General features: G+C 71.7%; 50 protein-coding genes and 1 tRNA gene (2 of these 51 cut by a window edge). 34 read left to right on the forward strand and 17 right to left on the reverse strand.

Annotated features, from left to right (window positions below; genetic code table 11):
• From Sri02f_RS06115 to pgi, 8 genes are all read left to right on the forward strand, one after another.
• Positions 1-1,774 carry the 3' portion of a M14 family metallopeptidase gene (locus Sri02f_RS06115; RefSeq protein WP_109000030.1) on the forward strand. Its footprint begins 1,181 nt before the window's first position, so the window shows 1,774 of its 2,955 coding nt (coding positions 1,182-2,955); the start codon falls outside the window, past its left edge; its stop codon occupies positions 1,772-1,774.
• Positions 1,775-2,005: 231 nt separating this feature from the next.
• The gene (gene gap, locus Sri02f_RS06120) at positions 2,006-3,016 is read left to right on the forward strand and encodes a type I glyceraldehyde-3-phosphate dehydrogenase (RefSeq protein WP_109000031.1); all 1,011 of its coding nucleotides are present in this window, start codon (positions 2,006-2,008) and stop codon (positions 3,014-3,016) included.
• Between the two features lie 163 nt (positions 3,017-3,179).
• Entirely contained in the window at positions 3,180-4,391 is a 1,212-nt protein-coding gene (locus Sri02f_RS06125) for a phosphoglycerate kinase (RefSeq protein ID WP_109000032.1), read from the forward strand.
• Between the two features lie 6 nt (positions 4,392-4,397).
• Positions 4,398-5,174, forward strand: a complete 777-nt coding sequence (tpiA, locus tag Sri02f_RS06130; RefSeq protein WP_109000033.1) for a triose-phosphate isomerase — start codon at positions 4,398-4,400, stop codon at positions 5,172-5,174.
• 177 nt (positions 5,175-5,351) lie between these two features.
• Positions 5,352-5,588: a preprotein translocase subunit SecG gene (gene secG / locus Sri02f_RS06135; protein ID WP_174855593.1), complete on the forward strand. Its 237-nt coding sequence runs from the start codon at positions 5,352-5,354 to the stop codon at positions 5,586-5,588.
• Between the two features lie 211 nt (positions 5,589-5,799).
• A complete protein-coding gene (locus Sri02f_RS06140; protein WP_010352468.1) occupies positions 5,800-6,135 on the forward strand; it encodes an RNA polymerase-binding protein RbpA in 336 nt (111 codons plus the stop codon).
• A 155-nt stretch (positions 6,136-6,290) separates the two neighbouring features.
• A complete protein-coding gene (locus Sri02f_RS06145; RefSeq protein WP_174855594.1) occupies positions 6,291-7,559 on the forward strand; it encodes an MFS transporter in 1,269 nt (422 codons plus the stop codon).
• Positions 7,560-7,632: 73 nt separating this feature from the next.
• Positions 7,633-9,282: a glucose-6-phosphate isomerase gene (pgi, locus tag Sri02f_RS06150; RefSeq protein ID WP_109000036.1), complete on the forward strand. Its 1,650-nt coding sequence runs from the start codon at positions 7,633-7,635 to the stop codon at positions 9,280-9,282.
• A gap of 194 nt (positions 9,283-9,476) precedes the next feature.
• Here the strand turns inward: pgi and Sri02f_RS06155 are convergent, their stop codons facing one another.
• The 3 genes from Sri02f_RS06155 to Sri02f_RS06165 are packed head-to-tail and all read right to left on the reverse strand — an operon-like array spanning position 9,477 to position 13,074.
• On the reverse strand, positions 9,477-11,759 hold the full coding sequence (locus Sri02f_RS06155; protein ID WP_109000037.1) for an FtsX-like permease family protein: 2,283 nt from the start codon (positions 11,757-11,759) through the stop codon (positions 9,477-9,479).
• A gap of 53 nt (positions 11,760-11,812) precedes the next feature.
• Complete coding sequence (locus Sri02f_RS06160; protein WP_109000038.1) at positions 11,813-12,562, reverse strand: ABC transporter ATP-binding protein; 750 nt, start codon at positions 12,560-12,562, stop codon at positions 11,813-11,815.
• Entirely contained in the window at positions 12,559-13,074 is a 516-nt protein-coding gene (locus tag Sri02f_RS06165) for a PadR family transcriptional regulator (RefSeq protein ID WP_109000039.1), read from the reverse strand. Before Sri02f_RS06165 ends, Sri02f_RS06160 begins: the two co-directional genes overlap by 4 nt.
• 120 nt (positions 13,075-13,194) lie before the next feature.
• Between Sri02f_RS06165 and Sri02f_RS06170 the strand changes: the two genes are divergently transcribed.
• From Sri02f_RS06170 to Sri02f_RS06190, 5 genes are all read left to right on the forward strand, one after another.
• A complete protein-coding gene (locus Sri02f_RS06170) occupies positions 13,195-14,466 on the forward strand; it encodes an ABC transporter substrate-binding protein (protein WP_109000040.1) in 1,272 nt (423 codons plus the stop codon).
• Between the two features lie 223 nt (positions 14,467-14,689).
• A complete protein-coding gene (locus tag Sri02f_RS06175; protein ID WP_109000041.1) occupies positions 14,690-16,312 on the forward strand; it encodes a glycoside hydrolase family 13 protein in 1,623 nt (540 codons plus the stop codon).
• A gap of 132 nt (positions 16,313-16,444) precedes the next feature.
• A complete protein-coding gene (locus Sri02f_RS06180) occupies positions 16,445-17,773 on the forward strand; it encodes an ABC transporter substrate-binding protein (protein WP_109000042.1) in 1,329 nt (442 codons plus the stop codon).
• Between the two features lie 5 nt (positions 17,774-17,778).
• Positions 17,779-19,137: an ABC transporter permease subunit gene (locus Sri02f_RS06185; protein WP_109000043.1), complete on the forward strand. Its 1,359-nt coding sequence runs from the start codon at positions 17,779-17,781 to the stop codon at positions 19,135-19,137.
• Entirely contained in the window at positions 19,134-19,973 is an 840-nt protein-coding gene (locus tag Sri02f_RS06190) for a carbohydrate ABC transporter permease (protein ID WP_109000044.1), read from the forward strand. The genes Sri02f_RS06185 and Sri02f_RS06190 overlap by 4 nt, the downstream gene beginning before the upstream one ends.
• Positions 19,974-20,054: 81 nt before the next feature.
• Here Sri02f_RS06190 and pgl read toward each other — a convergent pair whose 3' ends face one another.
• From pgl to tkt, 5 genes are read right to left on the reverse strand one after another with little or no spacing between them, the layout of a single operon-like run.
• On the reverse strand, positions 20,055-20,837 hold the full coding sequence (gene pgl / locus Sri02f_RS06195; RefSeq protein WP_109000045.1) for a 6-phosphogluconolactonase: 783 nt from the start codon (positions 20,835-20,837) through the stop codon (positions 20,055-20,057).
• A complete protein-coding gene (gene opcA / locus Sri02f_RS06200) occupies positions 20,834-21,964 on the reverse strand; it encodes a glucose-6-phosphate dehydrogenase assembly protein OpcA (protein ID WP_109000046.1) in 1,131 nt (376 codons plus the stop codon). Before opcA ends, pgl begins: the two co-directional genes overlap by 4 nt.
• On the reverse strand, positions 21,961-23,508 hold the full coding sequence (gene zwf / locus Sri02f_RS06205; RefSeq protein WP_109000047.1) for a glucose-6-phosphate dehydrogenase: 1,548 nt from the start codon (positions 23,506-23,508) through the stop codon (positions 21,961-21,963). Before zwf ends, opcA begins: the two co-directional genes overlap by 4 nt.
• Positions 23,509-23,512: 4 nt before the next feature.
• Positions 23,513-24,631, reverse strand: a complete 1,119-nt coding sequence (gene tal, locus Sri02f_RS06210) for a transaldolase (protein ID WP_109000048.1) — start codon at positions 24,629-24,631, stop codon at positions 23,513-23,515.
• Between the two features lie 32 nt (positions 24,632-24,663).
• On the reverse strand, positions 24,664-26,751 hold the full coding sequence (gene tkt, locus Sri02f_RS06215) for a transketolase (RefSeq protein ID WP_109000049.1): 2,088 nt from the start codon (positions 26,749-26,751) through the stop codon (positions 24,664-24,666).
• Between the two features lie 355 nt (positions 26,752-27,106).
• On the opposite strand from tkt, the gene Sri02f_RS06225 reads away from it, so the two are divergent.
• The 3 genes from Sri02f_RS06225 to Sri02f_RS06235 all read left to right on the forward strand — a co-directional run bounded on the left by Sri02f_RS06225 (position 27,107) and on the right by Sri02f_RS06235 (position 29,700).
• On the forward strand, positions 27,107-28,060 hold the full coding sequence (locus Sri02f_RS06225) for a heme o synthase (RefSeq protein ID WP_167467497.1): 954 nt from the start codon (positions 27,107-27,109) through the stop codon (positions 28,058-28,060).
• A 93-nt stretch (positions 28,061-28,153) separates the two neighbouring features.
• Entirely contained in the window at positions 28,154-28,510 is a 357-nt protein-coding gene (locus Sri02f_RS06230; protein WP_109000051.1) for a hypothetical protein, read from the forward strand.
• 83 nt (positions 28,511-28,593) lie between these two features.
• Positions 28,594-29,700 (forward strand): amidohydrolase family protein, encoded by a 1,107-nt coding sequence (locus tag Sri02f_RS06235; protein ID WP_109000052.1) that lies wholly within the window; start codon positions 28,594-28,596, stop codon positions 29,698-29,700.
• Positions 29,701-29,853: 153 nt separating this feature from the next.
• Here the strand turns inward: Sri02f_RS06235 and Sri02f_RS06240 are convergent, their stop codons facing one another.
• The 4 genes from Sri02f_RS06240 to Sri02f_RS06255 all read right to left on the reverse strand — a co-directional run bounded on the left by Sri02f_RS06240 (position 29,854) and on the right by Sri02f_RS06255 (position 33,496).
• Positions 29,854-30,864: a COX15/CtaA family protein gene (locus Sri02f_RS06240; RefSeq protein WP_109000053.1), complete on the reverse strand. Its 1,011-nt coding sequence runs from the start codon at positions 30,862-30,864 to the stop codon at positions 29,854-29,856.
• Positions 30,865-30,919: 55 nt separating this feature from the next.
• Complete coding sequence (locus Sri02f_RS06245) at positions 30,920-31,636, reverse strand: ABC transporter permease (protein WP_245970482.1); 717 nt, start codon at positions 31,634-31,636, stop codon at positions 30,920-30,922.
• A gap of 50 nt (positions 31,637-31,686) precedes the next feature.
• A complete protein-coding gene (locus Sri02f_RS06250; RefSeq protein ID WP_109000055.1) occupies positions 31,687-32,610 on the reverse strand; it encodes an ABC transporter ATP-binding protein in 924 nt (307 codons plus the stop codon).
• An 88-nt stretch (positions 32,611-32,698) separates the two neighbouring features.
• Entirely contained in the window at positions 32,699-33,496 is a 798-nt protein-coding gene (locus tag Sri02f_RS06255) for an AAC(3) family N-acetyltransferase (RefSeq protein ID WP_109000056.1), read from the reverse strand.
• Positions 33,497-33,679: 183 nt separating this feature from the next.
• Between Sri02f_RS06255 and Sri02f_RS06260 the strand changes: the two genes are divergently transcribed.
• The 8 genes from Sri02f_RS06260 to Sri02f_RS06295 are packed head-to-tail and all read left to right on the forward strand — an operon-like array spanning position 33,680 to position 40,277.
• The gene (locus tag Sri02f_RS06260) at positions 33,680-34,423 is read left to right on the forward strand and encodes a helix-turn-helix transcriptional regulator (RefSeq protein WP_109000057.1); all 744 of its coding nucleotides are present in this window, start codon (positions 33,680-33,682) and stop codon (positions 34,421-34,423) included.
• A complete protein-coding gene (sufB, locus tag Sri02f_RS06265) occupies positions 34,420-35,841 on the forward strand; it encodes a Fe-S cluster assembly protein SufB (RefSeq protein ID WP_109000058.1) in 1,422 nt (473 codons plus the stop codon). The genes Sri02f_RS06260 and sufB overlap by 4 nt, the downstream gene beginning before the upstream one ends.
• A 60-nt stretch (positions 35,842-35,901) precedes the next feature.
• Positions 35,902-37,083: a Fe-S cluster assembly protein SufD gene (sufD, locus tag Sri02f_RS06270; protein WP_109000059.1), complete on the forward strand. Its 1,182-nt coding sequence runs from the start codon at positions 35,902-35,904 to the stop codon at positions 37,081-37,083.
• Complete coding sequence (locus Sri02f_RS06275) at positions 37,083-37,415, forward strand: non-heme iron oxygenase ferredoxin subunit (protein ID WP_109000060.1); 333 nt, start codon at positions 37,083-37,085, stop codon at positions 37,413-37,415. The genes sufD and Sri02f_RS06275 overlap by 1 nt, the downstream gene beginning before the upstream one ends.
• 7 nt (positions 37,416-37,422) lie before the next feature.
• Positions 37,423-38,208 carry a Fe-S cluster assembly ATPase SufC gene (sufC, locus tag Sri02f_RS06280; RefSeq protein WP_109000061.1) on the forward strand — a complete coding sequence of 262 codons (786 nt, stop codon included), beginning with the start codon at positions 37,423-37,425 and terminating at the stop codon, positions 38,206-38,208.
• Positions 38,205-39,461 carry a cysteine desulfurase gene (locus Sri02f_RS06285; protein WP_109000062.1) on the forward strand — a complete coding sequence of 419 codons (1,257 nt, stop codon included), beginning with the start codon at positions 38,205-38,207 and terminating at the stop codon, positions 39,459-39,461. Before sufC ends, Sri02f_RS06285 begins: the two co-directional genes overlap by 4 nt.
• Before the next feature lie 19 nt (positions 39,462-39,480).
• Positions 39,481-39,948 (forward strand): Fe-S cluster assembly sulfur transfer protein SufU, encoded by a 468-nt coding sequence (gene sufU / locus Sri02f_RS06290; protein WP_109000063.1) that lies wholly within the window; start codon positions 39,481-39,483, stop codon positions 39,946-39,948.
• Positions 39,945-40,277 (forward strand): metal-sulfur cluster assembly factor, encoded by a 333-nt coding sequence (locus Sri02f_RS06295; protein WP_020130530.1) that lies wholly within the window; start codon positions 39,945-39,947, stop codon positions 40,275-40,277. Before sufU ends, Sri02f_RS06295 begins: the two co-directional genes overlap by 4 nt.
• Before the next feature lie 81 nt (positions 40,278-40,358).
• On the opposite strand, the gene Sri02f_RS06300 is transcribed toward Sri02f_RS06295, so the two are convergent.
• On the reverse strand, positions 40,359-41,210 hold the full coding sequence (locus Sri02f_RS06300; protein ID WP_109000064.1) for an AbfB domain-containing protein: 852 nt from the start codon (positions 41,208-41,210) through the stop codon (positions 40,359-40,361).
• Between the two features lie 183 nt (positions 41,211-41,393).
• Between Sri02f_RS06300 and Sri02f_RS06305 the strand changes: the two genes are divergently transcribed.
• The 3 genes from Sri02f_RS06305 (at position 41,394) to dapD (ending at position 43,531) form a co-directional block, all read left to right on the forward strand.
• A complete protein-coding gene (locus tag Sri02f_RS06305) occupies positions 41,394-41,714 on the forward strand; it encodes a DMT family transporter (RefSeq protein ID WP_109000065.1) in 321 nt (106 codons plus the stop codon).
• Positions 41,714-42,313 (forward strand): TetR/AcrR family transcriptional regulator, encoded by a 600-nt coding sequence (locus Sri02f_RS06310; protein WP_109000066.1) that lies wholly within the window; start codon positions 41,714-41,716, stop codon positions 42,311-42,313. The genes Sri02f_RS06305 and Sri02f_RS06310 overlap by 1 nt, the downstream gene beginning before the upstream one ends.
• Before the next feature lie 228 nt (positions 42,314-42,541).
• Entirely contained in the window at positions 42,542-43,531 is a 990-nt protein-coding gene (gene dapD / locus Sri02f_RS06315) for a 2,3,4,5-tetrahydropyridine-2,6-dicarboxylate N-succinyltransferase (protein WP_109000067.1), read from the forward strand.
• A 21-nt stretch (positions 43,532-43,552) separates the two neighbouring features.
• Here dapD and helR read toward each other — a convergent pair whose 3' ends face one another.
• Positions 43,553-45,718, reverse strand: coding sequence for an RNA polymerase recycling motor ATPase HelR (helR, locus tag Sri02f_RS06320; RefSeq protein WP_109000068.1), 2,166 nt, complete (start codon positions 45,716-45,718; stop codon positions 43,553-43,555).
• Between the two features lie 284 nt (positions 45,719-46,002).
• On the reverse strand, positions 46,003-46,935 hold the full coding sequence (gene dapA / locus Sri02f_RS06325) for a 4-hydroxy-tetrahydrodipicolinate synthase (protein WP_109000069.1): 933 nt from the start codon (positions 46,933-46,935) through the stop codon (positions 46,003-46,005).
• 240 nt (positions 46,936-47,175) lie between these two features.
• Here dapA and Sri02f_RS06330 point away from each other — a divergent pair, with 240 nt between their 5' ends.
• Positions 47,176-47,595, forward strand: a complete 420-nt coding sequence (locus tag Sri02f_RS06330) for a phage holin family protein (RefSeq protein WP_167467498.1) — start codon at positions 47,176-47,178, stop codon at positions 47,593-47,595.
• Complete coding sequence (locus Sri02f_RS06335) at positions 47,592-48,101, forward strand: DUF3618 domain-containing protein (RefSeq protein ID WP_109000071.1); 510 nt, start codon at positions 47,592-47,594, stop codon at positions 48,099-48,101. Before Sri02f_RS06330 ends, Sri02f_RS06335 begins: the two co-directional genes overlap by 4 nt.
• 209 nt (positions 48,102-48,310) lie before the next feature.
• On the opposite strand, the gene Sri02f_RS06340 is transcribed toward Sri02f_RS06335, so the two are convergent.
• Positions 48,311-50,137, reverse strand: a complete 1,827-nt coding sequence (locus Sri02f_RS06340; protein ID WP_109000072.1) for a DUF8508 domain-containing protein — start codon at positions 50,135-50,137, stop codon at positions 48,311-48,313.
• Between the two features lie 291 nt (positions 50,138-50,428).
• Between Sri02f_RS06340 and Sri02f_RS06345 the strand changes: the two genes are divergently transcribed.
• From Sri02f_RS06345 to Sri02f_RS06360, 5 genes are all read left to right on the forward strand, one after another.
• The gene (locus Sri02f_RS06345) at positions 50,429-51,856 is read left to right on the forward strand and encodes a hypothetical protein (protein ID WP_109000073.1); all 1,428 of its coding nucleotides are present in this window, start codon (positions 50,429-50,431) and stop codon (positions 51,854-51,856) included.
• Positions 51,857-52,017: 161 nt separating this feature from the next.
• Entirely contained in the window at positions 52,018-53,475 is a 1,458-nt protein-coding gene (locus Sri02f_RS06350; RefSeq protein ID WP_109000074.1) for an alkaline phosphatase PhoX, read from the forward strand.
• Positions 53,476-53,531: 56 nt separating this feature from the next.
• Positions 53,532-53,607, forward strand: a tRNA-Ile gene (locus Sri02f_RS41090).
• Positions 53,608-53,992: 385 nt separating this feature from the next.
• Positions 53,993-55,576, forward strand: coding sequence for a TROVE domain-containing protein (locus Sri02f_RS06355; protein ID WP_109000075.1), 1,584 nt, complete (start codon positions 53,993-53,995; stop codon positions 55,574-55,576).
• 410 nt (positions 55,577-55,986) lie between these two features.
• Complete coding sequence (locus Sri02f_RS06360; protein ID WP_109000076.1) at positions 55,987-56,559, forward strand: TetR/AcrR family transcriptional regulator; 573 nt, start codon at positions 55,987-55,989, stop codon at positions 56,557-56,559.
• A 95-nt stretch (positions 56,560-56,654) separates the two neighbouring features.
• Here Sri02f_RS06360 and Sri02f_RS06365 read toward each other — a convergent pair whose 3' ends face one another.
• A protein-coding gene (locus tag Sri02f_RS06365) for a TerD family protein (protein WP_174855599.1) crosses the window boundary here: on the reverse strand, positions 56,655-57,321 show its 3' portion. Its footprint extends 569 nt past the window's final position; 667 of the gene's 1,236 nt are visible here — the last part of the coding sequence; the start codon falls outside the window, past its right edge; the stop codon is at positions 56,655-56,657.

Consider the following 57,321-nt stretch of genomic DNA (forward strand, 5'->3'; position numbering starts at 1 on the left):
GAACCTCGACCCGAACGACCGGTGGAACGCGGCCGACTGCCAGTCGGTCTTCAACTTCCCGGACGACGAGAAGCTGATCCAGGGCGAGTTCGCCAAGAACGTCCCCTTCGCGCTCTCCGTCGCCGAGTCCGTCGCCCACCCCGACCAGCCGAAGTCCTCGGTCGGCCTGTCCGCCGCCGACTTCACCCCGGCGCCGTTCACCACCTCGTACGCGCGCGGCGCCGCCCAGGAGGTCTCCGTCGTCGTACGGAAGGCGATCCGCGACAAGGAGCTCAAGTACCGCGTCAACGGCGGCCGCACGCGGGACCGGGCGCTCAGGGCCTGGAAGGGCGGCGAGACCTACGGCGGGCACGACAACCTCTACTACGACGAGTACCGGGCCGCCGTGCGGGACGGCAAGCCGGGCGACAAGGTCGAGGTGTGGTTCACCGGCGAGACCAAGGCCGGCAAGAAGGTCTCCAGCTCGCACTTCACCTACACGGTCGCCCAGCGGCCCCGGGCCGACACGCTCGTCGTGGCCGAGGAGGGCGCGGCCGCCACGCAGGCGAAGACCTACGTGGACGCGCTGAAGGCCAACGGCCGCAGGGCCGTCGTCTGGGACGTCGCCACCCAGGGCGCGCCCGACGCGCTCGGCGTGCTGAGCCACTTCGGCACGGTCGTCCACTACACGGGCGCGAGCGCCCCGGGCAACCCGACCCAGCTCGAACTGCGGGCCTTCCTCAACGAGGGCGGCAAGCTGATCGAGGCGGGCGAGCTGGCCGGCGGCAACGTCTCCCTCGCCGACGGCACCCCGTCGAACGACTTCAGCCAGTACTACCTGGGCGCCTACTCCCGTACGTCCACCCCCGGCGCCACCGGCTTCACCGGTTCGGGTGAGCTGGGCGGCTTCACCGGGGCGCTCGGGGCCGCCGCCGGCAACCCGCTGGACAAGGCCGGCACCTACGGGGTCACCTCCGAGGAGCTGCCGGCCGCCGCGTTCCCGCAGTTCGCCAGCTCCGGCGCGGGCCAGTTCGCCGGGACGGTCAACCCCTACGGGCCGTACGCCGGCTCCTACATGGCCGCGGCCGTGCACACCGACGACGCCTATAAGCGCCTCACCCGCACCATCGACCTCAGCGGTGTCGGAGCGGCGAGCAAGCCCGCGCTGCGCACCCGGCTGCTGTGGGACACCGAGCCCGGCTACGACAACGCCATCGTCGAGATCCACACGGTCGGCGGCGACGACTGGACCACGCTCCCCGAGGCCGGCGGCGCCACCGGCACCGCCGTGCCCGCGGAGTGCGGGGGCGGCTTCTACGTCGGCGAGCACCCCTGGCTGCGGCACTACCTCACCCTCGCGTCCGGCGGCTGCACGGCGACCGGCTCCACCGGATCATGGAACGCGCTCACCGGGGCGTCCAGCGGCTGGCAGCAGGTGAACTTCGACCTCAGCGCGTACGCGGGCAAGAAGGTCGAGGTCTCGATCGCCTATGTCACCGACCCCGGCACCGGGGGCCACGGCGTCCTCGCGGACGACGCCTCGCTCGTCGTCGGCGGCGGCGCCACCGAGACCGAGGGCTTCGAGACGTCGCTGGGCGCGTGGCGGGCGAGCGGTCCGCCGGCGGGCAGCCCGGCCGTGCTGAAGGACTGGACGCGCACCGGCGTGCTCTTCCGGACCTACGGCGCGGTCACCACCGACGACACGGTGCTGCTGGGCTTCGGCCTGGAGCATCTCGCCTCGGCGGCCGAGCGCAAGGCGCTCATCGGCAAGGCGCTCGACTCACTTGAGGGCTGACACGCCGAAGTCAACTCGGCGTGAAGGTTCGTGACCGAATCGAGTGATCGGGCCCGTCCGGCCCGGGCGGTCCGTACCCCTACTGGCGGGTACGGACCGCCGTGCCGTGTATGGGCGAACTCGATGTCACTCCGGCGGCCTCGGAGAGGTAGGGTCGGTGGTGGTCGGGGACATCCCAAATACAGCTCGCCGGCACTGCATGGGCCGGCGTACCAACGAGGAGATCGGTTCGTGACGATCCGCGTAGGCATCAACGGCTTTGGCCGCATCGGTCGTAACTACTTCCGCGCGCTGCTGGAGCAGGGTGCTGACATCGAGATCGTGGCTGTCAACGACCTTGGTGACACCGCGACCACCGCCCACCTGCTGAAGTACGACACCATCCTCGGCCGTCTCAAGGCCGAGGTGTCGCACACGGCGGACACGATCACCGTGGACGGCCGCACCATCAAGGTGCTGTCCGAGCGCAACCCCGCCGACATCCCGTGGGGCGACCTCGGCGTCGACATCGTCATCGAGTCGACCGGCATCTTCACCAAGAAGGCCGACGCCGAGAAGCACATCGCGGGCGGCGCCAAGAAGGTCCTGATCTCGGCTCCGGCCAAGGACGAGGACATCACCATCGTGATGGGCGTCAACCAGGACAAGTACGACCCGGCGAACCACCACGTCATCTCCAACGCCTCCTGCACCACCAACTGTGTGGCGCCGATGGCCAAGGTCCTCGACGAGAACTTCGGCATCGTCAAGGGTCTGATGACGACGGTCCACGCGTACACCAACGACCAGCGCATCCTGGACTTCCCGCACTCGGACCTGCGCCGCGCCCGCGCCGCCGCCGAGAACATCATCCCGACCACCACGGGCGCCGCGAAGGCCACCGCGCTGGTCCTGCCGCAGCTCAAGGGCAAGCTCGACGGCATCGCGATGCGCGTCCCGGTTCCCACCGGCTCGGCCACCGACCTGGTCGTGACGCTCCAGCGCGAGGTCACCAAGGACGAGGTCAACGCCGCGTTCAAGAAGGCCTCCGAGGACGGCGACCTCAAGGGCTACCTGGCCTACACCGAGGACCCGATCGTCTCCTCGGACATCGTGGGCGACCCGGCCTCCTGCACCTTCGACTCCTCCCTGACCATGGTCCAGGAGGGCAACTCGGTGAAGATCCTCGGCTGGTACGACAACGAGTGGGGCTACTCCAACCGCCTCGTGGACCTGACGGTCTTCGTCGGCGGCCGGCTCTGATCCACGGATCAGGCACCTCGATGTGAGCGCAGGGCTCGGGCGGCGCAGGGACGCGCCGCCCGAGCCCTGCGTCACGTACCGATCAGCCCTCTCACGATCACGAGCGATCACGAGCGATCACGAGCACCACGAGCACCACGAGCCCTCCTCAGGAGTCCCCGTAATGAAGACGATCGACGAACTTCTCGCCGAAGGCGTCGCAGGCAAGCGGGTCTTCGTCCGCGCCGACCTCAACGTGCCGCTCGACGGCGGCGCCATCACCGACGACGGCCGGATCCGCGCCGTCCTGCCCACCGTCAGGGCCCTCGTCGACGCGGGCGCCAAGGTGGTCGTCGCCTCGCACCTGGGCCGCCCCAAGGGCGCCCCGGACCCGGCGTTCTCCCTCGCCCCCGCCGCTTCCCGGCTGGGCGAGCTGCTCGCCGCCCCCGTGGCCTTCGCGACCGACACGGTCGGCGAGTCCGCGCGGTCGACGGTCGCGTCCCTGGCCGACGGCGAGGTCGCCGTCATCGAGAACCTGCGCTTCAACGCGGGGGAGACCAGCAAGGACGACGCCGAGCGCGGCGAATTCGCCGACCGGCTCGCCGAGCTCGCGGACGTCTACGTCGGCGACGGCTTCGGCGCGGTGCACCGCAAGCACGCGTCGGTCTACGACCTCCCGTCCCGGCTGCCGCACGCGGCCGGCTTCCTGATCGCCACCGAGGTCGGCGTCCTGAAGAAGCTCACCGAGGACGTCGAGCGGCCCTACGTCGTCGCCCTCGGCGGGTCCAAGGTCTCCGACAAGCTCGCCGTCATCGACCAGCTGCTCGGCAAGGCGGACCGCCTCCTCATCGGCGGCGGCATGCTCTTCACCTTCCTGAAGGCCAAGGGATACGAGGTGGGCGCCTCGCTCCTGCAGGAGGACCAGCTCCCGGTCGTCCAGGAGTACATCGAGCGCGCCGAGAAGACCGGCGTCGAGCTGGTGCTCCCGGTCGACGTGCTGACGTCCACCGAGTTCCCGGACCTGAAGACCAAGGCGCCGGCGCACCCGAACACCGTCGCCGCGGACGCCATCCCCGGCGACCAGCTGGGCCTGGACATCGGTCCCGAGACCCGCAAGCTGTACGCCTCGAAGCTCGCCGACGCCGCCACCGTCTTCTGGAACGGTCCCATGGGCGTCTTCGAGCACCCCGACTACGCCGAGGGCACCAAGGCGGTCGCCCAGGCACTCCTCGACTCCCCGGCCTTCACGGTCGTCGGCGGCGGCGACTCCGCCGCGGCCGTCCGCCTCCTGGGCTTCGACGAGAACGCATTCGGCCACATCTCGACCGGCGGCGGCGCCTCCCTCGAATACCTCGAGGGCAAGACGCTCCCCGGCCTCGCCGCACTGGAGGACTGACCCCGCATGACCACTCGTACGCCGCTGATGGCGGGCAACTGGAAGATGAACCTCAACCACCTCGAGGCCATCGCCCACGTCCAGAAGCTCGCCTTCGCCCTGGCCGACAAGGACTACGAGGCCGTCGAGGTCGCCGTCCTTCCGCCGTTCACCGACCTGCGCTCCGTGCAGACCCTGGTCGACGGCGACAAGCTCAAGATCAAGTACGGCGCCCAGGACATCTCGGCGCATGACTCCGGCGCCTACACCGGCGAGATCTCGGGCGCCATGCTCGCCAAGCTGAAGTGCACGTTCGTGGCGATCGGCCACTCCGAGCGCCGCCAGTACCACAACGAGACCGACGAGCTGGTGAACGCCAAGGTCAAGGCCGCCTACAAGCACGGTCTGACCCCGATCCTGTGCGTGGGCGAGGAGCTGGACGTCCGCGAGGCGGGCAACCACGTCTCCCACACCCTCGCCCAGGTCGAGGGCGGTCTGAAGGACCTGCCGGCCGAGCAGGCCGAGACGGTCGTGATCGCCTACGAGCCCGTCTGGGCCATCGGCACCGGCAAGGTCTGCGGCGCCGAGGACGCGCAGGAGGTCTGCGCCGCCGTCCGCGCCAAGATCGCCGAGCTGTACACCCAGGAGCTGGCCGACAAGGTCCGCATCCAGTACGGCGGCTCCGTGAAGTCCGGCAACGTCGCCGAGATCATGGCGCAGGCCGACATCGACGGCGCGCTGGTCGGCGGCGCCTCGCTGGACGCCGACGAGTTCGTCAAGATCGTGCGTTTCCGCGATCAGTGATCCGGCGGTGAACCTCCGGTGATCCGAGCTGTGAGTATGCGGTAGCGGCGATCCGTCGTACCCTTGCGGGGGCACAGCGCCACGCGGCGGAGCCGCACCTGGACAACGACGCTGTGCCCCCGTTGTCCGCACCGTTCGTCCCAGTCGTCATCCGAATCCGAGGAAGTTGGTCCAGCCGTGGTTTTGGGGTTCTCGATCGCCCTGATCGTCTTCAGCCTGCTGCTGATGCTGCTGGTGCTGATGCACAAGGGGAAGGGCGGCGGTCTCTCCGACATGTTCGGCGGCGGCATGCAGTCCTCCGTCGGCGGCTCCTCGGTCGCCGAGCGCAACCTCGACCGCATCACCGTCGTCATCGGTCTGCTGTGGTTCACCTGCATCATCGTCCTCTGCATCGTGATGAAGACGAACAACTGATCAGCTTCTCACAGGCACGCACATTCCGGTACGTAAGGCCCCATGTTCGGTACGCGCAGCTGAGCGCGGCCTATCATGGGGCTTGCGTCCAGGTGTGGAAGCTGTAACTCCAATCACTGGACGCGCGTTGGGCCTTACGTAGACTGAGGCGCTCGCAGCGGAGCGAAACGCCGACTCGCTTCGCGGCACCATCACGCAGGGAGTTACGACCGTGGCAAGTGGCAACGCGATCCGAGGAAGCCGGGTCGGGGCGGGGCCGATGGGCGAGGCCGAGCGGGGCGAGTCCGCGCCCCGCCTGCGCATCTCCTTCTGGTGCTCCAACGGACACGAGACGCAGCCCAGCTTCGCCAGCGACGCGCAGGTCCCCGACACCTGGGACTGCCCCCGCTGCGGGTTCCCGGCCGGACAGGACCGGGACAACCCCCCGGCCCCGCCCCGCACCGAGCCCTACAAGACGCACCTCGCCTATGTGCGGGAGCGGCGCAGCGACGCGGACGGCGAGGCGATCCTCGCCGAGGCGCTCGCCAAACTGCGGGGCGAGATCTAGAAGTCGGGACCGGCCGGGCGCCTCAGGGAGCCTGGCCGCACTCGTTCGGGGCCCGGACGGCCGCTCGTCCGCGGGCCGATTGTCAGTGGCGCCCTCTACGGTTTTCCCAGCGGTTCCCGTGTCTGCGGTGAACCGGTCAGCCGTGAGGGGGAGTTGTGGCGACGGTGGGTACCACAGGAGTGCGCGCGCCCGTGTGGCGCGGGGGGTTCGGGCGGCTGTGGAGCGCCGCGGTGATCTCGCGCTTCGGGGACGCGCTGCGCACCACCGCGCTGCCCCTGCTCGCCGTGCGGCTCACGGACGACCCTGTGGTCATCGCCTCTGTCACCGCCTGCTCCTACCTTCCCTGGCTGCTGTTCGGGCTGCTCGGCGGAGCCCTCGCCGACCGGGTCGACCAGCGGCGCGCGATGTGGGCCGTGGACACCGCGCGCGCTCTGCTCGTCGCCGTCTTCGCGCTCGCCGTGGGCCTGGGCCACGCCTCCGTCCCGCTCCTGCTGGCCCTGGCCTTCCTGCTGACCGCGCTGCAGACCCTCTTCGACAACGCGTCCACGGCTCTGCTGCCCTCCCTGGTGGACGCGGAGGCCCTCGGCGGGGCCAACGCCCGTCTGATGACCGGCCAGCAGCTCGCGGGCGGACTGCTGGCCGGCCCCGTGGTGCCGCTGCTGCTCGGCATCGGGGCGGCCGTGCCGTTCGCGGCCGACGCGGTCACCTATCTGCTGGCCGCGGCGCTGGTGGCGTCCCTGCGGGTGCGGCCGCCCGAACGGGAGCCGCGCCCGGCGGGCAGCACGCTGCGCGCCGAGATCGGCGACGGTCTGCGTCATCTGTGGCGCGACCGCGTCCTGCGACCGGTCTGCCTGGCCACCCTGCTGTGCAACATCGGCATGGGCGCCCTGATCGCCACCCTGGTGCTGCACGTGACGCGCTGGCTGCACGCGGGCGACGCCGGCTTCGCCGCCGCGATGACGGTGTACGCGCTCGGCAGCCTCGCCGGAGGCCTCCTCGCCCAGCGGGTCGCACACCGCGTCGGCCGGGCCCGGTCCCTGCTGCTCGCCGGGACGGTCCAGACGGCGTCGCTGCTGCTCATGGGCGCCGTCCAGCACCTGGCCGCCCTGTTCGCGGGCATGCTGCTGCTCGGCTCCATGGGCATGGTGTGGAACGTCAACCAGACCACGCTGATGCAGCAGCGCAGTCCGGCGGTCATGGTGGGCCGCATCTCCTCCGCGTTCCGGACGGCCTCCACCTCCGGCGCCCCGACGGGAGCACTCCTCGGCGGAGCGGCGGCCCAGGCCTTCGGCCTGAACGCGCCCGCGCTGCTCGCGGCCCTGCTCTTCGCGTTCGCCGTCGTCGCGTTGATACCCGCGGGCCGGGCGGACGTACCTGTCGGTGTGCCGCGGGACGGCGCCGCGACAGCTCGCGTCGCCCCCTGATCAACTAGGTTGGGACCGGCGGGGCAAGCCGTGCGAGGCAGCACGGACAGGTGAGGAAGGGCTGAAGTCCGAGATGAACGCAGACGGCCGTACGAGGCTCGACCAGACGCCCGAGTGGACCGCGCTGGCCGAACACCGCGCGAAGCTCCAAGAGGTGCGGCTGCGCGAGCTGTTCGACGCCGACCCCGGGCGCGCCGCCGAATACACACTGCAGGTCGGCGACCTGCACATCGACTACTCCAAGCATCTCGTCACCGGCGAGACGCTGCGGCTCTTGCGGGAGCTGGCCGCCGCCGCGGACGTCTTCGGCCTCAGGGACGCCATGTTCCGCGGCGAGAAGATCAACGTCACCGAGGACCGGGCCGTGCTGCACACCGCCCTGCGCGCCCCGCGCGACGCGGTGATCGAGGTCGACGGGGAGAACGTCGTCCCGGCGGTGCACGCCGTGCTGGACAAGATGGCCGACTTCGCCGGGCGCGTCCGCTCCGGCGCCTGGACCGGCCACACCGGGCGGCGCATCCGCAACGTCGTCAACATCGGCATCGGCGGCTCCGACCTGGGCCCGGCCATGGCCTACGAGGCGCTGCGCGGCTACACCGACCGCGACCTCACGGTCCGCTTCGTGTCCAACGTGGACGGCGCCGACCTGCACGAGGCCACCCGCGACCTGGACCCGGCCGAGACGCTGTTCATCATCGCCTCCAAGACGTTCACCACCATCGAGACGATCACCAACGCCACCTCGGCCCGCACCTGGCTGCTGGACGCGCTGGGCGAGGAGGCGGCCGTCGCCCGGCACTTCGTCGCCCTGTCGACCAATGCCGGGAAGGTCGCCGAATTCGGCATCGACACCGCCAACATGTTCGAGTTCTGGGACTGGGTCGGCGGCCGCTACTCCTTCGACTCGGCCATCGGCCTCTCCCTGATGATCGCCGTCGGGCCGGACCGCTTCCGCGAGATGCTCGACGGCTTCCACCTGGTCGACGAGCACTTCCGGACCGCGCCCCCCGAGTCCAACGTCCCCCTGCTGCTGGGTCTGCTCGGCATCTGGTACGGCAACTTCCATGACGCCCAGTCGCATGCCGTGCTGCCCTACAGCCACTACCTGTCCAAGTTCACCGCCTACCTCCAGCAGCTGGACATGGAGTCCAACGGCAAGTCCGTCGGCCGCGACGGCAAGCCGGTGGAGTGGCAGACCGGCCCCGTCGTCTGGGGCACGCCGGGCACCAACGGGCAGCACGCCTACTACCAGTTGATCCACCAGGGCACGAAGCTCATCCCGGCCGACTTCATCGGCTTCGCCGAGCCGCTCGCCGGGCTCGGCGGCGAACTCCGCGCGCAGCACGACCTGCTGATGGCCAACTTCTTCGCCCAGACGCAGGCGCTGGCCTTCGGCAAGACACCGCAGGAGGTGCGCGCGGAGGGCGTGCCGGAGGAGCTGGTGGCCCACAGGACGTTCAAGGGCGACCGCCCCACGACCACGATCCTCGCCCGTGAGCTGACGCCCTCGGTCCTCGGTCAGCTCGTCGCGCTCTACGAGCACAAGGTGTTCGTGCAGGGCGCGGTGTGGAACATCGACTCCTTCGACCAGTGGGGCGTGGAGCTCGGCAAGGTCCTCGCCAAGCGCGTCGAACCCGCGCTCACCGAGGGGGTGCAGGTGCCCGGACTGGACGCCTCCACCCGGGCCCTGGTCGCCAAGTACCGGGAACTGCGCGGCCGGTAGCGGGACCGGGCGGAGGAAGCCGGCTCAAGGGAGGGCGGGCGCAGTGCGGATCCGCCGGCTCGGGCGGCGCGGTGCCACAGCATCCGCCTGGCGGCCCGTCCGGAGGGCCTGCCCGTCCGGAGCGCATGCCCTGCCGGGGCGGCCGCCCGCACGGCGGCCGACCGGGCGGCGGCTGACCGGGCGGGCCCGCGAGGTCAGGCCACCGCGCTCAGGGTGTCCGCGAGCCTGCGCCGGGCCGCGCGGGACGCCGGCAGGGTTGCGAGGGCGCAGCCGCCCAGCACCGCCGCGGCGGCGAACAGCGCCAGCAGGGCCGAGGACGGTCCCCGGGCGATCCCGGCGCCGATGCCGCTCGACCTGCCCTGGGCGTCGATCAGCCACTGTGCGAAAGGCGGGCCCACGGCGGTGGCGGCCAGGACCGCGGCCAGCACGGTGCAGCCGGTGGCCGTGACGGTGACCGCGGTGATCTGCCGGGGGGACAGGCCGATGGCCTTGAGGGCGAGCAGGTCCCGCTCGCCCTCGCGCACCGTGCCGCCGATCACGGTGAGCAGTTCGATCAGCCCGATCAGGGCGAGGACGGCGATCAGACCCGTGATCACCGCGCGCAGCGGCGAGAGCCCGTCGGCCGGGTTGGGCACGGTGTGCACGTCCAGATGGCCCTTCCCGGCGGCGGTCAGCCGACCGGCGACGTCCTGCGGGTCCGCGCCCGGGCGCAGCCGGAGCTGGTACAGGGTCGGGCCGAGGACGGGGTCGTTCTCCCGCAGGGTGTCCAGTGAGGTGGAGATGACCCGCCCGGCGTTCTCCGGTTCGATGCTGCGGCCCACGATGTGCAGGATCTGCGGCTGCTCGCCGACGGTCACCCGCACCCAGTCGCCCACCCGCGCGTCGAGCAGGTCGAGCAGGCCCTGTCCGGCCACCGCCTCGTCGCGGCCGTGTGGGCGGTCGCCCTCCGCCAGGGCGAACGGATACGGTTCCCGGCCGGTGCCCAGACCGCGCAGCGCGATGGTCGCGGTCTGGCCCGGGACCAGGGCCGCCACCTGGGCGCCGGGGTAGGCGGCGGCCACCTGCGGATCGCGCTCCAGCACGGCGAGGGTCTCCCGGCCGCTCAGGCCGGAGTCGGCGCGGACGCTGAGCGCGGCCGGGAGGCCCACCTGACCGGGGCTGCTGTGGAAGCGGTCGATGGTGGTCCAGGCGCTCATCGCGACCACGATCAGCAGCAGCGGCAGCGTCAGCCGGGCCACCGTCGCCAGGGAGCGCGGGCGCCGCGAGAACGCCTTGTGCCAGCCGAGCACCAGCGCGGGCGGCAGCCGCAGCCCGAGCGCCCGGCGCGCCACGCCCGAGAGGGCCCCGCCCGCCGCGCCGACGGGCCGCGGCACCGGTACCGGCGGCACCCGCCCGGCGCGCCACGCGGCGAGGCCGGTCGTCGCGCCGATGAACAGGACCGCCCCCGCCGGCACCGCGATCAGCGCCACGGCGGCGGCGGGCAGCCCTTGCCACACGCCGATCGCGTCGCCGAAGCGCCCCGGGATCCGGCTGCCCAGCGCCTGGGTGAGCGCCGCCGCGGCCACGGCCCCCAGCAGCGCGTACGCGATGTGCTGCAACAGGAAGACGCGGACCACCTGGCCCGGCGTGAACCCGATCGCCTTGAGGACGGAGATGTCCCGCAGGTGGCCGCGGATGCGGGTGGCGATCGCCCCGTGCACGGCGAGTCCGGCGGCGACCAGCGCGCCGAGCCCGAACAGGGCCAGCACCTGCCCGAGGAGGCGGTTGTCGCCCTGCGCCTCGGCCCGCGCCTGCTGCCAGGTCGAGACCTCGCTGACGACGCCCGAGCCGAGCACGGTGACGGCGCGCTGGACGACGTAGTCCGTGTCGCCGGGATCCGACAGGCGCAGTCCGATCACTTCGCCTTGCGGGTCGGGCACGGCGGACGGCAGGGCCCAGACCAGCCCGGGCTGCTCGCCCGGCCGGTAACGCGGCTCGGCGCTGTCGGCGACGCCGAGGACGGTCAGCCTGCGCGCGGTGCCGGGCAGGCGGAGGGTGTCGCCGGGTTCGGCCAGCAGTGCGCGGGCGAGCCGGCTCTCCAGGACCACGCCGTCGGGGCTGGCGGGGTCCAGCCAGACGCCCGACGTCAGGAGCGGCCGGCCCACGGTGGGCCGCGCGGGCGTGCCGCGCAGTTCGACGGAGGCACGCGCGCCACGCGAGACGACGGTGGCGGAGGCGGTGGGGTAGGGACCGGCCACCGACTCGACGCCGTCCAGCCCGGCCACCTTCCGCACCTGAGCGGACGGGCCCGTGTGCAGGGACACGTGCGCGCCGTGCGTCTGCGCGAACACCCGCTGCCAGGGGTTGGTGGCGTAGCCGAACAGCGCCGTGGCCAGCAGCAGCGACACGACGATGCCGGCGGTGGCGAGGACGAGGAACAGCGCCTCGCCGCGGTGGGTGCGCAGATCGGAGTGCGCCCAGCGCAGAACGGCTCGCACCGGCTCAGCCCCTTCTCTCGCGTCTCGCCGCGCCGCGGTCGTCCACCCGCATGTCAGTCCCTGAGCTCCAGCACGCCGGACGTCCCTGTCCCGCGCGGGGGCACGCCGTCCAGTACCGCGTCGTCGGCGATCCGTCCGTCGAAGAAGCTGATCACCCGGTCGGCGGCGCTGGCCAGCCGGGCGTCGTGCGTGACCAGGACGATCGTCTGGCCGCGCAGATGGAAGCGGGTCAGCAGCCGCATCACCTCACGGGTGCCCTTGCTGTCCAGACTGCCCGCGGGCTCGTCGGCCAGCAGCAGAGGCGGATGGTTGACCAGGGCCCGGGCCAGCGCGACCCGCTGCTGCTCACCGCCGGACAGCTCGCCGGGCATGCTCCGCTCCTTGCCCGTCAGCCCGAGCTCGGCCAGCAGCTCCTCCCGCTCGGCACGCGCGTGCCGGGGGGAGACCCCGGCGAGCAGGGCGGGAAGCTCCACGTTGTCGGCGACCGACAGGTTGGACACCAGATTGAAGAACTGGAAGACGATGCCGATGCGCTTCCTGCGTTCGACCGCCCAGCGCGCCTCGCTGTAGGCGTCGGTGCACTCGCCGTCCAGCCAGAGGCTGCCGCTGTCCGGCCGTTGCAGACCGCCCAGCAGGTGCAGCAGCGTGGACTTCCCGGCGCCGGACGGACCGGTGATCGCCACGAACTCGCCCCGCCGCACGCGCAGGTCGACCCCGCGCACGGCATGCGCCGGGGCGCCTTCGCCGTGGTGCGTCCTGACCAGTCGTTCGGCGCGCAGCACCGGAGCGGGACTGTCGCTCACTGCGGCTCCTCCAGCTCTTCCTGGCACCGTTCCAGCCAGTCGAGGTCGGCCTGCAGGTGCAGCATCGCGCCCTCGATCAGGAGGTGCGCGACGCGGTTGTCGCGGTTCTCGGCAGCGGCCAGTTTCGAGAGGTTGCGCATGGTCGTGAGGTACTGGCGCCGTTGCCTGTTGATGAGGGCGATCTGGTCGGCGAGACCGGTCTGCGGAGCGAGGGCCAGCTTCATGAAGAACTCGTCGCGCACCCGCGGTTCGTCCGCCGTCTCCTCGTACCAGGCGCGCAGCTCGTCCCGCCCGGCGTCGGTGAGGTGGTAGATCTTCTTGTTGGGCCGGCTCGACTGTTCGACCTCTTCGCCCTCGATCAGCCCCGTCTTCTCGAGGCGGCCGAGGGTCACATAGATCTGGCCGACGTTCGGCTGAGGGTACGCGGACCCCAGCAGTTGCTCAAGGTCCTGTTTGAGCTCGTAACCATGGGCCGGGCCGCGCGCGAGGAGAGCCAGGAGGGGCAGGCGCACTCGTGCTGTCCTCCTAGTCTGCGAATGTGCTCCAGACCCTAGTATCGCCCATACCTAACAGGTATACATGGCCCCTGAGGAGGGCGAGGGCGCCCGGCGCCGGTGTACAGGGAGGAACCTATGCGGTGGATGCACGCCGCCGGTAGGGGCCTCCTCGTGCTGGCAGTGGTCCTGACCGGTCACGCCGCCTCCGGCGCGCACGCCGACGACGGCACGTCGGGCGACCGCGGCCCGCTCACCCTGGCCACCGCCGGAGACCTCACCGGCTACCTCGGCCCCCTGCTCCAGGGATGGAACCGCACCCATCCCGGCGAGAAGGTCACCCTCGTGGAGCTGCCGGACTCCGCGGACGAGACCCACGCGCAGATGGCCACGGACCTGCGCGGCGGCGACCGCAGCCGGTTCGACGTCCTCAACATCGACGTCAGCTGGACCTCGGAGTTCGCCGCCGCGGGCTGGATCCGTCCGCTCCCGCGCGACCGCTTCCCGTTGAAGGCGTTCCTGCGGCCGGTCGTCGACACCGCGACCTACGACGGACGGCTCTACGCCGTCCCGTACGTGACCAACGCCGGCCTGCTCCTCTACCGCAAGGACGTCCTCGCCGCGGAGGGGGTCCCGCCGCCGCGCACCTGGGCCGAGCTGGAACGCGACGCGAAGACCATCGCCCAAAGACACGGGCTCGACGGCTACGCGGGCCAGTTCCTGCCCTACGAGGGCCTGACCGTCAACGCGGCCGAGGCCGTCTACTCGGCGGGCGGCTCGATCCTCGGCGACGAGGGCGCCCGGGTCACCGTGAACTCGGCGGCCGCCCGCGAGGGCATCGGCTTCCTCGCCCGTGGTGTGCGCGAGGGCTGGATACCGCGGCAGGCGCTCACGTACAAGGAGGAGGAGTCCAAGCAGGCCTTCCGGGACGGACGCCTGCTCTTCCTGCGCAACTGGCCCTACGCCTACGCCGTCGCGTCGGCTCCGGGCTCCCCGGTCGCCGGGAAGATCGGCGCGGTGCCGCTGCCCGGTCCGGACGGGCCGGGCCGGAGCGTCCTCGGGGGCTCCGACCTGGCCGTCAGCACCCATGCGCGCCACCCCGACTCGGCCGCGCGGCTGATCGCCTACCTGACCAGCGAGCCCGTCCAGCGCCAGGTCCTGGTGCGCGGCGCGCTGCCGCCCGTGCGCGCCGCGCTCTACGACGACCCCGCGCTGGTGCGCAAGTTCCCGTATCTGCCGACCCTGCGCGAGAGCGTGCTTCGGGCCGCGCCGCGCCCCAAGAGCCCGCGGTACGACCAGGTCAGCCTGGTCGTGCAGGCGGTCGTGCGCGATGCGATGACCGGGCACGAGACGCCCGAGGACGCGGTGCGGCGGCTCGCGCGGGAGCTCGCGGCCGTCTCGGACCGCTAGCGCGGCACGGCGGAGCCGGGCCGGGGGGCTGGGTGCGGCATCGCCCCCTCTAGTTACATGTTAGGTAATGCCCAGGCTTCACTGTGCCTCGCGATGCCCAGACAAGTCCGTACATGTCTCCCCAACTTCCCAGTAGCTTGCGTCTTCTCATTGACACCCTCGCGACACCTCTACCTAACATGCATGCATAACCGCAGGGCTTTCACAGAGACGGGTCAATGGGTTGAACAGGCTCCCTTGGTGGCGCGACGCCGTGATCTACCAGGTCTACGTCCGCAGCTTCCTGGACAGCACCGGCGACGGGATCGGCGATCTCGCCGGGGTCAGGGCAGGACTGCCGTACCTCAAGAAGCTCGGCGTCGACGGGATCTGGCTGAGCCCCTTCTACCCCTCGCCGCAAGCCGACCACGGCTACGACGTGGCCGACTACCGCGACGTCGACCCCGTCTTCGGCGACCTCGCCGAGTTCGACCTGCTGATGGCGGCCGCCCGCCGGCTCGGCGTCCGGGTGCTCCTGGACATCGTCCCCAACCACTGCTCCAGCGAGCACCCCTGGTTCCGCGAGGCGCTCGCCGCGGCCCCCGGCGACGCGGCCCGCGCCCGCTTCCACTTCGCCGACGGCCGCGGCCCGCACGGTGACGAGCCGCCCAACAACTGGCACGCCATGTTCGGCGGCCCGGCGTGGAGCCGGGTGACCGAGGCCGACGGCCGGCCCGGCCAGTGGTACCTGCACATGTTCACGCCCGAGCAGCCGGACTGGAACTGGCGCAACCCCGAGGTGGCCGCGGAGTTCGACCGCACCCTGGGCTTCTGGCTCGACCGGGGCGTGGACGGCTTCCGCATCGACGTGGCGGCCGGCCTCTTCAAACACCCCGACCTGCCCGACTCCCCGGACCCGGAGGCCGACGCCCGCACCCGCGACTCGGTCAACCCGCTCGCCTGGAACCAGCCCGAGGTGCACGAGGTGTGGCGGCGCTGGCGCTCGCTGTGCGACGCCCGCGCCGCGCGCGACGGCCGCGAACGGCTGCTGGTCGGGGAGGTCTCCGTGCCCACCGCCCGCGAACACGCCCGGTACGTGCGGCCGGACGAACTCCACCAGGCCTTCTTCTTCGACCTGCTCAGCGCGCCCTGGGACGCCGACGCGTTCCGCAAGGTCGTCTCCGAGGCCATGCAGGACATCGCCGGGACCGGCTCCACGGTCACCTGGGTCCTCAACAACCACGACCAGGTCCGCACCGTCACCCGATACGGCGAACCCGCCACCGGGGGCAGCGGCCTCGGTCCCGCCCGCGCCCGGGCCGCCGCGCTGCTGATGCTGGCGCTGCCCGGAGCCGCGTACATCTACCAGGGCGAGGAGCTGGGCCTGCCCGAGGTCGTCGACCTGCCCGACGACGTCCTCACCGACCCGATCTTCCGCCGCACCGGCAGCCGGGCCCGCATCCGCGACGGCTGCCGGGTGCCGCTGCCCTGGTCGGGGCAGGCGTCGCCGTTCGGCTTCACCTCCGGCGCCGACGGCGCCAGACCGTGGCTGCCGCAGCCCGAGTACTTCGCCGAGTACGCCACCGACCGCGCCCTCGCCGACACCCGCTCCTTCTGGCACCTGTACCGCGACGGCCTGCAACTGCGCGCCTCGCTCGACCAGTTGGGCGAGGGCTCGCTGCACTGGCTGGACACCGCCCCGGGCGTCCTCGGCTTCACCCGCGGCGACGGCCTCGTCTGCGCCGTCAACTTCGGCACGGCACCCACGCCCGCCCCGGTCCCCGGCACGCCCCTGCTGTCCAGCGGCCCCTGCCCGGCCGGGGTGCTCCCCGGTTCGACCGCGGCCTGGTGGCTCACCGACCTCTGACCGCCCCCGGGCCACCCGACCGCCCCCGGGCCACCCGACCGCCCCGGGCCGACTGACCGACCCCCGTCCACCCGATACCCCCGACCGACCTGAACGCCCGCTGTTCTCCGCCCCCTTGAAGGGACATCGACGATGATGCGACGACCCACCACCCTGCTCACCGGCTGCACCGCCCTGGTCCTCGCGCTCGGCGCCGCCGCCTGCGGCGGCGGCGACCCGGTCGCGGCCGGCGGCGGCGACCACGCGCTCGGCGGCCAGACCGTCACCGTGGCCGGCGTCTGGTCCGGCAGCGAGCAGAAGAACTTCCAGAAGGTGCTGGACGCGTTCAGCGAGAAGACCGGCGCCAAGACGCAGTTCGTGTCCACCGGCGACAACGTCTCCACCGTCGTCGGCAGCAAGATCGAGGGCGGCAACGCCCCCGACGTGGTGATGGTCCCCCAGGTCGGCGTGTTGCAGCAGTTCGCGAAGAGCGGCTGGCTCAAGCCGCTGTCCCCGACCGTCCGCAAGGCCGTCGACGGCGACTACGCGAGCGTGTGGAAGAACTACGGCAGCGTCGACGGCAGCCTCTACGGCCTCTACTTCAAGGCCGCCCACAAGTCGACCGTCTGGTACAGCCCGGACGCCCTCGCCCAGGCCGGCGTCAAGCCGCCGGCCACCTACGACGCCCTGCTGAAGGCCGGGCACACCGTCTCCGACTCCGGTCTCGCCGCCTTCTCCGTGGCCGGCCAGGACGGCTGGACGCTCACCGACTGGTTCGAGAACGTCTACCTCTCCCAGGCCGGACCCGAGAAGTACGACGCCCTCGCCGCCCACAAGCTGCCGTGGACCGACGCGTCGGTGGTCCGGGCGCTCGGCACGCTCGGCCAGCTCTTCAAGGACAAGCAGCTCATAGCGGGCGGCCGGAACGGGGCGCTCAGCACCGACTTCCCGGGCTCGGTGGAGAAGGTGTTCGGACCGAAGCCGGAGGCGGGCATGGTCTACGAGGGCGACTTCGTCGCCGGGGTCGCCAAGGACCAGTTCGGCAGGGCCATCGGCCAGGACGCGAACTTCTTCCCCTTCCCCGCGGTCGACGGCGGCAAGGCCCCGGTGGTCAGCGGCGGCGACGCGGCCGTCGTCCTCAAGGACGGCAAGAACACCAAGGCCGGCATGGCGCTCCTGGAGTACCTGGCGACGCCCGAGGCCGCGGCCGTGTGGGCGAAGGCCGGCGGCTTCCTGTCCCCGAACAAGGCGCTCGACCTCGCCTCGTACGGCGACGACGTCACCCGGGCGACCGCCAGGTCCCTCGTGGGCGCCGGGGACTCGGTCCGCTTCGACATGTCCGACCAGGCGCCGGCGGCCTTCGGCGGCACCAAGGGCGCGGGCGAGTGGAAGCTGCTGCAGGACTTCCTGCGCGACCCCTCGGACCCGAAGGGCACCGCGGCACGGCTCGAGGCCGCGGCCGCCAAGGCCTACAAGGGCTGACGGCCATGACCGCGACCCTGGTGAAAGAGGCGGGCCCCTCTCCCGCCCGCGCCGCCGCCCGCGACCGGCGCCCCCGCCGGCGCGGCCGGATCATCGCCCTGCTGTTCGCCTTCCCGGCGCTGCTCCTGCTCGGCGCGCTCGTCGTCTACCCCGTGCTGTTCTCCATCGGCCGCAGCTTCTTCGACGCGTCCGGCACCCGCTTCGTGGGCGGCGAGAACTACACCGAGATGTTCCGCGACCCGGCCACCCTCAAGGCCGTGCGCAACACGGCCGTCTGGGTCGTCGTGGCGCCGGCCCTGCTCACCGGTCTCGGCCTGGTCCTCGCCGTCCTGGTGGAGAAGGTCCGCTGGGCGACGGCCTTCAAACTGCTGCTGTTCATGCCGATGGCGGTGTCCTTCCTCGCCGCGGGCATCATCTTCCGGCTGGCGTACGACGAGGATCCGGACAAGGGCGTTCTGAACGCCGCCGTCGTCTCGGTCCACGACGCCTTCCAGGGCACGTCGCCCTACCCCGAGGGCCGGGCCCGCGAGGGCGGGACGCTGACCAGGGACGCGGACGGCTCCTACCGGACGCGCGCGAGCGCGGCGCCGGGAGACTCGGTGGCCCTCCCCCTGGTCGGCGTCCCGCCGAAGGACCTGCCCGCGGACGCCCGGGCCGCCCACCCGGCCGCCGCCCGCAGGGCCGTGCCCGGCGAGCTGCGCGGCGTCGTCTACCTGGACTTCACCCCCGGCGGGGGAGGAGAGCAGGGCAGGGTCGACCCACGCGAGAGCGGGCTGCCGCGGACGAAGGTCGAGGCGGTGCGCGACGGCCGGACGGTGGCGAGCACCACGACGGCCGCGGACGGCTCCTTCTCCTTCTCCGGGCTGACCGCGGGCTCTTACACGCTGACGCTGCCCGCGTCGAACTTCGCCCAGCCTTACGACGGCGTCTCCTGGCTCGGTCCCGCGCTCGTCACCCCGGCGATCATCGGGGCGTACCTGTGGATCTGGACCGGCTTCGCGATGGTGCTCATCGGCGCGGGGCTCGCGGCACTGCCCCGCGACGCGCTCGAAGCGGCGCGCATGGACGGGGCGAACGAGTGGCAGATCTTCCGGCGGATCACCGTCCCCCTGCTGGCGCCCGTCCTGACCGTCGTCTTCGTGACGCTGGTGATCAACGTGCTGAAGGTGTTCGACCTCGTCTACATCATCGCCCCGGGCCCGGTGCAGGAGGACGCGACCGTCCTCGCCACGCAGATGTGGCTGGTGTCGTTCGGCGGCGGCAACAACCAGGGACTGGGCAGCGCCCTCGGCGTCCTGCTGCTGCTCCTGGTGGTCCCGGCCATGGTCTTCAACGTCCGTCGTTTCCGAAGGAGTCAGCGATGAACGCGGTACGGCGCGGTCTGGGCAACGGTGTCGTGCAGGTCCTCCTCGTGCTGGTGGGCCTGATCTGGGTGACGCCGCTGGCGGGGCTGTTCCTGTCCTCGCTGCGGTCCGCCCAGGACACCGCGAAGGGCGGCTGGTGGACGGTGTTCGCCGCCCCCGGGCAGCTGTCCTTCGACAACTACTCGGCGCTGCTGGCGAACTCGGGGATGACCCAGGCCTTCTGGAACACGGTGCTGATCTCGGTGCCGACGACCGTCCTGGTCGTGGTGCTCGCTGCCCTGGCCGGATACGCGTTCGCGTGGCTGGACTTCCCGGGCCGGGACGCCGTCTTCCTCGGCGTGGTGGCGCTGCTGGTGGTGCCCGTGCAGATCGGGCTGCTGCCGGTGGCCAGACTCTTCGGGCAGCTGGGCCTGTTCGGCACGATTCCCGGCGTGGTGCTGTTCCACGTGGCCTACGGGCTGCCGTTCGCGGTGTTCCTGCTGCGCGACTACTTCGCCGAGATGCCGAAGGAGATGCTGGAGGCGGCCCGGATGGACGGCGGCAGCGAATGGCGGATCTTCACCCGGCTGGTGCTGCCGGTGGGCCGGCCCGCTCTCGCGAGCCTCGCCATCTTCCAGTTCCTGTGGGTGTGGAACGACATGCTCGTGGCCCTGCTCTTCGCCGACAGCTCCGCACAGCCCCTGACCGTCGCCCTGCAGTCCCAGGTACGGCAGTTCGGCAGCAACATCGACGTACTGGCCCCCGGCGCGTTCCTGTCCCTGATCGTCCCGGTGGCCGTGTTCTTCGCCTTCCAACGGCACTTCGTGCAGGGGGTGATGGCGGGTTCGGTCAAGTAGCCCCGCCCGACCGGGAGTTCCACCCCGGAACACGGGCGCCGGCGTGGGCGGCGGGGGTGGGACACCCCCGCCGCCCCTCGCTCACGGCGAGGCCGGAGGGTACAGCGACCTCGGCAGCCGGGAGGCCGCCGCCGAGTCCAGCAGCCACAGCGTGCGGGACCGGCCCCGGGCGCCCGCCGCCGGGGCCTGGATCTCGCCCGCGCCGGACAGCGCGATCGCCGCGGCCTGCGCCTTGTCCTCGCCGGCCGCGAGCAGCCACACCTCGCGGGCCGCCCGGATCGCCGGGAGGGTGAGGGTGACCCGGGTCGGCGGGGGCTTGGGCGCGCCGCGCACGCCCACCACCGTGCGCTCGGTCTCCCGCACGGCCGGCAGCTCCGGGAAGAGCGAGGCCACATGGGTGTCCGGGCCGACGCCCAGCATCAGGACGTCGAACGGGGGCACGGCGCCATGGTTGCCGGGACCGGCCGCGCGGGCCAGCTCCTCGGCGTAGGCGACCGCGGCCGCCTCCACGTCCGTGCCGTGCGGACCGTCGGACGCGGGCATGGCGTGCACACGCTCGGGGTCCACGGGGACGGAGTCCAGCAGGGCCTCGCGGGCCTGCGTGACGTTGCGCTCCGGGTCGCCCTCGGGCAGGAACCGCTCGTCGCCCCACCACAGGTCGAGACGGCTCCAGTCGACGGCGTCCCGGGCCGGCGCGGCCGCCAGCGCGGCGAGCAGTCCGTTGCCGTTGCGGCCGCCCGTGAGGACCACGGACGCCAGGCCCCGGGAGGCCTGGGCGTCCACGATCTTCGTGATCAGACGGGCCGCGGCGGCCTGCGCCATCAGCTCCTTGTCGTGGTGCACGACCAGCTGAGGGGTGCTCACTGCGGATCCGCTTTCCTGACCGGGGGCATCTGCGCCGGAGAGGGCCGGTCCGCGTCGCCCTGGCTCGCCGGGACGGCGGCCGGACGGGCCGGTTCGGCCTCGCGGTCGGCGGCCGCAGGCTCCGTCGCCGTGCGCACCGGGAGGGCCGGCGTGGGTTGAGCGGCCGCCGCGGCCCGCTCCGCCTCGCGCTCCGCGGCCGACTGGCCGCCGAGCCGGTCCACGCCGAACCGCAGCGCGGACGCGTACGTGTCGTCGGGGTCGAGCCTGCGCAGCTCCTCCGCGAGCAGCTCGGACGTCTCACGCCGCTTGAGCGCCACCGCGCGGTCCGGCTGGCCCGGCAGGGCCAGGGTGGCCATCGCCCCGTCCGACCGGTGCAGCGTGATCGGGCCGCCGGTGGTCTCCATCCGGACCTGGGTCAGACCCGGGCCGGCCGAGACCGCGCGACGGACGTGGACGTGGAGCCGGTCGGCGAGCCACATGGCGAGCAGCTCGACGCTCGGGTTGGCCTCCTCGCCCGCCACTTCGGCGGACACGATCTCGCAGCTGACCTGGTCGAGGGCGGCGGCCAGCATCGAGCGCCACGGGGTGATCCGGGCCCACGCCAGGTCGGTGTCGCCCGGCTCGTAGCTGTCGGCCCGGGCCCGCAGTTCACCGATGGGCTTCTCGGCCGCGTAGCTGTCGGTGACCCGGCGCTGGCCCAGGGCGCCCAGCGGATCGCCCGCCGGGTCGCGGGGGGCGTCCACCGACCACCAGACCACCACCGGCGCGTCCGGCAGCAGCAGTGGCAGGACGACCGACTGGGCGTGGTCGGAGACCTCGCCGTACAGCCGGAGGATGACCGTCTCGCCGCTGCCGGCGTCCGCGCCCAGCCGCACCTCGGCGTCGAGGCGGGACTGGGTGCGGCCCCGGGAAGAGCGCGAGACGCGCTTGATGACCACCAGCGTGCGCGAGGGGTGCTCGTGCGACGCGTCGTTGGCGGCCTTCAGGGCGTCGTAGGCGTTCTCCTCGTCCGTGACGACGACGAGGGTGAGCACCATGCCGACGGCGGGGGTGCCTATCGCGCGGCGGCCCTGCACCAGTGCCTTGTTGATCTTGCTGGCAGTGGTGTCCGTGAGGTCTGTCTTCATGGCCGGCGCCAGCTCCGTCCGTCTCGCTCGAGCATCTGGTCGGCCTCGACCGGCCCCCATGTGCCGGACGGGTACTGCGCGGGCTTGCCGTTCTTGTCCCAGTACTGCTCGATCGGGTCGAGGATCTTCCAGGACAGCTCCACCTCTTCCGTGCGGGGGAAGAGGTTCGAGTCCCCGAGCAGCACGTCGAGGATGAGCCGCTCGTACGCCTCGGGCGAGGACTCCGTGAAGGACTCGCCGTAGGCGAAGTCCATCGACACGTCCCGGATCTCCATCGACGTGCCGGGGACCTTGGAGCCGAAGCGGACCGTGATGCCCTCGTCCGGCTGGACGCGGATGACGATCGCGTTGGCGCCGAGCTCCTCGGTGGCGGTGGAGTCGAAGGGGGAGTGCGGCGCCCGCTGGAAGACCACCGCGATCTCGGTGACCCGGCGGCCGAGCCGCTTGCCGGTGCGCAGGTAGAAGGGGACGCCCGCCCAGCGGCGGTTGTCCACGCCCAGCTTGATCGCCGCGTAGGTGTCGGTCTTCGACTTGGGGTCGATGCCGTCCTCTTCGAGATAGCCGACGGCCTTCTCGCCGCCCTGCCAGCCCGCGGCGTACTGACCGCGCACGGTGTCGCGGCCCAGGTCCTTCGGCAGCCGGACGGCGCCGAGCACCTTGGTCTTCTCGGCGGCCAGCGCGTCCGCGTCGAAGGAGGCCGGCTCCTCCATGGCCGTGAGGGCCATGAGCTGGAGCAGGTGGTTCTGGATGACGTCACGGGCGGCGCCGATGCCGTCGTAGTAGCCGGCCCGGCCGCCGATGCCGATGTCCTCGGCCATGGTGATCTGCACGTGGTCCACGAAGGACCGGTTCCAGATCGGCTCGAACATGGTGTTGGCGAAGCGGAGCGCCAGGATGTTCTGGACGGTCTCCTTGCCGAGGTAGTGGTCGATGCGGAAGACCTGGTCCGAGCCGAAGACCTCGTGCACGACCTTGTTGAGCTCCTCGGCCGAGGCGAGGTCGTGGCCGAAGGGCTTCTCGATGACCGCCCGTCGCCAGGAGCCGTTTTTCTGGTCGGCCAGGCCGTGCTTCTTCAGCTGCTGGATGACCACCGGGAAGGAGCGCGGCGGCACGGACAGGTAGAAGGCGAAGTTGCCGCCCGTGCCCTGTGCCTTGTCGAGCTCCTCGATGGTGGCGCGCAGCCGCTCGAAGGCGTCGTCGTCGTCGAAGGTGCCCTGGACGAAGCGCATGCCCTGGACGAGCTGCTGCCAGACCTCCTCGCGGAAGGGGGTGCGGGCGTGCTCCCTGACCGCGTCGTGGACCTCCTGTGCGAAGTCCTCGTGCTCCCACTCGCGGCGGGCGAAACCGACCAGCGAGAAGCCCGGCGGCAGCAGACCCCGGTTGGCGAGGTCGTACACGGCGGGCATGAGCTTCTTCCGGGACAGATCGCCCGTGACGCCGAAGATGACCAGGCCCGACGGCCCCGCGATGCGCGGGAGCCGTCGGTCGGCGGGGTCACGGAGCGGGTTGGCTCCGGAACCGGAAAGGCCGGAATGGGGCGACAAGTTCTCAGCCCTCCGAGGGGGCGAGGCGCTCCAGCTCCGCCTCGGTCGACTTGAGCAGGTCGTTCCAGGACGCCTCGAACTTGTCGACGCCCTCGTCCTCGAGGAGCTGGACCACCTCGTCGTAGGAGATCCCGAGCTTCTCGACGGCGTCGATCTCGGCGCGGGCCTGCTCGTAGGTGCCGGCGATGGTGTTGCCGGTGATCTGCCCGTGGTCCTCGGCGGCGAACAGGGTCGCCTCCGGCATGGTGTTCACCGTGTTCGGCGCCACCAGCTCGTCCACGTACAGGGTGTCCTTGTAGGCGGGGTCCTTCACACCGGTGGAGGCCCACAGCGGACGCTGCTTGTTGGCGCCCGCCTTCTCCAGCGCGGCCCAGCGCTCGCCGGCGAAGACCTCCTCGTACGCCTGGTAGGCGAGGCGGGCGTTGGCGAGACCGGCCTTGCCGCGGGCGGCCTTGGCCTCGTCGGTGCCGAGCGCGTCGAGGCGCTTGTCGATCTCGGTGTCCACGCGGGACACGAAGAAGGACGCCACGGAGTGGATCTTCGACAGGTCCAGGCCGCGCTCCTTGGCCTGCTCCAGGCCGGACAGGTAGGCGTCCATGACCTGGCGGTAGCGCTCCAGCGAGAAGATCAGCGTGACGTTGACGCTGATGCCCAGGCCGATGACCTCGGTGATGGCCGGCAGACCGCCCATCGTGGCCGGGATCTTGATCAGCGTGTTGGGGCGGTCGACCAGCCAGGCGAGCTGCTTGGCCTCGGCGACCGTCGGCTTGGTGTGGTGGGCCAGGCGCGGGTCGACCTCGATGGACACCCGGCCGTCCTGGCCGCCGGTGGCGTCGAAGACCGGGCGCAGGATGTCGGCGGCGTCGCGGACGTCCGCCGTCGTGATCATGCGGATGGCCTCTTCGACCGTCACCTTGCGGGCGGCGAGGTCCGACAGCTGCTGGTCGTAGCCGTCGCCCTGCGAGATCGCCTTCTGGAAGATCGACGGGTTGGTGGTGACGCCCACGACGTGCTGCTGGTCGATCAGCTCGGCGAGGTTGCCGGACGTGATCCGCTTGCGCGACAGGTCGTCCAGCCAGATCGCGACGCCTTCTTCGGAGAGGCGCTTGAGTGCGTCTGTCATGGAATTACATCTCCTACGGTCGTATGTGAGCGTCAGCGCTGGACGGCGGCGAGGGATTCCCGGGCCTTCGCGGCCACGTTCTCGGCGGTGAAGCCGTACTCCTGGAAGAGGACCTTGCCGTCGGCGGAAGCACCGAAGTGCTCCAGGGAAACGATGCGACCGGCGTCACCGACGTACTTGTGCCAGGTCAGACCGATGCCCGCTTCGACCGCGACGCGGGCCCTGACGGACGGGGGCAGGACGCTGTCCCGGTACCCCTGGTCCTGCTCCTCGAACCACTCCACGGACGGCATGGACACGACGCGCGTGGGCACGCCGTCGGCCTCCAGCCGCTCGCGCGCCTCGACGGCGACGTGCACCTCGGAGCCGGTCGCGACGAGGATCACCTCCGGCGTCCCCGTGGAGGCCTCGAACAGCACGTACCCGCCCTTGGCGGCGTTCTCGTCCGGCTCGTAGGTGGGCACGCCCTGGCGGGTGAGGACCAGGCCGTGCGGGGCGCCCTTGCCGAAGACCTTCGTCCAGCGCTTGAGGATCTCGCGCCAGGCGATGGCGGTCTCGTTGGCGTCGGCCGGGCGGACCACGTTCAGGCCCGGGATGGCGCGCAGCGACGCGAGGTGCTCGACCGGCTGGTGGGTCGGGCCGTCCTCGCCGAGACCGATGGAGTCGTGGGTCCAGACGTACGTCACCGGGACGTGCATCAGGGCCGACAGCCGGACGGCGTTGCGCATGTAGTCGGAGAACACGAGGAACGTGCCGCCGTAGATGCGGGTGTTGCCGTGCAGGGCGATGCCGTTCATCTCCGCGGCCATGGAGTGCTCGCGGATGCCGAAGTGCACGGTCCGGCCGTACGGGCTCGCCTCGGGCAGCGGGTTGCCCTCGGGCAGGAACGACGACGTCTTGTCGATCGTCGTGTTGTTGGAGCCGGCGAGGTCGGCGGAGCCGCCCCACAGCTCGGGGATCACCGCGCCGAGCGCCTGGAGCACCTTGCCGGACGCGGCGCGGGTGGCGACGCCCTTGCCGGGCTCGAAGACCGGGAGCTTCTCCTCCCAGCCGGCCGGCAGCTCGCCCGCGGCGATGCGGTCGTACTCGGCGGCGCGGTCGGGGTTGTTGTCCCGCCACTGCTGGAAGGACTTCTCCCACACGGCGCGGGCCGCCTGGCCGCGCTCCAGGGCCCCCCGGGTGTGCGCGATGACGTCGCCCGCGACGTCGAACGACTTGTCCGGGTCGAAGCCCAGGACGCGCTTGGTGGCCGCGACCTCGTCGTCGCCGAGGGCCGAGCCGTGGGCGGCCTCGGTGTTCTGCGCGTTCGGCGCGGGCCAGGCGATGATCGAGCGCATCGCGATGAAGGACGGCTTGTCCGTCACCTGCTTCGCGGCCTCGATCGCGTCGTAGAGGGCGTGCGGGTCCAGGTCGCCGTCCGGCTTCGGGGCCACGCGCTGCACGTGCCAGCCGTAGGCCTCGTACCGCTTGACGGTGTCCTCGGACACGGCCGTCTCGGTGTCGCCCTCGATCGAGATGTGGTTGTCGTCCCACAGCAGGATCAGGTTGCCGAGCTTCTGGTGGCCGGCCATCGAGGACGCCTCCGCGGAGATGCCCTCCTGCAGGCAGCCGTCGCCGGCGATCGCGAAGACGAAGTGGTCGAAGGGCGACTCGCCCTGCGGGGCCTCGGGGTCGAACAGACCGCGCTCGTAGCGGGCGGCCATGGCCATGCCCACGGCGTTGGCGACGCCCTGCCCCAGGGGGCCGGTGGTCGTCTCGACGCCCGTGGTGTGGCCGTACTCCGGGTGCCCCGGGGTCTTCGAGCCCCAGGTGCGGAACGACTTCAGGTCGTCCAGCTCCAGGCCGAAGCCGGCCAGGTACAGCTGGGTGTAGAGGGTCAGGGACGAGTGTCCCGCGGACAGCACGAAGCGGTCGCGGCCCACCCAGTCGGCGTCCGCCGGGTCGTGCCGCATCACCTTCTGGAAGAGGGTGTACGCGGCAGGCGCGAGGCTCATCGCCGTACCGGGATGGCCGTTGCCGACCTTCTGTACGGCGTCGGCGGCCAGGACGCGGGCGGTGTCCACGGCCCGCTGGTCCAGTTCGGTCCACTCGAGGTCTGTGGTGGTCGGCTTGGTGCTCACCCTGGGTCAGGGCTCCTCTCCACATGTCACGCATGTCGAATGCCGGTGCACGCGGCGCCCACCGGCCGTTGTCGAGCCTACCCCCGTGCGAACCTGCATTTTTTCGAGTCATTCCAGACTGCCGGGTAGCTTCGCGATCCGCCTCCCGACCGGTGTGTTCCCTGTTCGGCAAGTGAATACGGAGCTGCTCGTACGAGTGCTCAACAGAGTGCCTCCCGGCTCTTCCGCGGGCGTCCGCCAACACGACCCCACCCCCGCGAATGTCGGGGTATGGGCAACGTCTAGAGTGGCGTGGTACGCGCGAGCCTTTACGGGGAGTTCACACCCGCGGGCTTGCTGGGAGTCTCTGTCAGGGGTGTGCGTGACGGCCGTTGAATCCCGTCCAGTAGGGATCGTCGGGGCGAGCCAGAGCCCGAGCCGGCGGCCGGTCGGGGCCCGGGTCAAGGCGTTCGTGGCGCTGACCAAGCCGCGGATCATCGAACTGCTGCTGATCACCACCGTCCCGGTGATGTTCTTGGCGCAGCAGGGCGTTCCGGACCTCGGGCTCGTGCTCCTGACCTGCCTCGGCGGCTATCTGTCCGCGGGCGGCGCGAACGCCCTGAACATGTACATCGACCGCGACATCGACGCGCTGATGGACCGCACCTCGCAGCGGCCGCTGGTCACCGGGATGGTCAGCCCGCGTGAATGCCTCGCCTTCGGCATCACCCTCGCGGTGGGCTCGACCCTGCTGTTCGGGCTGACCGTGAACTGGCTGTCGGCGTGGCTCGCGCTCGGCGCGCTCCTCTTCTACGTCGTCGTCTACACGATGATCCTCAAGCGCCGCACCTCGCAGAACATCGTGTGGGGCGGCATCGCCGGCTGCATGCCGGTGCTGATCGGCTGGTCCTCGGTCACCGACTCCCTCTCCTGGGCCCCCGTCGTCCTCTTCCTGGTGATGTTCTTCTGGACGCCGCCGCACTACTGGCCGCTGTCGATGAAGGTCAAGGACGACTACGCGCGCGTGGGCGTGCCGATGCTGCCGGTGGTCGCCTCCAACAAGGTCGTCGCCCGGCAGATCGTCCTCTACAGCTGGGTGATGGTCGCCGTCTCGCTGCTCCTGCAGCCGCTGGGCTACACCGGCTGGTTCTACACGGCGGTCGCACTGGCGGCGGGCGGCTGGTGGCTGTGGGAGGCGCACGGGCTGCAGAACCGGGCGAAGGCCGAGGTCACCGGCGGGAAGCTGAAGGAGATGCGGCTGTTCCACTGGTCCATCACCTATGTGTCGCTGCTGTTCGTGGCCGTGGCGGTGGACCCCTTCCTGCGGTGACGCCCTGCGTACGGCCCGACGGCCGGGGCGCGTGGTCAAGGCCACGCACCCCGGCCGTCGCCGTTCCGGATACCCGTCGGTAGCATCCTGGCCATGGCAGACACCAAGCAGGTTGACGAGGCGGCCGACGCCAAGCGGGCCGCCAAGGCCGAGCGCGCGGCGGCGCGGCTCGCCAAGCGGATCAGCGCGTTCTCCAAGGCGCACGGCGGGGCCGAGAGCCAGATCGCGTACATCGGTGAGCGCGGCGCCCGCATCGTGCTCGTCGGCGAGGACGGCGGCTGGGGCGACCTGGTGGCCCCCTCGGTCGCCGTGGCCGAGCAGGCCGTGCAGAAGGCCGGGGTCACCGCCCACGAGTCCTTCGACGGCGAGTTCGCGGCGAAGGTGCGCACAGGGCCGTACGAGTGGTCGCGGATGGCGGGCATCCAGGTCGGCGGACCGAAGAACGGATGATCCCCCTCTCACGCAACACCTGACACCCGGTTCACCCGTTAGGCCCCGTGGAAGCGACGTGGTCCATCTCGCGGGGAGTCCGGATGCTCGAAACGCCGTCCTTGGTGGACCAGTACTGCCACGGCGTCCTGAGAACGGAGCTGGGCCTCGGCACCTTCGAGGCCCAGCTGGCCCGCACCGAGGGCCCGCCCGCGCCGGGCACGACGCTCTTCGACACGCAGACCGGGTTCGCGGTACGCCGCTGGTGCCCCCCGCTCCTCGGCCTGGAACCGCACGCCCCGCCCGCCCGCTATCTCGCCCGGCGTCGTGAACTCGGCGTACTGGAATCGGGCCGCCGGCTGCTGCGGGGCAGCGGCATCACCACCTACCTGGTCGACACGGGTCTGCCCGGGGACCTCACCGGACCGGGCGAGCTGGCCGGCGCGGGAGCGGCCGAGGCCCGCGAGATCGTGCGCCTGGAACTCCTCGCCGAGCAGGTCGCCGACACCTCCGGCACCGTCGAGTCCTTTCTCTCCAACCTCGCTGAGGCGGTTCACGCGGCGGCCGCGACCGCGGTGGCCTTCACCTCCGTCGCGGGGGTCCGGCACGGACTGGCCCTCGCGCCCGAGCCGCCCGGCCCGGGAGAGGTGCGGGGCGCCGCCGGCCGCTGGCTGGCCTCCCGCGCGGTCGGCGGTGAACTCAGCGATCCGGTGCTGCTGCGGCACCTGCTGTGGATCGCCGTCGCCTCGGAGCTGCCCCTGCAGCTGCACGCCGGACTCGGGGCGCCCGGAGCGCGCATCGACCGCACCGACCCCGCCCTGCTCACCGACTTCGTCCGGGCGACCGCGGGCCTGGGCGCGGACCTCGTCCTGCTGCACGGCTACCCCTACCACCGCCAGGCCGCCCACCTCGCCGGGGTCTTCCCGCACGTGTACGCCGACTCCGGCGCCGCGCTCGTGCGGACCGGCGCCCGCGCGGCGGCGGTCCTCGCGGAGATCCTGGAACTGGCCCCGTTCGGCAAGATCCTCTTCTCCAGCGGAGCCCAGGGCCTGCCCGAGCTGCACGTGGTCGGGGCGATGCTGTTCCGCGAGGCCCTGGCCCGGGTGCTGGGAGCCTGGGTCGCGGAGGGCGCGTGGTCGCCGGGGGACGCGCAACGGGTCGCGGGCCTGATCGCGGCGGGCAACGCGCACCGGGTGTACCGGCTGGGCTGAGGCGGGAAGACCAGCGGATGCCTGACCGTCGCCCGGGCGACGGTGACGGCAGGGGACGGCCGGCTGATCACCAAGCGCCAGGACGTCACGCCCTGTGCACCACGTGCCTCCCCCTGGACGACTCGCCCGCGCGCGTGACTCGCGCGCGGTGACTCACGCGGGCGTGCCGACCGCGGCCTCCGCCGGGGGGCCCGGCAGGTCGACCGTCGTGGCGGACCGTTCGCGCAGCGCGAGCGGCACGCGCAGGACCGCGATCCACACCAGGGCCGAGCCGAGCATGTGCAGACCGACGAGGATCTCGGGGAGGTCGGTGAAGTACTGGACGTAGCCGATGACGCCCTGGGCGAGCAGCACCAGGAACAGGTCCCGGGTGCGGTCCAGCGGGCTCTTCGGGGCGTCCACCGCCTTGAGGATGAACCACAGGGCGAACGTCAGCGTCACGACGATCCAGGCGAGGACGGCGTGCAGCTTGGCCACCGTCTCCCAGTCCAGCGGCATGCGGGCGACCTCGCTGGAGTCGCCGGCGTGCGGACCCGCACCGGTGACGACCGTGCCGACGGCGATCAGCAGCCCCGAGGCGAGGACCAGGAACCACACCAGCTGCCGCACGGGCCTGCCGACCAGCGCACGGGGCTCCCCGTCGCCCTCCAGGGAGCGCTGCCACATCACCGCGGCGACGGCGATCAACGCCGAGGCGGCCAGGAAGTGCGCCGCGACACTGTAGGGGTTCAGGCCCACGAGCACGACGATCCCGCCGAGCACGGCGTTGCTCATCACCAGCCAGAACTGCGCCCAGCCCAGCCGGGTCAGGCTCCGCCGGCGGGGCTTCTCGGAGCGGGCGGCGATGATCGCCCAGCCGACGGCCGCGCAGAGCACGTAGGTCAGCATGCGGTTGCCGAACTCGATGGCGCCGTGGAAGCCCATCGCGCTGGTCGTGGTGAGCGAGTCGTCGGTGCACTTGGGCCAGGTCGGGCAGCCCAGGCCGGAGCCCGTGAGGCGGACCGCGCCACCGGTGACCACGATGACCACGGACATCACGAGCGCGAAGAGAGCCGCTCGCCGGACCGTCCGAGGGGCCGGGGTCCAGCGTGCGGCGATGAAGGCGAGAGGGTTGCGCACGGCGGCTACGGCGTCGGCACGGGTCACGTTCAGCACGCCTCCCATCGTAAGCGGGCCGCTTGTGCACGCTTTCACGAGGGTCCCCCGAGCCGGGTGTCCGCTACTCCCAGCGGAAGAACCGGCCGGCCGCGGCGAGCCCGACGACCGCCCAGACCGCGAGGATCCCCAGGTCGCCCCAGGGCATGCCGGCGCCGTGCTGGAGCACGTCGCGCAGACCGTCGGAGAGCGCCGTGATGGGCAGCAGGCCGAGGGCGTCCTGCGCGGCGGGCGGGAACTTGTCGAGCGGCACGATCACCCCGCCGCCCACGAGCAGCAGCAGGAAGACCAGGTTGGCCGCGGCCAGCGTGGCCTCCGCCTTCAGGGTGCCCGCCATCAGCAGACCGGGGCCGGAGAAGGCCGCCGTGCCGAGGACCAGCAGCAGCAGGACGGCCGCGGGGTTGCCGTGCGGGTTCCAGCCCAGGGCGAAGGCGATGGCCGTCAGCAGGATCACCTGGAGGATCTCCGTGACCAGGACCGACAGCGTCTTCGCCGTCATCAGGCCCCAGCGCGGCAGCGGCGAGGAGGCCAGGCGCTTCAGCACGCCGTACCGCCGTTCGAAGCCGGTCGCGATGGCCTGTCCGGTGAAGGCCGTCGACATCACGGCGAGCGCGAGGATGCCGGGGGTGAGGAAGTCCACCGCCTTGCCCGCGCCGGTGTCGACGATGTCCACACCGCTGAACAGGACCAGCAGGAGGGTCGGGATCACGACGGTGAGCAGCAGCTGCTCACCGTTGCGCAGCAGCATCCTGGTCTCCAGCGCAGCCTGGGACCCGATCATGCGGGGGAGGGGTGCGGCCCCGGGGTTCGGCGTGTAGGTGCCGGTGGCGGTCACGAGCGCAGCTCCTTGCCGGTCAGCTCAAGAAAGACGTCCTCCAGGGTGTGCCGTTCCACCGAGATCCGCTCCGGCATCACCCCGTGCTGTGCGCACCACGAGGTGACCGTGGCGAGCAGCTGCGGATCGACCTTGCCCATGACCCGGTAGGAGCCCGGGGTCAGCTCGGCGGCGGAGCTGTCGGCGGGCAGGGCCTTGAGCAGGGAGCCGACGTCGAGGCCGGGACGGCCGGTGAAGCGCAGGGTGTTCTCGGCGCCGCCCCGGCACAGCTCCTCGGGGGAGCCCTGGGCGATGACCCCGCCCGCGTCGATGATCGCGACGTCGTCGGCGAGCTGCTCGGCCTCGTCCATGTAGTGCGTGGTGAGGATGACCGACACACCGTCCGCGCGCAGGTCGCGCACGAGGTCCCAGGCGGCACGGCGGGCCTGCGGGTCGAGGCCGGCCGTCGGCTCGTCCAGGAACACCAGCTCGGGACGGCCCACGACGGCCATCGCGAGCGCGAGGCGCTGCTGCTGGCCGCCGGAGAGCCGACGGTAGGCCGTGCGGCCGCAGGAGCCGAGCCCGAGGCGCTCGACGAGGGCGTCGACGTCCAGCGGATGCGCGTGCAGTCCGGCCACGTGCCGGAGCATCTCGTCGGCCCGCGCCCCGGAGTACACACCGCCCGACTGCAGCATCACGCCGATCCGTGGGCGCAGGTCGGCGGCCTGTCCGACCGGGTCGAGGCCGAGGACGCGGACCGTGCCGGAGTCCGGCCTGCGGTATCCCTCGCAGATCTCGATCGTGGTCGTCTTGCCGGCGCCGTTGGGTCCGAGGACGGCGGTGACGCCCGCCCCGGCCGTGAGGTCGAGGCCGTTCACCGCGGTCTTCGCCCCGTACCGCTTCACCAGGGCCTGGACCCGGACGACAGGCTCGCTTCGCATGACTCCAGAGTCTAGGTTCGCGGACCGGGGCCCGGACCGGGGGGTACGGAAACCGGCCGCTCACGAGGGGGAGGCCCGGGCGGCGCGCTCAGCACCCGTCCTCGCGCGGCCGGTGCAGCGGCAGCCACCGCTGTGCGTAGGCCACCGCGTCCGCGACCGGGAACAGCCGGGCGTCGGCCGCGCCGACCCTGCCGCGTACGACGTCGCGGTCGCGCTCGAAGTCGTGGCCGAGCTCGTCGAAGCGGTAGGAGTCGATGGACACCTCGGTCACCTCCTCCCAGCCGTCCGGGCCGGGCCGCCCCACTCTCACCAGGGGAGCGGGGATCCGGTATTCGGCCAGGTGGAAGCTGGTGCAGGCGTCGTATCCCGCGCCGAGCAGCAGTACGCGCGCGCCCCGTTTCTCCAGGCGTGCCAGCGGGCTGTCCTCGCCGAGCCGGCAGTTCGGCGCGTGCCCGTCCACGACCTCGGCCGCCCGCGCCCCGAGCGCCGCGAACGAGGTCTGCGGGTGGGCGCTGCGCCGGGCGCCGGGCCAGGTGCGGACCGTCTCCGGGATCACGCCGACGCCCCGGGCGGGAGTGAGGAGCGGGTCGTAGGCGGGCATGGTCGCCCGGATCGTGTCCCACCACTGTGCGGGCACCGGCGGACTGCGCCACACCGCCGGGTCGGACAGGTCTCCGGTCTGGGTGGGGACCACGAGGGTGCCGTCCGGGCCGAGCGCGTCCAGCAGTCCCCGCACGACCGCGACGGCGCCCCCGCACACCCAGCCGAGCGAGCTGAGGGAGGAGTGCACGAGAAGGATCTCTCCGGATTCGACGCCGAGCACGCCGAGCTCCGCCGCGAGGGTGTCACGGGTGACAAGTGGGCCGGTGGGAGGGGGTGTGGGCATGGTCCGGCAGTCTCCCCGAACGGGGGCGCGCGAGCCAGTGCTTTACGCGCCGCCCCTGCTCGCTCCGATCGGCCGGAGGCCGTTTCCCCAGGTCAGATTAGGTTTGCCTAAGTGACGCAGGGCACCGCCGAGTGGCCGGGCCGCCGCTTGCCTGCTTCTGAGGAATTACGCAACAATGGCGTTGTGAAAAACGTCGGCGAGGTTCGGGAGACCCCCACGGGGACCCCCCAGGAGGAACTCGCGACCGGTGAGCGGTCCACCCGCAACCGGGTCGCGCGATCCATCCTGGACCACGGGCCGTCGACCGTCACCGAGCTGGCCGGGCGGCTGGGGCTGACCCCCGCCGCCGTGCGCCGCCACCTCGACGCCCTGGTCGCCGACGACGTCGTGCAGGCCCGCGAGCAGCGCGTGTACGGCGCGCGCACGCGCGGGCGCCCCGCCAAGGTCTTCGCGCTCACCGACTGCGGCCGCGACGCCTTCGACCAGTCCTACGACAAGCTCGCCGCGGACGCCCTGCGCTTCATCCAGGAGCGGTTCGGCGGGGACGAGGCCGTCGTCGCCTTCGCGCGCGCCAGGATCGCCGAGCAGGCGGCCGCGTACCGCGAGGCCGTCGAGTCCGCCGCCCCCGAGGAGCGCACCGAAGCCCTGGCCAGGGCCCTGAGCGCGGACGGGTACGCTGCTACGGCGCGCAGCGCACCGGTCGGCGAGCAGCTGTGCCAGCACCACTGCCCCGTCGCCCATGTCGCGGAGAAGTTCCCGCAGCTCTGCGAGGCGGAGACCGAGTTCTTCTCCCAGCTGCTCGGCACGCACGTCCAGCGGCTGGCGACCATCGCGCACGGCGACGGCGTCTGCACGACGTTCATCCCCAGAGTTTCCACAGCCACCCATCACGCATCCACAAGCACGGCCGGGAGGAACCCCGCATGACTCTCCCCACGGAGACTGCCCACCCCGAACTCGAGGGTCTGGGTAAGTACGAATACGGCTGGGCCGACTCCGACACTGCCGGCGCCTCTGCGAAGCGCGGCATCAACGAGGACGTCGTCCGGGACATCTCCGAGAAGAAGTCCGAGCCGGAGTGGATGACGAAGCTCCGCCTCAAGGGCCTCAGGCTCTTCGAGAAGAAGCCGATGCCGAACTGGGGCTCGGACCTGTCGGGGATCGACTTCGACAACATCAAGTACTTCGTGCGCTCCACCGAGAAGCAGGCGGAGTCCTGGGAGGACCTCCCCGAGGACATCAAGAACACGTACGACAGGCTCGGCATCCCCGAGGCGGAGAAGCAGCGCCTCGTGGCCGGTGTCGCGGCCCAGTACGAGTCCGAGGTCGTCTACCACCAGATCCGTGAGGACCTGGAGGAGCAGGGCGTCATCTTCCTCGACACCGACACCGCGCTGAAGCAGCACCCGGAGCTCTTCAAGGAGTACTTCGGCACGGTCATCCCGGTCGGCGACAACAAGTTCGCGTCGCTGAACACCGCGGTGTGGTCCGGCGGCTCCTTCATCTACGTGCCGAAGGGCGTGCACGTCGAGATCCCGCTCCAGGCCTACTTCCGCATCAACACGGAGAACATGGGCCAGTTCGAGCGGACCCTGATCATCGTCGACGAGGGCGCCTACGTGCACTACGTCGAGGGCTGCACGGCGCCGATCTACAAGTCGGACTCGCTGCACAGCGCCGTGGTCGAGATCATCGTCAAGAAGAACGCCCGCTGCCGCTACACGACCATCCAGAACTGGTCGAACAACGTCTACAACCTGGTCACCAAGCGCGCCGTGGCGTACGAGGGCGCGACCATGGAGTGGATCGACGGCAACATCGGCTCCAAGGTGACGATGAAGTACCCGGCCGTCTACCTGATGGGCGAGCACGCCAAGGGCGAGACCCTGTCCATCGCCTTCGCGGGCGAGGGCCAGCACCAGGACGCCGGCTCCAAGATGGTCCACATGGCGCCGAACACCTCCTCCAACATCGTCTCCAAGTCGGTGGCGCGCGGAGGCGGCCGTACGTCCTACCGCGGTCTGGTCGAGATCGGCGAGGGCGCGCACGGTTCGAAGTCCAACGTGCTGTGCGACGCGCTGCTCGTCGACACCATCTCCCGCTCCGACACGTACCCCTACGTGGACGTCCGCGAGGACGACGTGTCCATGGGCCACGAGGCCACCGTCTCCAAGGTCAGCGACGATCAGCTCTTCTACCTGATGAGCCGTGGCATGACCGAGTTCGAGGCGATGGCGATGATCGTGCGCGGCTTCGTCGAGCCCATCGCGAAGGAGCTGCCCATGGAGTACGCCCTCGAGCTCAACCGGCTGATCGAGCTGCAGATGGAAGGCGCGGTCGGCTAGGACCCGCCCCCGAAGCAGTCGCCAGATTTCTTGACGAAGGAAGAGAGCAGACCGACAGCCATGGCTGAGGCTCAGAACATCCCGGTGGGGTCCACCACCGCCGGACAGATCGCGGTGGCCGCCGAGTCGACCGTCGCCACGCGCATGAGCGCGCCCCCGTCCTTCGACGTCGCGGACTTCCCGGTCCCGCACGGCCGCGAGGAGGAGTGGCGGTTCACGCCGCTGGAGCGGCTGCGCGGCCTGCACGACGGCACCGCCGTCGCCACCGGCGAGGGCGTCAAGGTCGCCGTCGAGGCCCCCGAGGGCGTCGTCGTCGAACTCGTCGGCCGCGACGACGCGCGCCTCGGCCGGGCGGGCACCCCGGTGGACCGGGTCGCCGCCCAGGCGTACTCCGCGTTCGAGAAGGCCGGTGTGATCACCGTCCCCAAGGAGACGGTGCTCACCGAGCCGATCCGCATCACGGTGCACGGCGAGGGCGGGGTCTCCTACGGCCACCAGGTCATCGAGCTGGGCGCCTTCGCCGAGGCCGTCGTCGTCATCGACCACACCGGTGACGCCGTGCTCGCCGCCAACGTCGACTACGTCCTCGGGGACGGCGCGAAGCTCACCGTCGTCTCCGTCCAGGACTGGGACGACAAGGCCGTGCACGTGGCCCAGCACAACGCCCTCGTCGGCCGGGACGCGAGCTTCAAGTCGGTCGTGGTCACCTTCGGCGGCGACCTCGTCCGCCTGAACCCGCGCGTGGCGTACGCCGGCCCCGGCGCCGAGGCCGAGCTGTTCGGTCTGTACTTCACGGACGCCGGTCAGCACCAGGAGCACCGTCTGCTGGTCGACCACAACGTCCCGCACTGCAAGTCCAACGTCGTCTACAAGGGCGCCCTGCAGGGCGAGGCCGCCCACGCCGTCTGGATCGGCGACGTGCTCATCGAGGCCCAGGCCGAGGGCACCGACACCTACGAGATGAACCGCAACCTCGTCCTCACCGACGGCGCGCGGGTCGACTCGGTGCCGAACCTGGAGATCGAGACCGGCGAGATCGTCGGCGCCGGCCACGCCTCGGCGACCGGCCGCTTCGACGACGAGCAGCTCTTCTACCTGATGGCCCGCGGCATCCCGGCCGACGAGGCCCGTCGCCTGGTGGTCCGCGGCTTCTTCGCCGAGCTGGTCCAGCAGATCGGCGTCGACGACATCGAGGAGCGCCTCCTCGCCAGGATCGAGACCGAGCTGAAGGCCACCGTCTGATGGCCGACGACCGTGCTCCCTTCGTCCGCGTCTGCGCGCTGAGCGAGCTGGACGAGGACACCCCCAAGCGGGTGGAGCTCGACGGCACGCCGGTCTCGCTCGTCCGGACGGTGGGCGAGGTGTTCGCCATCCACGACATCTGCTCGCACGCGAACGTCTCGCTCTCGGAGGGCGAGGTGGAGGACTGCCAGATCGAGTGCTGGCTGCACGGCTCCTCGTTCGACCTGCGCACCGGCAAGCCGTCCGGCCTTCCCGCGACGCGCCCCGTCCCCGTATACCCCGTAAAGATCGAAGGGGACGACGTGCTCGTCTCCCTTTCCCAGGAGTCCTGAGGCACCCATGGCAACGCTTGAAATCCGAGACCTGCACGTCACCGTCGAGGCCGACAACGCCACGAAGGAGATCCTCAAGGGCGTCGACCTCACCGTGAAGCAGGGCGAGACGCACGCCATCATGGGCCCCAACGGCTCCGGCAAGTCGACGCTCGCCTACTCGCTCGCGGGTCACCCGAAGTACACGGTCACCGGCGGCACCGTCACCCTCGACGGCGAGGACGTCCTGGAGATGTCCGTCGACGAGCGCGCCCGCGCCGGCCTGTTCCTCGCCATGCAGTACCCGGTCGAGGTCCCCGGCGTCTCCGTGTCGAACTTCCTGCGCACCTCCGCCACCGCCGTCCGCGGCGAGGCCCCCAAGCTGCGCACCTGGGTGAAGGAGGTCAAGGAGGCCATGCAGCGCCTCAACATGGACACCTCCTTCGCCGAGCGCAACGTCAACGAGGGCTTCTCCGGCGGTGAGAAGAAGCGCCACGAGATCCTCCAGCTGGAGCTGCTGCGGCCGAAGGTCGCGATCCTCGACGAGACCGACTCCGGCCTCGACGTCGACGCCCTGCGCATCGTCTCCGAGGGCGTCAACCGCGTCCGCGAGACCGGCGAGGTCGGCACCCTGCTGATCACGCACTACACGCGCATCCTGCGCTACATCAAGCCCGACTTCGTCCACGTCTTCTCGGGCGGCCGCATCGTCGAGTCCGGCGGCGCCGAGCTCGCCGACAAGCTGGAGAACGAGGGCTACGAGGTCTATGCGAAGCTCGACGGAGCCGACACGAAGGGTGGCGTATCCGCGTGACACAGCTGCCGGGCCTCCTCGACGTCGAGGCGATCCGCAAGGACTTCCCCATCCTGGACCGTCAGGTCCACGACGGTAAGAAGCTCGTGTACCTGGACAACGCGGCGACGTCGCAGAAGCCGCGCCAGGTGCTGGACGCCCTCAACGAGTACTACGAGCGCTACAACGCCAACGTCCACCGCGGTGTGCATGTGCTCGCCGAGGAGGCCACGGCGCTGTACGAGGGCGCGCGCGACAAGGTCGCCGCGTTCGTCAACGCGCCCAGCCGCGACGAGGTGATCTTCACCAAGAACGCCTCGGAGTCGCTCAACCTCGTGGCGAACATGCTGGGCTGGGCCGACGAGCCCTACCGCGTGGACTCCGAGACCGAGATCGTCATCACGGAGATGGAGCACCACTCCAACATCGTGCCGTGGCAGCTGCTGGCGCAGCGCACGGGCGCGAAGCTGAAGTGGTTCGGCCTCACCGACGACGGACGGCTGGACCTGTCGAACATCGACGAGATCATCACGGAGAAGACGAAGATCGTCTCCTTCGTGCTGGTGTCGAACATCCTCGGCACCCTGAACCCGGTCGAGGCGATAGTGCGCCGCGCGCAGGAGGTCGGGGCGCTCGTGTGCATCGACGCCTCGCAGGCCGCGCCGCACATGCCGCTGGACGTGCAGGCCCTGCAGGCCGACTTCGTGGCCTTCACCGGCCACAAGATGTGCGGCCCGACCGGCATCGGCGTCCTGTGGGGGCGCCAGGAGCTGCTCGAGGACCTGCCGCCGTTCCTCGGCGGCGGGGAGATGATCGAGACCGTGTCGATGCACTCCTCGACCTACGCTCCGGCCCCGCACAAGTTCGAGGCGGGCACCCCGCCGATCGCCCAGGCCGTGGGCCTCGGCGCGGCGATCGACTACCTGAACTCGATCGGCATGGACAAGATCCTCGCCCACGAGCACGCGCTCACCGAGTACGCGGTGAAGAAGCTCGGCGAGGTCCCCGACCTGCGCATCATCGGCCCGGCCACGGCCGAGGACCGGGGCGCGGCGATCTCCTTCACGCTCGGCGACATCCACCCGCACGACGTGGGCCAGGTGCTGGACGAGGAGGGCATCGCGGTCCGGGTGGGCCACCACTGCGCCCGCCCCGTCTGCCTGCGCTACGGAATTCCCGCGACCACACGAGCGTCGTTCTACCTGTACTCCACGCCGGCCGAGATCGACGCTCTGGTCGACGGTCTGGAGCACGTACGGAACTTCTTCGGCTGAGGGGTTGGCGAGCGAGCGGATGAAGCTGGACTCGATGTACCAGGAAGTCATCCTGGACCACTACAAGCACCCGCACGGGCGTGGTCTGCGCGATGGCGACGCCGAGGTGCACCACGTCAATCCGACGTGCGGCGACGAGATCACCCTGCGGGTGAGGTACGACGGCACGAAGATCGAGGACGTCAGTTACGAGGGCCAGGGCTGTTCCATCAGCCAGGCCAGCGCCTCCGTCCTGAACGACCTGCTGGTCGGCAAGGACCTGGCGGACGCGCAGAAGATCCAGGAGACCTTCCTGGAGCTGATGCAGTCCAAGGGGAAGATCGAGCCCGACGACGCGATGGAGGAGGTGCTGGAGGACGCGGTCGCGTTCGCCGGCGTCTCCAAGTACCCGGCCCGGGTCAAGTGCGCCCTCCTCAGCTGGATGGCGTGGAAGGACGCGACGGCCCAGGCCCTGGGCGGAGCCGACGCCGAAAGGAACACGGCATGAGCGAGACCCTTGAGATGAAGCCCGCCTCGGAGGAGGAAGTCCGCGAGGCGTTGTACGACGTCGTCGACCCCGAGCTGGGCATCGACGTGGTCAACCTCGGCCTGATCTACGGCATTCACATCGACGACGCGAACATCGCGACGATCGACATGACCCTGACGTCGGCGGCGTGTCCGCTGACGGACGTCATCGAGGACCAGGCGAAGTCCGCCACGGACGGTCTGGTCAACGAGCTGCGCATCAACTGGGTCTGGATGCCCCCGTGGGGGCCGGACAAGATCACGGACGACGGCCGCGAGCAGCTGCGCGCGCTCGGCTTCAACGTCTGACGGCCTGACAGGTGTGGCCCCCCGGCAAACTCTGCCGGGGGGCCACACCTGTGTGCGGGGCAGTCTGCGCGCGGGGCAGTCTCAGCCGAGGCCGTCGACGACGCGGAACATGAAGTCCTGCCGGTTGGTCGTGTTGTAGCCGTAAGGATCCAGTCGCACCTGGAAGTTCCGGTGCCGCAGCGCGTAGTTGGGGTAGTTCAGCGACTGCAGCACCACCGCGCCCTGGTACCCCGAGTATCCGGGGCAGAAGGTGGCGTCCTGCTGGAACAGGCTGGAGCCGTCGTTGCGGTCGGCGTGCAGCACGAAGTCCCGGTGGCGCAGGTAGGCGCCGTCGGCCGTCCTGAACGAGTAACAGGAGCCGTTCGCCAGGCCCTTGACCACGTCGAAGGTGGAGTCGGCGCGCGACTCGGAGCCGCCCGGCGCGTCGAGCTTCACCAGACCGCCGCTCACATGCCAGTAGCGGTCGGGGTAGTTGACCGCCTGGACCGACCGCCAGTAGGCGCCGGGCTGCGGGTCGGCCGGCTTCTTCGTCGGCTCGGGGGCGGGGCCGGTCGACGCGCCCGGCGACGAACTGCCTTGCGGCCGGGGTGAGGACGAGGACGAGGGCGACGGCGACGAGGACGGCGAGGCGGACGGGGACCCGCTCCCGTGGCCCGTGGGCGTCGACGACGTGCTCGCGGAGGGCGTGGCGAAGGAGATCAGCCCGCCGCCCTCGGTCTCGTCGTCCGCCAGCGTCCGGCCCTGACGGGCGTCCGACTTCTCCTCGACAGGCCTGTCGTTCAGGGCGATGGTGGTCACGCAGGCCACGATGGTGGCCACGGCGAGTCCGCCGGCCAACCACAGGCGTCGTGTTCCGGGGGCCCGGGAGCTGTCCGGGGCCCAGCCGTTCTCCCAGGGTTCTTCCTGGGACGGCCGGGACTTGTTTATTGGCATGCGCTGGTCCTCCAGCGGCGCTCATGGCGGCGGCCGCGGCTGCGATGGCCCGGTGTGTGAACGGTGAAACAGTAGTGGAACCGGTGGCACGCGTTCAGCCGTTTGAGCGAGCGCTTTCCATAACGCTTTTGAATCCCCGCCCGTTGTGTACGGGCGTACGCATCGCTGTGTACCCTTGTCCGCATGGGATATCTGACGCTCGCCGGCGCCATCGCCGCCGAGGTGGCCGCGACCACGGTCATGAAGTACAGCGACGGCTTCAGCAGGCTCTGGCCCTCGCTGTTGACGGCCGCCGGCTATGTCGTCTCCTTCTTTCTCCTGGCCCGGACCCTGAAGACCGTGGGCATCGGCACGGCGTACGCCATCTGGGCCGGGACCGGCACCGCCGCCATCGCCCTCATAGGACTGGCCCTGTTCGAGGAGTCCCTGACCCTCGGCAAGGTCGCCGGCATCCTGCTGATCGTCGCGGGGGTCGTCGTGCTGAACCTGGGAGGTGCGCACTGATGCCCCGCCGCCACGACCCCGAACGGCGCCAGCGGATCATCGACGCGGCGATCCGCGTCGTCGGGAACAAGGGCCTGGCCGGGCTGAGTCACCGCACGGTCGCCGCCGAGGCGGACGTGCCGCTCGGCTCGACCACGTACCACTTCGCCACACTCGACGAGCTGATGACCGCCGCCCTGCGGCAGGCCAACGAGGGCTTCGCCAAGGTGATCGCCGCGCGCGGCGGACTGACCGACGCGGGCGCCGACCTGCCCGCCGAACTGGCCGGACTGCTCGGCGAGTGGCTCGCCGGCGACCGCACCGGGGTCGAGCTGGAGTACGAGCTCTACCTCGCCGCTCTGCGCCGCCCGGCCCTGCGTCCCGTCGCCGCCGAATGGGCCGAGGACGTCGCCGCCCTGCTCGCCCGCCGCACGGATCCGCTCACCGCACGCGCCCTGGTGGCGCTGATGGACGGCATCTGCCTCCAGGTCCTGCTGACGGGCGCTCCCTACGACGAGGAGTACGCCAGGGACGCGCTCTCCCGGCTCATGCCCCGGCCCCGCCCGGACACCGAAGCCCCATCCGCCCCGCGGCCGAGCGGAGGCCCTGCGGGACGCTGAGCGCCCTTCCCAGGCCTCCCGATACCCCCTCCCGAGTCCCTCAACTCCCGCTGCTCACCCGGGCGTCGGGGGGACGGCCGCGGCCCGCAGCGCACCGGATCCCCGACCGGCCCGGGGGAGCGGTCCAGGGACGTGACGCTCGGGGCCCTCCCGGCCTGCGGGACCGCCACCTGAGACATCGCTGTGCGGGGTTGGCCTCCGCGGGCCCCCGCCGGTTAGGTTGCCCTCATGACCGACACGACTGCTCCTCGCACCACCGGCGCCGTGGCCGGCGGCCTCGCCACGATCGCCGCCGACGGCACCGTTCTCGACACCTGGTTCCCCGCGCCCGCGCTGCTCGCGGAGTCCGGCCCCTCCGGCACCGAGCGCCTGTCCGCCGAGCGGGCCGTCGAGCTGCTCGGCGCGGGCGCGGCCCGCGCGATCGGCCCGGACGCCCGCCGTGGCGTCGAGGTCGTCGCGGTCCGCACGGTCATCGCCTCCCTGGACGACAAGCCCCTCGACGCGCACGACGTCTACCTGCGCCTCCACCTTCTCTCCCACCGTCTGGTCAAGCCGCACGGGCAGAGCCTGGACGGCATGTTCGGCCACCTCGCCAACGTCGCCTGGACCTCGCTCGGCCCGGTCGCCGTCGACGACGTCGAGAAGGTCCGGCTGAACGCCCGCGCCGAGGGCCTGCACCTCCAGGTGACCTCCATCGACAAGTTCCCCCGCATGACGGACTACGTCGCCCCCAAGGGCGTCCGCATCGCCGACGCCGACCGGGTCCGCCTCGGCGCACACCTGGCCGAGGGCACGACGGTCATGCACGAGGGCTTCGTCAACTTCAACGCCGGCACGCTCGGCACCTCGATGGTCGAGGGCCGCATCTCCGCGGGCGTCGTCGTCGGCGACGGCTCGGACATCGGCGGCGGCGCGTCCACGATGGGCACGCTGTCCGGCGGCGGCAGCGTGATCATCTCCATCGGGGAGCGCTGCCTCGTCGGCGCCGAGGCGGGCGTCGGCATCGCCCTCGGCGACGAGTGCGTCGTCGAGGCCGGCCTGTACGTCACGGCGGGCACCCGGATCACCATGCCCGACGGCCAGATCGTCAAGGCCCGCGAACTCTCCGGGGCCTCGAACATCCTCTTCCGCCGCAACTCGGTCACCGGCGCCGTCGAGGCCCGCCCGAACAACGCGGTCTGGGGCGGCCTGAACGAGATCCTGCACAGCCACAACTGACGTGAGCCGCCGGCCGCCGGGTCACGGGGTCGTCAGGACGACCAGTTGCCGGGTGGCTCGGGTCATCGCGACGTAGTGGTCGACCGCTCCCTGGACGCCCTCGCCGTACCTGTCCGGGTCGACGAGGACGACGAGGTCGAACTCGAGCCCCTTCGACAGTTCGGGGGTCAGTGAGCGGACGCGGGACGTGGCGCGGAACGTGGGATCGCCGATCACGCAGGCGGTCCCTTCCGCGTGGTCGGCGAGCCACGCGTCCAGGACCGGCTGCAGCTGCGTGACGGACCCGTGCACGACGGGGGCGCCGCCGCTGCGGATCGAGGTGGGCACGTTGGCGTCCGGGAGCACCGCCCGGATGACCGGCTCGGCCTCGGTCATGATCTCCTGCGGCGTGCGGTAGTTGATGCTCAGGGAGGCCAGGCCGATCCGGTCGAACCCGACCCGGCCCAGCCGTTCCCGCCACGACTCGGTGAAGCCGTGCCGGGCCTGGGCGCGGTCGCCGACGATGGTGAAGCTGCGCGAGGGACAGCGCAGCAGCAGCATCTGCCACTCCGCGTCGGTCAGTTCCTGCGCCTCGTCGACGACGATGTGCGCGAACGGGCCGGCCAGCAGATCCGGGTCGACGACCGGCAGCTCGGCGTTGTCGACCAGGCTGACCTTGGCGTCCTCGCCGCGCAGCATCGTCACCAGGCCCTCGCCGTCGTCGCCGTCGGCGCCGGAGTCGGCCACGGCCCGGATCAGGTTGTCCACGACGTGGTCCATGCGCTCGCGCTGGGCGGCGAGGACGGCCTTGTGCCGGCGGGTGCGCCTGGCCGCCTCCGGATCGCCGACGCGCTGCCGCGCCGCGTCCAGGAGCGGCAGGTCGGACACCGTCCAGGCCTGGGCCTGTGAGCGCTGCAGCCGCGTCACCTCGTCCGGCTTCAGCCACGGGGCGCACATCCGCAGGTAGGCGGGCACCGTCCACAGGTCCCCGACGAGGTCGCTCGCCTCGAGCAGCGGCCACGCCCGGTTGAAGGCCGTCGCCAGCTCCCTGTTCTGCAGCAGCGACTTGCGCAGCAGCGCGGGCGGGGCGTCGCCGTCGTGCTTGTCCATCAGGATCGTGAGCAGTTCCTCCCAGACCTGTTCGCGCGCCTCGTTGTGCGGCGTGCCCGGTTCCGCCGCGTCGAACGCGACGGCCCAGTCGTCGGCGCTCAGCCGGACGTCGGACCAGTGGGTGGTGACCGTCATCCCCTCGGAGGGCGGTTCCTCGTAGAACGCGACGGCCTTCTCGATCGCCTCCACGAGATCCGCGGACGACTTCAGCCGGGCCGCCTCCGGGTCGGCCTCGGGCTGCGCCTGGGCGCCCTCGGCGACGAGGTCCCGCAGGGTGCACGTCTGCACCCCCTCCTCGCCGAGACTGGGCAGCACGTCGGCGACGTAGGCGAGGTAGGGCCGGTGCGGGCCGACGAACAGCACGCCTCCCCGGCGGTGGCCGAGGCGGGGGTCGGAATAGAGGAGGTAGGCGGAACGGTGCAGCGCGACGACGGTCTTGCCCGTTCCCGGGCCGCCGTCGACCACCAGGGCGCCGCGTGAGCTCGCCCGGATGACGGCGTCCTGGTCGGCCTGGATGGTGCCGAGCACGTCCCGCATCCGGGCCGAGCGGTTGCCGCCCAGGCTGGCGATGAACGCGGACTGGTCGTCGAGCGCCGCATGCCCGGCGAACCCGTCCGCCGTGAACACCTCGTCCCAGTAGTCGCTGATCCGGCCGTTGGTCCAGCGGTACCGGCGGCGGCTGGCCAGGCCCATCGGGTTGGCGTGGGTGGCTCCGAAGAACGGCTCGGCCGCGGGGGAGCGCCAGTCGAGCAGCAGCCGCCGCCCCGCGCTGTCGGTGAGTCCGAGCCGTCCGACGTACACGGGCTCGCCGTCGTCGCCGACCATGTGCCCGAGGCACAGGTCCAGCCCGAAGCGGCGCAGGGCGCGCAGCCGAGCGGTCAGCCGGTGGATCTCCGTGTCGCGGTCCATCGCCCCCCGACCGAGTCCGCCGGGCGCCCTGCGCTCGGCGTCGAGGCGGTCGGACACGTCGGCGATCGACTGCTCCAGACACTCCGCGACGGCCGCGAAGTGCCGCTCGTCGCCGGCGATCAGCTTCGGGTCGGCCTTGTGGGACAGCCGCTCGGGAAGGTCGAAGGCCCCGGTGGTCAGGGGGGTCACGTCATCAGCTCCGATATGAGATCGCTTGCGACCGCGGTGGTCCGTGCCGCCGGGGTACGCCCATTCTCGTGCTTCTCGTAGGTCTCGTGTTCTCGTCTTCACCCGCGGGTGCCGGCCACCCGTCCGCGCGCGGGTCCGGGCTCGGGCCCAGGTCGGAGATTCTGCGTCATGACGGGGGCCTTGCCGCAAGCCCCCCGGTGCGCTATATGTTGAACATGGCAAGGAGTGCGTGACCTCCTTGCCTTTGTCGTTTCCTTCCCTCCCCGCGTCCGGCCGCCGTCCGGTCAGGCCACCAGGCGGTCGTGGACCGCGCGCAGCCCGTCGACCGTCTCCCGGTCGGCCGGCCGCAACGGCGCGCGGACCGGGCCGGACGGAAGACCCAGGTCGCCCAGGAGAGCCTTGGCGGTGACGGCCCCGGGCAGGCCCGACGCCATCATGGCCTCCACCAGCTCGGTGGCCTCCCGCTGCCGCCGGGCGGCTGAGGCGGTGTCCCCGGCGTCGAAGGCGTCCAGGACGGCCCGGAGCCGGTCCGGGACCACGTTCGCGACCGTGCTGACATAGCCCGCCGCACCGACCGCGTACAGCGCGAGGTTGTGCTCGTCGCAGCCCGCGTAATACGCCAGCCCGGTGCGCGCGAGCACCTTCTGGACGCCGAGGAAATCGTAGGAGCAGTCCTTCACCGCGACGATCCGGGGGTGCTCGGCGAGCCGGAGCATCGTGTCCGGCTCGATCCGGGTGCCGGTGCGCCCCGGGATGTCGTACAGCATCACCGGCAGTGCGGACGCGTCCGCGACCTCCCGGAAGTGGGCTTCGACGGCGTCCTGCGGGGGCCTGCTGTAGTAGGGGGTGACCACGAGGACCCCGTCCGCCCCCGCCTTCTCGGCGGCCCGCGCGAGTTCGACGGTGTGGCGGGTGTCGGAGGTGCCCACCCCCGTCACGATCGACGCCCGGTCGCCGACCGCCTCCCGTACCGCCGCCACCAGCTCCGCCTTCTCGGCGTCCGACGTCGTCGGCGACTCGCCCGTGGTGCCCGAGAGGACCAGTCCGTCGCAGCCCGCGGACACCAGCCGGTCGGCCAGCCGCTGCGCGCCGTCGCGATCGAGCGATCCGGAGCCGGTGAAGGGCGTGACCATCGCGCAGAGGGCCCGGCCGAAGACGGCCGCGCGGGACGGGAGGGGCGTCGGAGCGCCGGGTGAGGAGGCTGAGGCTGTCGTCATGGCAGCAGTCTCCGGCCCACGACAGTGAAGCTCTACTTAATTCTCCTACGAGATATGTGTAAGGGTTGCTGCGATGTGGACGGTCAGCCCTCGCCGCCGGGTGCTCTCCGGTGCTCTCGGGCGCTCCCCGGTGCTTCTCCCGTGCTCCCGACCGCCCCCGCGCGGCCGTCCGCCGCATGGGTAGTGCGCACCCGCCGGGGTACCCGAATGTCTCCGGAAACCGAGAGGAGGCGGAGCACCGTGACCGGCACCACGGACGTCCGGCCCGTCCAGGACGGGCATCACACGGTCGGCGAACTCGTCGGCCAGGCCACCGAACAGCTCTCCCAACTCGTACGACAGGAACTGGCCCTGGCCAAGGAGGAGTTCGCCGAGAAGGGGCGGCGCGCCGGCCGCGGCGGCGGTCTCCTCGGCGCCGCGGGAGCGTTCGGCTACGCCGGTCTCCTCGCCCTCGCCGGCACGGCCGTGGCCGCCCTTTCGCTGGTGCTGCCCGTCTGGGCGGCGGCGCTCGTCGTGACGGCGGTGCTGTTCGTGATCGCCGCCGTGCTGGGCGCGGCCGGCCGTGCCCAGCTGCGCCGGGCGGCTCCGCCGACCCCCGAGCAGACGCTCGGCAGCGTCAGGGCCGACGTCGAGGAGATCAAGGAAAGGGCACACCGATGACGGACGGGACGGCGGCCGACCTGCGTCGGCAGATCGAGCAGACCCGGCATCAACTGGGTGAGACGGTAGAGGAGTTGGCGGCCAAGGCCGATGTGCGCGGACGCGCTCGGGCCCGTGCCGCCGACCTCAGGGACCGCGCGGGCGCGATGACCGTGCAGCTGCGCAGCTCGGCCGCCGAGGCCGGGCGTCATGTGCAGGAACGCGCGAATCGCGCCGGTCACGCGGTCCAGGGGCGGGCGAGCCGGGCCGGGCACACCGTCCAGGAGACGGCCGTGCGGGCCGGGCACACCGCCCAGGACCGGGCGGTGCAGGCCCGCCACGACCTCCGGGGGAAGGCGTCGGACGTGGGGCGCACCGCCGAGGGCTCGGCCCCTGCCGCGCTGCGCGCGCCCGTGGGGTTCGCGCGGCGGCATCCGTGGCCGGTGGTGATCGCGGGCGCCGCGGCGGTGGCCCTCGTGGTGGCCGGGGCGAGGGGCAGGAGCAGCGCGAAGCGCTGGAAGCGCTGACGCGGCCCGCCGTCCGCCGTCGCCGTCGGCCCGCGGGGCGTCGTAAGGCGCCCCTCCGCGGGGCGCGCGCCGGCATCGACGCCCGGCGCGCACGGCAGGCGTACCGGCGCATGGAGTGAGGCCCGGCGCCCGCGACCAGCGGGCGCCGGGCCTCCTTTCCGCTCTCTCGCCGAAAACTTGGATCGTCTGGACCGACCGGACGTGGGGGGTTACGGCTCGAAGCGCAGCACCTGCGGGTCGTGGTCGCTGACCTGGTCGTGGAACTCCGAGTTGATGTGCACGCTGTCGTACGCGAAGTCGCAGCTCCGGCGGATCGACGGACTCACCAGGATCTGGTCCAGGACCTGCTGGTTGCCCTGGTAGTCGTAGGTGTAACGCTCGCTCTTCGGCAGCGACTTGATCGCCGACCACAGCTCGCCGCCGCCCTCGAGGATCTTCGCGGTGTCGGAGAACTCGAAGTCGTTCATGTCGCCGAGGGCGACGACGTCCGCGTTCTTCTGGACGTCCAGGATGCTCTTGACGAACGCGTTGACCAGCGTGGCCTGGGCGTGACGCTGGATCTCCGAGCTGCGCACCACCGGCTGGTACTGCGACGTCAGACCCTGGTCGCCGCCCTTGGAGTTGAGGTGGTTGGCGATCACGAAGACCGTCCTGCCGCGGAAGACGAACTCGCCCGCGAGCGGCTTGCGGCTGGACTTCCAGGCGGTGTCGCCCGGCGCGACGCGACCGGGGGACGCCGTCAGCTGCGCCTTGCCGTGCACCTTGGCCACGCCCACCGCGGTGGTGGAGTCGCCGCCCGCGCGGTCCGTGAAGGACACCCGCTCCGGGTTGAAGAGGAACACCTGGCGGATGTTGCCGCCCGGCTCGCCGCCGTCCTGGTCGTTGACCGGGTCGATGGAGCGCCAGTCGTACGTCGGGCCGCCGGCCGCGACGATCGCGTCGATCAGCTTGTTCACCGTCGCGCCGGCGGTGACCGTGCCGTCGTCCTTGGCGCCGTTGTCGTCCTGGATCTCCTCCAGGGACACGATGTCGGGTGACTGCAGGTTGTTCACGATCGCGGCGGCGTGCGCCTCGAACGTGGTGTCGGAGGGGTCGAGGTTCTCGACGTTGTACGTCGCGACCGCGAGCTCGCCCCGCTTCTGCTTGTGCGTCGTCTCCCGCTGCAGGCCGCCGCTCTTCAGCGTGCCGAGCCGGCCGGCGACGAGCGTGTAGCCGCCGAACTGGTTGTAGTCCAGGGGGCCCTCGGTGACGCCGGCGAGGGTGTCGCCGACGTTCGCGACGGGGAAGTCGGCGGTCGCGCCCAACGACTGGATCTGCAGCCGGCCGGTGTTCTGCGACGTGTAGGAGCCGTAGAGCGCGCCACCGCGGCGGGTGGCGTTCTCGCGCGGCTTCACCGTGACCCACAGCTCGCTGTACGGGTCGGTGGCGGTCACCACGCGAGCGTCGGCGACCTGCACGTTCATGCCCTCGAGGGACTCGTAGTAGTCCAGGGCGTACGTGCCGGGCTGCAGCGGCAGACCGTTGACGGAGCCGCCGGCGGCGGCGTCCCCGGCCGGGGCGTACGCGGCCGGGACCGACCTCGCGTCGACGACGGTCGCGGCCGGGACCGCGTTGCCGCCGGACACGACCGTCACCGTGGGCTTGGTGATCTCCGTGACCGACTGGTTGCCGCTCGACGCGCCGCCGGGCACGTATTCCGAGACGGTGCCGGTGACCGTGACGGAGTCGCCGACGGCGACCTTCGGGGCGGAGCTGGTGAAGACGAAGACGCCCTCACTGGTGGCGGGGTCGGCGTCCGGGTTCGGATCCTGGATCCAGAACCCCTTGGACGAGCCGTAGGTGCGCACGCCGGTGACGATTCCGGCCACACCCGTGACCGCCTTGCCGGCGTAGGGCGATATCCGGGTCGTGCCCTGGATGTCGTGAATGGCCACCGTGTCCGCCTGTGCGGGTGCGCCGAGGGCGACGGTGGAGGCCGCGGAACAGACGGCGGCGACGGTGAGCGCGGCGAGACGCGCGGACTTCTTGCTCGGCAACGGAATCCCTCCGGGGACGTACGTGAGCGCCGGGACGAGGGTGGAGCACGGAACGGGGGGCCGCGACCGGCGAGGCCGTGCGCGACGCGCGTAGAAACACAGTGAACACCTGTCCAGTGGATTTCTACGCGCGTCAATCTCCTGCCTGCTCAGGCCAGTTGTCAAGGTTTCAGCCATGTACGCGGGCCGACGGGGAGATGAACCGGGCGGCATGGGCCCATATCCGTCTAGGCTGAGTGGCCCAGTGGCCCCTGCGGCCGGCGGCACCACGCGCCCTAGGAGAACCAGCCGATGTCAGACAGCTCCCCCCTGCCGCCGGTGCGGCTGCACCCCGAAGCGGAGCTGGCGCGCGACGCCCTGTCCACGCCCCTGCTCTCCCGGGCCGCCCTGCTCGCCCGCTGGGCCGGTCCCGGCACCCGCGTCGACGCCGGGGGCGCACTCGTCGAGGAGCAGCTCGCGGCGGCCGCCGAGGCGCTCGGCCTGACCGGGGAGGACGCCGCCGCCTACGCGAGCGAGGCCTGGCGGATCGCCGTGGACGCCGGGCTCGTCGAGGTCGTCGACGAGGAGGCCGGCACGGTCACGGCCGGCGAGGACCTGGCCCTGCTCACCGGCGGCGCCCCGCACGACGTCCTCGCCGTCTGGCTCGCCGCCCTGGAGACCGTGCTCGCCGAGGCGGCCGTCCCCGACCTCGACGAGCTGATGGAGGCGATGGACGAGGGCGGCCAGGTCGACTTCTCCCGGCTCGACTGGAACCCCGAGGCCGAGGCCGAGTTCCTCGACGGCGTGCTCGGCAACCTCTATCTGCTCACCGCCAGCGAGGACGGCCCCGGCGACGGAACCGTCCCGCTCCCCGCGCTCGCCGCCTCCATGATCATCCCCGGTGACATGGACGAGCCCACCAACGACGTCCTGGAGCAGGTCTCCGACGCGATGATGCGCCTCGACGACCAGTTCCGTCTGCTGGAGCCCATCGGCATCGTCGCCTACCGGCCCGTCGACGAGGCCCTGATGACGGACGCCGACGAGGAGCCCACCGCCCCCCTCGACGAAACCGACGTCTCCCGCTACGGCATGGTCCGCCTCACCCCGCTCGGCGTGTACGGACTGCGGGCCCGCCTGCAGGAGGCCGGATTCGACGCCCCGGCCGTCGGCGACCTCGCCGACAAGGGGGCCGACGCCCTCCTCGACGGCAGCGCGGCCTACGGCTCGCGCGCCGCGCTCGCCGAGACCGAGCACTGGCTCACCCGTCGCGAACCCCTCGCCGCCGCACGGGAGTTGCTGGCCGCCGCCCGCGGCTCCGACCCCGGCGCCCCGCTGCGCCGGCTGCGCTGCCAGCAGGCCCTGTCGCTCGTCGGCGGGCAGGCCGAACCCGCCGTGCGCGAGGTGCTCGACGACCCCGAACTCGGCGGTCTCGCCCGTGTCTGGCTGAGCGAACTCGGCGCGACCGACGTGCCCGCGCCCTCCGAGGAACTCGTCTTCTGGCTCACCGTCGACACCCTGGCCGCCCAGCTCGCCGCCGAGGGCAACTCCGAGGAGCTCCAGGCCCTCGTCGAAGGCCTGGCCCAGCAGCACGGCGGCTTCTTCGCGGCCGCCTGGCGCGTCGACCACCCGGCCACCGCGGACGTCCTGGAGGCGATGGGACGCCTGCACCCCGACAAGCGCATCGCCAAGGAAGCCCGCAAGGCCGCCTTCAAGGCGCGCTCGCAGCACGGCGGATAAGCGCCCGTCTTGGGGGCCTGCTGACGAGATCCGTACGGATTCATGGAAGCAGGTCCCCCGAAGCCGCCCACCGTTCAACTCCCGTTCAGGCATGGGCGGGACGGTGTCGCCGACCGGAGTCCGCCACCCTCCACGGCTCTTCCACCGTCTCAGGAGACACCATGTCGCTCACCCGCAGGGACTTCACCAGGCAATCCGCGGTCACCGGCGCCGGGATCGCGCTGGCGGGCAGCGTCGGCGCCCTCGCCAGCGCGCCGAACGCCCTCGCCGGCACGGACGCCGAGGACACCGCGGACGCCTCGGGCGAGCAGGCGGCCGCCGGACACCACGGGGTCGGCTACGGACCGCTGCTGCCCGACCCGGCCGGCCTCCTCGCGCTGCCCGCGGGCTTCACGTACCGCGTCGTCACCTACAGCGGCCGGACCACGCTGGAGTCCGGCGAGATCACCCCGTCCAACCACGACGGCACCGCCGCCTTCTGCGGCCCGCGCGGCGCGACCCTGCTCGTCAACAACCATGAGCTCAAGGGCCCGCGCGCCGGCTGGCAGTACCCGGTGCCCCTCACCGAGGGCCATGTCTACGACCCGGCCGCCGCCGGCGGCTGCACGGTCGTCGAGGTGCGCCCCGGCGGCCATGTCGCCGAGTGGGTCGGCATCGCCGGAACCTCCACCAACTGCGCGGGCGGAGCCACCCCGTGGGGCACCTGGCTCTCCGGCGAGGAGACCGAGGACAAGGCCGGCCAGAACGGCATGACCAAGGACCACGGCTACATCTTCGAGGTCGACCCCGCCGACCGCCGCGCCAACCGCGACCCGAGGCCCGTCAAGGCGTTCGGCCGGTACGCCCACGAGGCCGTCGTCATCGACCCCAAGCAAGGCCACGCCTACCTCACCGAGGACGCCTCGGGCCCCAACGGCCTGCTCTACCGCTGGACCCCGCCGGCCGGCTTCCGCCACGGCCGGGGCAAGCTGCGCACCCTCGCCGCCGACGCCGGCGTCCTGCAGGCCTTCAAGTGCTTCGACTCCGGCGGCCAGTTCGTCGACGACCTCTCCCGCGCCACGAAGATCGGCACCGTGTACGGCGTCGACTGGGTCGACGTCCCCGACCGCGACGCGAAGTCGGTGTCCGTGCGCAAGCAGTTCGCCGCCGGCCAGGTCACCCGCGCCCGCAAGCTGGAGGGCATGTGGTGGGGCGACGGCGGCACGTACGTCGTCTCCTCCTACGCCCGTGACGAGAGCCCCGTCCAGCACGACGGCGCCGTCTGGTTCTACGACCCGGGGCGCCGCACGCTGACCCTGAAGGTACTGCTCGGGGTGAACCCCGACCCGTCGGCCGACGGCGCCTTCGACGGCCCCGACAACATCACCGTCTCCCCCTACGGCGGCCTCGTCATCGCCGAGGACGGCGAGGGCGTCCAGCACCTCTTCGGCGCCACCGACAGCGGCCGCACCTACCCCATCGCCCGCAACGAGCTCAACATCGGCACCGCGGACAAGCCCGAATACAGCGAGTTCACCGGCGTCACCTTCTCGCCCGACGGCCACACCCTGTACGCCAACATCCAGACACCCGGAATCATGTTGGCCATCACCGGCCCCTGGAAGCGGCACAAGCGGTAAGCGACGACCGGGGATTAATTCGCTCGCCCCGTCCGCGGCCGCCCTCCTAAAGTGATGCCTGTCCAGGTGCGAAGGCAGGACCTACTTCCACTGATAATGGGGCGGCCGCGGGTTCGAATCCCGCCATCGGCACGACATGCCGGTGTAGCTCAGGGGCAGAGCACCTTGTCGGTTCCGCCGGCCTCGATCTCTGGACACCACAACTTCACAGCACCTTCCGGTGCGCGGGCTGCGGCTCCTTCTTTCCACAGAAATCCATGCCGCCGCCCACTTGATCTCGGGAGGCGCAGCATGAGGTGGGTGCCCGGTGCGCAGGCAACGGTTACTTCATTGGATCGGAGGGTCGCGGGTTCGAGTCCCGTCATCGACTTCAGGTCGGTGTAGCTCAGTCGGTAGAGCATCTGGCTAAGTCCGTCGCCGATCCCTGATCTCGGGCACCCTCCCTTTGTTGCGCCTCCCCGAAAAGCGAGTCGTCGAACGACGGACTCGATATCTCATGAATTCGGGGGAATTCACCATGGTGCGATTCAACGTCCGTGCCCGCAGGGCGCAGCCCGCCTCGCCCGTGACGACCACGGGCCGGGCGCTGCGCACCCACCAGGGCGGCCGGGGGCACGAGAGGGACGCCCGCTCCGAGCTCTTCCTGCTGGCGGTGGCGAACTTCGTCTCCCAGCAGACCTTCTACGAGACCGGCGCCGCCCGCGACGACCGCTTCGCCGCGCTGGTGCGCGAGCTCGCCGTCAGCGACCCGGTCTGGACGGCCGGCCTGCTGGGCTGGCTGCGCGGCGAGGGCAACCTCCGCACGGCCGCGATCGTCGGCGCCGCCGAGTACGTCCACGCGCGTCTGGCGGCGGGCGCCACCGACGGTCCCTCCAACCGGCAGGTCGTGGACAGCGTCCTGCAGCGGCCCGACGAGCCCGGCGAGCTGCTCGGGTACTGGACGGCGACGTACGGCAGCACCCTCCCCAAGCCCGTCAAGCGGGGCGTCGCCGACGCGGTGCGCCGGCTCTACAGCGCCCGCTCGCTGCTGAAGTACGACACCGCCGCCAAGGGGTACCGCTTCGGCGACATCCTCAACCTGGTGCACGCCTCGCCGGACCCGGCCAAGCCGTGGCAGGGCGACCTGTTCCGGTACGCCCTCGACCGCCGGCACCACCCCGAGACGGCCGAGCCGCCCCGGTCGCTGCCCGCGCTCGTGGCGCACCGCGATCTGATGGCGCTGCCGCCCGCCGAGCGGCGCGAGGTCGTGACCGGAGCGGACGGCGCGCGGCGCCTGGCCGAGGCGGGCATGACCTGGGAGGCGCTGGCGGGCTGGCTCCAGGGGCCGATGGACAAGGCCGCCTGGGAGGCGGTCGTCCCGTCCATGGGATCCATGGCGCTGGTCCGCAACCTGCGCAACTTCGACCAGGCCGGCGTCGGCGACGAGGTCGCCGCGCAGGTGGCGGCGAAGATCAGCGACCCGGCGGAGGTCGCGCGCTCGCGGCAGTTCCCGTTCCGGTACCTCGCCGCGTACCAGCACGCGCCCTCGCTGCGCTGGGCCTACCCGCTGGAGCAGGCGCTCGGTCACTCGCTGGCCAACGTGCCCGCCCTGCCGGGGCGGACGCTGGTGCTCGTCGACCGCTCGGGCTCGATGTTCTACGCGCGGTTGTCGGACCGGTCCGACCTCAACCGCGCCGACGCCGCGGCGATCTTCGGGACGGCGCTCGCACTGCGGGCGGCGGACGCGGACCTCGTCGAGTTCGGTACCACAAGCAACGCGATCAAGTTCCGTAAGGGGGAGTCTGTGCTGAAGATTCTGGAGCGTTTCGGTGACCTCGGCGGTACCGACACCACCGAGGCCGTGCGCCGGCACTACCGCGCGCACGACCGCGTGCTGATCGTCACCGACGAGCAGTTCGCCCCGAGCCGCCACGGCGGCCCGACCGAGCAGGTCCCGGCGCACGTGCCGGTCTACACGTGGAACCTGGCCGGGCACCGTGCGGGGCACGGCCCGTCCGGCACGGCGAACCGGCACACCTTCGGCGGTCTGTCGGACGCGGCGTTCCGGATGGTGCCGCTGCTGGAGGCGGCCGACGACACGAAGTGGCCGTGGGTGGCCTGAGAGCGGGCCGCGACCGGCCGAGCCGTGACACCTGGCAGCGGCCGATGAGCCGGTCGTCCCGCTCGTGTCGCGCCGGCAGGCCGAGGCCGTCGGCCAGGACCCTGGTCTCCAGGATTCCGGTCTCCAGGGCTCTGCTCTCCGGGACCCTGCTCTCTGGGCCCCTGCTCTCCGGGAGCCGGTAGCGGGCCGTCATGCCGAGGGGGCCGGGAGTCGTGGTGGTCCGCGACTCCCGGCCTCCCCACGTGTTCCCGGCGCTGTTCCGACCGTCCGCCGGTGGATGAGAAGGTGAGGATGCGGGCAGCGCGACCGGCCCCGGTCGTGGACCCGCGGCCGCTGGCGCGGCGAGCGGGGACGGTCTCCGTGGCGGTCGCCACCGGTGCGCAGCGACACGGTTCGCGAGGAGTGACTGGATGACGCGGGTCAGACCCATGCGCGCGGACGCTCGCCGCAACTACGAGCGCCTGCTCAAGGCGGCCGCGGAAGCCTTCGCCGAGCACGGCGAGGGCGCGTCCCTCGACGACGTCGCCAAGCGGGCGGGCGTCGGCTCCGGCACGCTGTACCGGCACTTCCCGACCCGGCAGGCGCTGCTGGAGGCGGCCTACCTCGACCGGATCGAGGCGCTCGCGGCGCGGGCCGACGCGCTCGCCGCGGAGCTGTCGCCCGGCGAGGCGCTGACGGCATGGCTCGACGAGCTGTGCGTCGGCACGATCCAGGTCCGCGGTATGAAGGCGCTGCTGGGCTCGGCGGTCACGGACGGCGGCGCGGCCGCGGTCACCGTCTGCGGCACGCGTGTGAAGGCGGCGGCGACCCGGCTGGTGGAGGCGGCGCAGCGCGAGGGCGCCCTGCGGCTGGACGTCGATCCGATGGACGTGCTGCGGCTCGCCCACGGCGTGGCGACGGCGTCGGAGCTGGCCAACGGTGACGGCGGGGTCATCCGCCGGTATGTGTCGCTGCTGACCGAGGGGCTGCGGCCGGTGCGGTGACCGCGACGGGCGCCCCCCGTGACGGCGGGCGCCCGTGGCCGAGCGGAGGGGGAGGGAGAGAGGGAGCGGGACGGCGCGGGGCCGCGTGCAGGCGGCTACAGGGTCTCGGCGCCCGGCTTCACCATGTTGCGCACCGTGCGCGCCTTCACGAACGTGCCGATCGCGGTCATCTCCCATTCGCCGGAGTACTGGCGGATCATCTTGGCCATCAGCACGCCCGTCTGCGGCTCGGCGCCGGTCAGGTCGAAGCGCACCAGCTCCTCCCCGGTGGCGGCGTCCAGCAGCCGGCAGTACGCCTTGGCGACCTCGGTGAACTTCTGGCCGGAGAAGGAGTTCACGGTGAAGACCAGACCGGTCACCTCCTGCGGGAGCCGGCCGAGGTCGACGACGATCACCTCGTCGTCCCCGCCGCCCTCGCCGGTGAGGTTGTCGCCGGAGTGCTTGATCGCGCCGTTCACGATGGAGAGCTTGCCGAAGTAGCAGCTGTCGATGTGGTTGCGCTGGGGACCGAAGGCGATGACCGAGGCGTCCAGGTCGATGTCCTTGCCGCGGAACGCGGGCTCCCAGCCGAGCCCCATCTTGACCTGGGAGAGCAGCGGGCGGCCGCCCTTCATCAGGGAGACGGTCTGGTTCTTCTGCAGGCTGACCCGGCCCTTGTCCAGGTTGATCTTCCCGGCGCCCGGCGCGGCGGCCGGCGGGGCCGGGGGAGCGGCGGGCGGCGCGGCGGGCGGCGCGGGCGTGGTCAGCCGCGGGTCGGCGGGC

Source organism: Streptomyces rishiriensis, from assembly GCF_003112535.1.
In the GTDB taxonomy this organism is placed as follows: domain Bacteria; phylum Actinomycetota; class Actinomycetes; order Streptomycetales; family Streptomycetaceae; genus Streptomyces; species Streptomyces rishiriensis.

What these genes read in the sequence shown, in the direction of transcription:
- sufD (WP_109000059.1), top strand. Translation starts at nt 35,902, where the DNA reads ATGGCTGAGGCTCAGAACATCCCGGTGGGGTCCACCACCGCCGGACAG.
- Sri02f_RS06305 (WP_109000065.1), top strand. Translation starts at nt 41,394, where the DNA reads ATGGGATATCTGACGCTCGCCGGCGCCATCGCCGCCGAGGTGGCCGCG.
- dapD (WP_109000067.1), top strand. Translation starts at nt 42,542, where the DNA reads ATGACCGACACGACTGCTCCTCGCACCACCGGCGCCGTGGCCGGCGGC.
- Sri02f_RS06125 (WP_109000032.1), top strand. Translation starts at nt 3,180, where the DNA reads ATGAAGACGATCGACGAACTTCTCGCCGAAGGCGTCGCAGGCAAGCGG.
- Sri02f_RS06240 (WP_109000053.1), bottom strand. Translation starts at nt 30,864, where the DNA reads ATGGGAGGCGTGCTGAACGTGACCCGTGCCGACGCCGTAGCCGCCGTG.
- Sri02f_RS06350 (WP_109000074.1), top strand. Translation starts at nt 52,018, where the DNA reads ATGTCGCTCACCCGCAGGGACTTCACCAGGCAATCCGCGGTCACCGGC.
- Sri02f_RS06345 (WP_109000073.1), top strand. Translation starts at nt 50,429, where the DNA reads ATGTCAGACAGCTCCCCCCTGCCGCCGGTGCGGCTGCACCCCGAAGCG.
- sufB (WP_109000058.1), top strand. Translation starts at nt 34,420, where the DNA reads ATGACTCTCCCCACGGAGACTGCCCACCCCGAACTCGAGGGTCTGGGT.
- Sri02f_RS06310 (WP_109000066.1), top strand. Translation starts at nt 41,714, where the DNA reads ATGCCCCGCCGCCACGACCCCGAACGGCGCCAGCGGATCATCGACGCG.
- Sri02f_RS06250 (WP_109000055.1), bottom strand. Translation starts at nt 32,610, where the DNA reads ATGCGAAGCGAGCCTGTCGTCCGGGTCCAGGCCCTGGTGAAGCGGTAC.
- Sri02f_RS06275 (WP_109000060.1), top strand. Translation starts at nt 37,083, where the DNA reads ATGGCCGACGACCGTGCTCCCTTCGTCCGCGTCTGCGCGCTGAGCGAG.
- opcA (WP_109000046.1), bottom strand. Translation starts at nt 21,964, where the DNA reads ATGAAGACAGACCTCACGGACACCACTGCCAGCAAGATCAACAAGGCA.
- sufC (WP_109000061.1), top strand. Translation starts at nt 37,423, where the DNA reads ATGGCAACGCTTGAAATCCGAGACCTGCACGTCACCGTCGAGGCCGAC.
- Sri02f_RS06255 (WP_109000056.1), bottom strand. Translation starts at nt 33,496, where the DNA reads ATGCCCACACCCCCTCCCACCGGCCCACTTGTCACCCGTGACACCCTC.
- pgi (WP_109000036.1), top strand. Translation starts at nt 7,633, where the DNA reads ATGAACGCAGACGGCCGTACGAGGCTCGACCAGACGCCCGAGTGGACC.
- Sri02f_RS06185 (WP_109000043.1), top strand. Translation starts at nt 17,779, where the DNA reads ATGACCGCGACCCTGGTGAAAGAGGCGGGCCCCTCTCCCGCCCGCGCC.
- Sri02f_RS06360 (WP_109000076.1), top strand. Translation starts at nt 55,987, where the DNA reads ATGACGCGGGTCAGACCCATGCGCGCGGACGCTCGCCGCAACTACGAG.
- Sri02f_RS06355 (WP_109000075.1), top strand. Translation starts at nt 53,993, where the DNA reads ATGGTGCGATTCAACGTCCGTGCCCGCAGGGCGCAGCCCGCCTCGCCC.
- Sri02f_RS06180 (WP_109000042.1), top strand. Translation starts at nt 16,445, where the DNA reads ATGATGCGACGACCCACCACCCTGCTCACCGGCTGCACCGCCCTGGTC.
- tpiA (WP_109000033.1), top strand. Translation starts at nt 4,398, where the DNA reads ATGACCACTCGTACGCCGCTGATGGCGGGCAACTGGAAGATGAACCTC.
- Sri02f_RS06335 (WP_109000071.1), top strand. Translation starts at nt 47,592, where the DNA reads ATGACGGACGGGACGGCGGCCGACCTGCGTCGGCAGATCGAGCAGACC.
- tal (WP_109000048.1), bottom strand. Translation starts at nt 24,631, where the DNA reads ATGACAGACGCACTCAAGCGCCTCTCCGAAGAAGGCGTCGCGATCTGG.
- Sri02f_RS06300 (WP_109000064.1), bottom strand. Translation starts at nt 41,210, where the DNA reads ATGCCAATAAACAAGTCCCGGCCGTCCCAGGAAGAACCCTGGGAGAAC.
- Sri02f_RS06295 (WP_020130530.1), top strand. Translation starts at nt 39,945, where the DNA reads ATGAGCGAGACCCTTGAGATGAAGCCCGCCTCGGAGGAGGAAGTCCGC.
- sufU (WP_109000063.1), top strand. Translation starts at nt 39,481, where the DNA reads ATGAAGCTGGACTCGATGTACCAGGAAGTCATCCTGGACCACTACAAG.
- dapA (WP_109000069.1), bottom strand. Translation starts at nt 46,935, where the DNA reads ATGACGACAGCCTCAGCCTCCTCACCCGGCGCTCCGACGCCCCTCCCG.
- Sri02f_RS06235 (WP_109000052.1), top strand. Translation starts at nt 28,594, where the DNA reads ATGCTCGAAACGCCGTCCTTGGTGGACCAGTACTGCCACGGCGTCCTG.
- Sri02f_RS06245 (WP_245970482.1), bottom strand. Translation starts at nt 31,636, where the DNA reads ATGATCGGGTCCCAGGCTGCGCTGGAGACCAGGATGCTGCTGCGCAAC.
- Sri02f_RS06190 (WP_109000044.1), top strand. Translation starts at nt 19,134, where the DNA reads ATGAACGCGGTACGGCGCGGTCTGGGCAACGGTGTCGTGCAGGTCCTC.
- Sri02f_RS06170 (WP_109000040.1), top strand. Translation starts at nt 13,195, where the DNA reads ATGCGGTGGATGCACGCCGCCGGTAGGGGCCTCCTCGTGCTGGCAGTG.
- Sri02f_RS06230 (WP_109000051.1), top strand. Translation starts at nt 28,154, where the DNA reads ATGGCAGACACCAAGCAGGTTGACGAGGCGGCCGACGCCAAGCGGGCC.